This is a genomic window from Amycolatopsis sp. NPDC051128 (assembly GCF_040682715.1).
Classification (GTDB): domain Bacteria; phylum Actinomycetota; class Actinomycetes; order Mycobacteriales; family Pseudonocardiaceae; genus Amycolatopsis.
The window spans coordinates 118441-175196 of the sequence record NZ_JBFBBN010000003.1 but is presented as its reverse complement, the minus strand read 5'-3'; the positions used below and the strand labels follow the sequence as shown (position 1 = coordinate 175196).

The window sequence follows — 56756 nt, the reverse complement described above, 5'->3', positions numbered from 1 at the left end:
GGCGACCCGGTCGCGCCGGTGGCCGCGGTGTTCGTCCACGGCTACGCGCTCGACCAGCGCAGCTGGGGCCGGATCGCGCCGCTGGTGCCGGACGCGGCCGACGGGCCGGTGGCCGTGCTGACCTACGACCAGCGCGGCCACGGCGGGTCCGGGCGGGCGCGGCGCGGGACGGCGACCGTGGCGCAGCTCGGCGACGACCTCGCCGAGTTGCTGGAGCGCGAGGTCCCGGCCGGCCGGGTGGTGCTGGTGGGGCACGACATGGGCGGGCTGGCGATCATGTCGCTGTCGCAGCGGCACCGGTCGCTGTTCGCCGCGCGGGTGTCGGGTCTGGTGCTGCTGGCGACGTCGTCGGGGCGGCTGGCCACCGAGGTTTCGGCGGCTTGGCCGAACGCGCTGGGGAAGCTGGTCCGCGACCTCGAAGCGGTGCTCGGTTCGAAGCTCTTCGGCGTCGTCCGCGAGCGCACCAGCCGGGCGGTCAGCGCGGGCCTGCGCTGGTGGCTGTTCGGTGACGACCCGGAGCCGGCCCTGGTCGAGCTGACCGTGAAGATGATCCGCGGCAACTGGCCGCACACGGTCTCGCTGTTCCGCCCGGCACTGGACGCGTACGCGCGCGAGGCGGCGTTGACACAGGTCAGCGGCCTGCCGGTGACGGCGATCGTGGGGGAGCGGGACCGGATCGTCCGCGCGTCCGACGTCGAAGAGTGGGCCGGTGGGCTCGACGACGGGACCGCGGTGGTGCTGCCCGGCGTGGGGCACGTCGTGCCGCTGGAAGCGGCGGCTCAGGTGCTGCCCCGGGTCGTCGCCCTGGTCAACGCGAGCTACCGACAAGCTGAGAGTTCTTGACAACTTCTCTTTTCGGCAGCATGCTGGGCCCATGTTTCCCGTGGCGGTGATCGAGGACGCGGCGGCGGCCGAGGTGTCGCTGGACCCGGTCCGGGCCCGGCTGCTCGCCGAACTGGCGCAGCCGGCGTCGGCGACGATGCTCGCGGCGCGGGTCGGCCTGCCCCGGCAGAAAGTCAACTACCACCTGCGGGCGCTGGAGAAGCACGGCCTGGTGGAGCTGATCGAGGAGCGGCGCAAGGGCAACGTGACCGAGCGGATGATGCGGGCGACGGCGTCGTCCTACGTCATCTCGCCGGCCGCGCTGGCCGCGGTGCAGCCGGACCCGGCCCGCTCGCCCGACCGGCTCTCGGCCCGGTGGCTGCTCGCCGTCGCCGGACGGCTCGTGCGCGACGTCGGCCTGCTCATCACCGGGTCGGCGAAGGCCAACCAGCGGGTCGCGACCTTCGCGCTCGACGGCGAGGTCCGGTTCGCCTCCGCCGCCGACCGCGCCGCGTTCGCCGAGGAGCTCACCGTCGCCGTCACGGCGCTGGTGGGGAAGTACCACGACGAGACGGCCGAGAAGGGCCGCGACCACCGCGTGGTCGTCGCCGTCCACCCGAGCGTTCCGGAGGAGACCGCCAGTGGGGCATGAGTTCGAACTCACCGACACCGCCGAAGTCGACGCCACGCCGGAACAGGTGTGGGAAGCCATCGCGACCGGCCCCGGCATCGACTCGTGGCTCATGGGCCGCAACGAGGTCGAAGGCGGCACCGGCGGCACGATCCGCGCCGCCTTCGGCGAATACCGGCCGGAATACCGGATCCGGGAGTGGGACCCGCTCGAGAAGCTCGTCTACGGCAGCGAAACCGCGCCGGACGGCCGGCGGATCGCCTACGAGTTCCTCATCGAAGGCCGCGGCGGCGGCAGCTCGGTGGTCCGGTGCGTCACCAGCGGCTTCCTGCCCGGCGACGACTGGGAGGACGAGTTCGAGGCGATGACCGCGGGCGGCGCGATGTTCTTCCGCACCCTGGTCGAGTACGTCACGCACTTCGCCGGGCGCACCGCGGTGCCGGTGACCGCCTTCGGGCCGCCGGTGGAGGACTGGGACAAGGCGTGGACGCGGCTGGGCGTGGCACTGGGCCTGTCCACCCGGCCGGCCGAGGGCGACCGGGTGCGGATCGAGCTGGACGGCCGCGCGCCGCAGGACGGCGTCGTCTACGCGGTGAACGACCAGACCGCCGGCGTCCGCACCGCCGACGCGATGCTCCGGTTCCTGCGCGGCTTCCACGGCCCCATGGTCGCTTCCCACCACCTCTTCACCCCGGGCGCGGACGCCGGAGTGGCGGAAAAGGTCTGGGGCGGCTGGCTGGACCGGGTGTTCGGCTAGGTCGGCAACCCGCCGGGGAGACTCGCGGCGGTCTTCTTGCGGCGCAGCCAGACCCGGCGCGTGCCGTCGGCGTACAGCCGCACGGTGCGCAGTTCCCAGCCCGCGAACTCCGCGTGGATGGAGAGCTGGGTCGCCGCCGCACGCCGGGACACACCCGGGGGGAGGTGCAGACGGCGATACTCCCAATCCCCTTCGACCACCGCCTCGCTGACCGTCGTCATGGCTGGATCACCTGGGTCCCTTCTCCGGCGGCCGAGCCGACGATCACCCGGCCGCTCTGGTCGTCCACCCCGACCGAGTCCGGCTGGCGCACGGTGGGGAACCGGTACTTCTCGACAGGCTCGCCGCCGCGGACGTCGAACCCGACCACCTCGTTGCGCCCGGTGAGCGTCACCCAGGCCAGGCTCCGCTTCGCGTCGTACGCGATCCCGTACACCCCACCAGGCACCGGGTAGCGCTGCCGCATGATCAGCGGCGAGGCCGAGAAGGCGATCAGCGCGCCCGCCCGCGCGTCCGTCACCAGCACCCGCCCGTAGGAGTCCGCCACGGCGTTCGCCGCGCCGTCACCCGCGCGCAGGCCCTCGCCGACCGTCCCGGCGGCGACGTCGACCGAGAACACCGCGGTCCGCAGCCGATCCAGCACCACCACGCCGTCCCCGGTGTCGACCACGTCGTCGGCGCTGTAGAGCTGCCCGCCGATCGTCCGCGCCGGACCCGCGGCAGGCAGCACCTGGATGTCTTTCGCCGCCCCCATCGCGACCAGCCGATCGGCGCCGTAGACGATGCTCGACGCCGGCTGCCCGCCCGTCTTCGTCTCGGTGAGCTTCCGGTCCGGCAACGTCAGCTGCTGCACCACACCCTGACCCGGCTCGGCGATCTCGACCCGCCCGGGCGTCACGGTCAACCGCCCGGCCTTGCCGTATAACGGCATATTCACCGGCGGTGACGCGAGCGCGTTCAGGTCGTACAGCCGCAACGACGGCGGCTGGGAAACCGCGACGACCAGGGTGGCCGTCTTCTCGTCGACAGCGACCGCCGAGACGGCTTCGCCGGGCAGCACCTGGCCGGCGGGCTTGACCGACACCGGTGGCGCCACCGTGGCCGCCGCGGCCTGCGGGTTCGCCACGACCTGGAGGTCGTCGCCGGCCGGCTTGGCCGACGAGCAGCCCGAGAGCACCAGGACACCGGCGAGCGGGATCGCGATCCGCGACACGGCGGTGTGCCGACGCACGTCGGTGCCTCCAGATGTCCCTCGGCGGACGGTCTTCACCAATATCCTCCTTGATCCCCGTGCCGTCACGTCCGTGTCACCCAACAGACACCTACCGCGGCCAGCGCTCGGGGTAGCCGACCTCGATCGCGCTGACGTCGTCGAGCGCGGACCGGATGGCGGGCGGGAGGGTGATCCTCTCCGCGGCCAGCGAGCCGGTGAGCTGGCCGGTGTCCCGCGCGCCGACGACCGGGGCGACGACACCGGGCCGGTCGCGGACCCAGGCCAGCGCGACGGCGAGCGGCGACGTGCCCAGCCCGTCGGCCGCGGTCGCGACGGCCTGCACGATCCGGGCGGCCCGGTCGGTGCGGTGGTGCTCGACGTAGCCGGCGAGCGCGCTGTTCGCGCCTCGCGAGTCGGCGGGCGTGCCGGTGCGGTACTTGCCGGTCAGCACGCCGCGGCCGAGGGGCGCCCAGGGCAGCAGCCCGACGCCGTGGTGCTCGGCGGCGGGCACGACCTCGCGGTCCACCCCGCGTTCCAGCAGCGAGTACTCGACCTGGGTGGAGACGATGGGCGCGATCGCCGCGGCGCCGGCGGCGGCCGTCGCCAGCTGCCAGCCCGCGTAGTTGGAGACACCGACGTAGCGGACTTTCCCGCTGGTCACGGCGTACTCGAGGGCGGAGAGGGTCTCCGCGAGCGGCACGCAGGTGTCCCAGGCGTGCAGCTGCCACAGGTCGATGTGGTCGGTGCCGAGCCGCTTGAGCGAGCCGTCGAGCGCGGTGAGCAGCGCGCCGCGCGAGGCGCCGCCGCCGAACGGGCCCTCGGTGCGGCGGGCGACCGCCTTCGTCGCGACGACCACGTCGTCGCGGGGCACGAGGTCGCCGAGCAGCGAGCCGAGCACTCGCTCGCTCTCGCCCTCGCCGTAGATGTCGGCCGTGTCCACCAGGGTGCCGCCGGCGTCGACGAACGCGACCAGCTGGTCGGCCGCTTCCTCCGCGTCCGTGTCGTCACCCCAGGTCATGGTGCCGAGCGCCATCCTCGAGACGCGCAGTCCCGAACGGCCCAGCTGTCGCTTTTCCACGACCGCCGAGCCTAGTGGGCGGGCTTCCGGAGACCTGACCAAGGTGAGTCGTGTCGCCCCCGAGCGCCCCCGTTAGGGTTCGGCCCCGTGCGACTCGGACTCAATCTCGGCTATTGGGGAGCGGGGAACGACCCCGCGAACCTGGCCCTGGCGAAACAGGCGGACGAACTGGGCTACGCGGTCGTGTGGGCCGCGGAGGCCTACGGATCGGACGCGGTGACCGTGCTCTCGTGGATCGCCGCGCGGACTTCGCGGATCGACGTCGGCGCCGCGGTGCTGCAGATCCCGGCCCGGACCCCGGCGATGACCGCGATGACCGCCGCGACCCTCGACACGCTGTCCGGCGGCCGGTTCCGGCTCGGCCTCGGCGTTTCCGGCCCGCAGGTGTCGGAGGGCTGGCACGGCGTGCGCTTCACCTCGCCGCTGGGCCGCACCCGCGAGTACGTCGAGATCGTGCGCGCCGCGCTGCGCCGCGAGCGCCTGAAGTACGAGGGCGAGCACTTCACGCTGCCGCTGCCGGACGGTCCCGGCAAGGCGCTGCGGCTGACCGTCCGGCCGGCCCGCAAGCACATCCCGCTGTACCTGGCCGCCATCGGCCCGAAGAACCTGGAGCTGACCGGGGCGGTCGCCGACGGCTGGCTGCCGGTGTTCTTCTCGCCGGCGCACGCGGGGGAGCAGCTGGCGCGGATCCGGGCCGGCGCCGAGGCGGCCGGGCGGTCGATGGACGGCTTCGACGTCGTCCCCACGGTGCCACTGGTCGTCGGCGACGACTGGAGGGCCTGCGCGGACGCCGTCCGCGGCTACGCGGCGCTCTACCTCGGCGGGATGGGGAGCGCGGAGAAGAACTTCTACAACCGGCTGGCCTGCCGGATGGGGTTCGCGGCCGAGGCCGCGGAGGTGCAGGAAAAGTACCTGGCCGGCGACCGGGCGGGGGCGATGGCGGCGGTGCCGCTGGAGTTCCTCGACGCCACGTCGCTGCTGGGACCCGAGGAACGGATCGCGGAGAAGATGACCCAATTCGCCGAAGCCGGCGTGACAACCCTGTCGGTGTCGCCGTACACCCCGGACCCGGCGGCCGCGCTGCGCACGGCCGTCGACGCGCTCGAGAAGGCGGGGGTGGCCTGACGTGGGCTGGTTCGAAGCGCTGGTGCTGGGCCTGGTCCAGGGCCTGACCGAGTTCCTCCCGATCTCCTCGAGCGCGCACCTGCGGATCGTCGCGGCGCTCGCCGGCTGGGACGACCCGGGCGCGGCGTTCACCGCGGTCACCCAGATCGGCACCGAGCTGGCGGTGATCATCTACTTCGGGAAGAAGATCGGCCGGATCCTGCAGGCGTGGTTCTTCTCGCTGTACAAGCCGGAGTGGCGCCGTGACCCGGACGCCCGGCTGGGCTGGCTGATCATCGTCGGCTCGCTGCCCATCGTGGTCCTCGGGCTGCTGCTGCAGGACGAGATCGACAGCGCGTTCCGCGACCTGCGGATCACCGCGACCGTGCTCATCGTGTTCGGCCTGATCCTGCTGCTCGCCGACCGGATCGGGAAGCAGGAGCGCACGCTCGACGACCTCAACGTGCCGCACGGCCTCGGCTTCGGCTTCGCCCAGGCGCTCGCGCTGATCCCCGGCGTGTCCCGCTCCGGCGGCACGACCAGCGCGGGACTGCTGATGGGCTACACCCGCGCCGAAGCGGCGGAGTACTCGTTCCTGCTGGCCCTGCCGGCGGTGTTCGGCTCAGGTGTGTACAAGCTCAAGGACATCGGCTCGGGCGGCGTGCCGGCCCAGTGGGGCCCGACGATCCTGGCCACGCTGGTCGCCTTCGGCGTCGGCTACATCGTGATCGCGTGGCTGATGGCCTACATCAAGAAGCGCAGCTTCGTGCCGTTCGTGGTGTACCGGCTGGTGCTCGGCGTGCTGCTGTTCGTGCTGATCTTCACCGGCGCGCTGGACCCGAACGCGGGTCCCGTCTCCAGCTGATCCGCCCGCGTGGGGACCGCATGATCGGTCCCCACGTAGGGTGGGTCCCGTGAGTACGGTCATTCTGCTCAGGCACGGGAAGTCGACGGCCAACGGCTCCGGCGTCCTGGCCGGGCGTTCCCCGAAGGTCAACCTCGACGACACCGGCCGTGCCCAGGCGGAGAACCTGGTCGGACGCCTCGACGGCGTGCCGCTGGCCGCCCTGGTCGTGTCGCCCATGCTGCGGTGCAAGCAGACCGTCGGTCCGCTGGCCGCCGCGCGGGGGCTGGCGAAGGTCGTCGAGCCCGGACTGTCCGAAGTGGACTACGGGGACTGGACCGGCAAGGAGCTCAAGCACCTCGCGAAGGAGCCGCTGTGGCGGGTCGTGCAGGCGCACGCTTCGGCCGCGGTGTTCCCCGGCGGCGAGGGCCTCGCCCAGATGCAGGCGCGTTCGGTGGCCGCGGTCCGCGCCCACGACCGGCGGATCGCCGCCGAGCACGGCGACCACGCCGTCTGGCTGCTGTGCAGCCACGGTGACGTGATCAAGTCCATTCTGGCCGACGCGCTGGGCCAGCACCTCGACGCGTTCCAGCGGATCGTCGTCGACCCGGCGTCGATCTCGGTCGTGCGCTACACCGAGACGCGGCCGTTCGTCATGCGGGTCAACGACCACGGCGGCGACCTGCGCGGCATCGTGCCGCCGGAGCCCAAGCCGAAACGCGGCAAGAAGACCGACCGCGCGGCCGCTCCGAGCAGCGACGCCGTCATCGGCGGTACCACCGGCCGGTGACCTCGGCCACCTACGGAAAGCGCTGACGTCCGCACCCGGGGAGCCCGTAGGGTGGCGGGACCGAGTGTTTCGCCGACCAGGAGCCTGCCCCGATGATTTCGCCGGACAACCCGTTCGCCGCACCCAGCGAGCTGCCCTACGCCCTGCCGCCCTTCGACCGGATCTCCGACGAGCACTACCGGCCCGCGTTCGAGGCGGGACTGGCCGAGCACGCGGCGGAGATCGAGCAGATCGCGGCGCAGGACGCCGAGCCGACGTTCGAGAACACCATCGTGGCCCTCGAGCGCGCGGGCGAGCTGCTGGGCCGCGTGGCGAGCGTGTTCTACAACCTGGCCGGTTCCAACAGCACCGACGAGATCCAGGCCATCCAGGCGGAGTTCGCGCCGAAGCTGGCCGCGCACCACGACGCGATCCACCTGAACCCGAAGCTGTTCGCCCGGATCGACGCGCTCCACGCGCGCCGCGGCGAGCTCGGCCTGGACGAGGAGTCGCTGCGGCTGCTGGAACGGCGCCACACGGACTTCAGCCGCGCCGGCGCCGGGCTCGGCGAGGCCGAGCAGGCTCGCCTGCGCGAGCTCAACGAGCAGCTGTCCACCCTGCAGACCAGGTTCCAGCAGAACCTCCTCAAGGACACCAACGACCTGGCCGTCGTGATCGCCGACCGCGCCGAGCTGGCCGGCTTCGGGGACGGAGCGATCGCCACCGCCGCCGAAGCGGCGTCCGCCCGCGGTGAAGACGGCAAGTACGTCCTGACGCTGACCCTGCCGACCAGCCAGGCGTCGCCGCTGGAGACGCTGCGCGACCGCGAGGTCCGCGAGCGGATCCACACCGCGTCGATGGCGAGGGGCAACCGCGGCAACGAGTTCGACAACAACGCCGTCGTCGCCGAGATCGTGCGGCTGCGGGCGGAACGAGCCGCGCTGCTCGGCTACCCGAACCACGCGGCGTACGTCATCGCGGACGAGACGGCGAAGACCGCCGAAGCCGCCGCGGGCCTGCTGGAGCGGCTGGCGCCCGCGGCGGTCGCCAACGCCCGCGCCGAGGCCGCGGAACTGCAGCAGCTGCTGGAAGCCGACGTGCCGGGCGCGCAGCTACGGCCGTCCGACTGGCCGTACTACGCCGCGCAGGTCCGCCGGGAACGCTTCGACGTCGACACCGAGGCGCTGCGCCCGTACTTCGAGGCCGACCGCGTGTACCTCGACGGCGTCTTCTTCGCCGCGACCAAGCTCTACGGCCTCACCTTCACCGAACGCGACGACCTGCCGAAGTACCACCCCGAGGTCCGGACCTTCGAGGTCTTCGACGCCGACGGCGCCCCGCTGGGGCTGTTCCTGCTCGACCTCTACACCCGCGACGCCAAACGCGGCGGCGCCTGGATGAACACCTTCGTCGACCAGTCCCGGCTGCTGGACCGCGGGACGGTCGTGGTGAACGTGCTCAACGTCGGCCGACCGCCGGCGGGGGAGCCGACCCTGCTCACCTTCGACGAGGTCGTCACCGCGTTCCACGAGTTCGGCCACGCCCTCCACGCACTGCTCTCGGCGGTCCGCTACCCGACGTTCTCCGGCACCAACGTGCCCCGCGACTTCGTCGAGTACCCCTCCCAGGTCAACGAGATGTGGATGCTGTGGCCGGAAGTCCTGGCCCACTACGCGAAGCACCACGAGACGGGGGAGGCGCTGCCCGCGGAACAGGTCGAGAAGCTCCTCGCCGCCCAGCAGTACGGACAAGGCTTCGCCACGACCGAATACCTCGCCGCGTCGCTGCTCGACCAGGCCTGGCACAGCCTCGGCGTCGACGACCGGGTGGCGGAAGTGCAGCGGTTCGAGACAGACGCGCTGGTGAAGGCCGGCGTGGCCGTCGACGCGATCCCGCCGCGCTACCGCACGACCTACTTCGCGCACATCTTCAGCGGCGGCTACAGCGCCGGGTACTACTCCTACATCTGGAGCGAAGTCCTCGACGCCGACACCGTCCAGTGGTTCCGGGAGAGCGGCGGCCTCACCCGGGACAACGGCGACCACTTCCGCCGGACCCTGCTGGGCAGGGGAGGCAGCATCGACCCGATGGACGCGTTCAGGGCCTTCCGCGGCCGCGACCCCGAGATCGAGCCACTGCTCACCCGCCGCGGCCTCACCGGAGTCTGAGTTCTCTAACTGTATAACGACCTATACCGCGGGGCAGGTTTTCTTGAAACCTGCCCCGCGAGTCGTTCCGCGCACTCAAAAAAACGCACAGAGCCCGGGGGTCAACCCTGCTCGCTGGTGACGATGTGGTCGATGAAACCGTAGGAGAGTGCTTCGTCGGCGTCGAACCAGCGGTCCCGGTCGGCGTCGGCGGTGATCCGTTCGACGCTTTGGCCGGTCTGGCGCGCGGTGATCTCGGCGATCCGGCGCTTCATCTTGCCGAAAACCTCGGCCTGGATGGCGATGTCGGTGGCGGCGCCGCTGATCCCGGCCGACGGCTGGTGCATGACGATCCGGGTGTTCGGCAGCAGGTAGCGCTTTCCGGCGGTGCCCGAGGAGAGCAGGAACTGGCCCATGGAGGCGACGAAGCCGAGGCCCCAGGTCGAGACGTCCGGCTTGATCAGCCGCATCGTGTCGTAGATCGCGAGGCCGGCGCTCACCGAGCCGCCCGGTGAGTTGATGTAGAAGGTGATGTCCTTCGCCGGGTCGTCGGCGGCGAGCAGGAGCAGCTGGGCGATGATCCGGTTCGCCACTTCGTCGTTGACCTCGGAGCCGAGGAAGACGATGCGGTCGCGCAGGAGCTGTTCGTAGACGGTGTCGTTGGGCGACGAGCCGGGTGCCTGCAGGTCGGGTACGGCGAGGAGGGTCATGGGCCCGACGGTAGGGCCCGGGATCCGGTGTGGGGTGAGGTTTCGCTGTGAGCGTGCGGAGTTCGCTCCGGGCGATCAGGTCCGGTGCCGGTCCGCTTCGAGCCGGCGCAGGTTGCGGCGGCCGAGCAGGGCGAGGGCCGGCTTGGCCAGCAGCCATTCGCCGGGGCGGTAGTCCTGGGCACGGACGAGGCGGGTGGCCAGGTCGGGGCGCTGCCGCCACAGGTAGGCGCGGGCCTTTTCGGCGTGCAGGGAGTGGGAGACGATCTTGATGCGGTCGACGTCCCCGAGCAGCGGGATGACGTTCCGGACGTTTTCCCAGGTGCTGTGGCTCTCGGTTTCGAGGCTCAGCGGGCCGTGGTAGCGATGTTTCCCGCGGGCGTGGGCCGCCATCAGTTCGGCTTCCGGGCGGCCGCCGGCGGCCGGGCCGCCACTCAGGACGAGCCGGGCTCCGGCGCCGTCGAGTGAGCGCAGTCCGGCGCGGACGCGCCAGCGGTTCACCGCGTTGATCCGGTTGCCGCGGTTGCGGTAGCCCAGTACGACGACGGCTTCGCTCGTCCCGCGGGCGGTGGTGCCGGGGCCGAGCCGGCGTCGGGAGGCGCGCCAGTGTTCCAGTTCGCCCCAGGCCAGCAGGGCCAGGGCGAGAGGGGCCACCGTCCAAGCCGGACGGTGGCCCTTGAAGTGCCGGAGCGGGCTCAGATGAGGCCGAGCTTCTGCACGGTGTCGCGCTCTTCGACGAGTTCGGCGACGGAGGCGTCGATGCGGGCGCGGGAGAAGTCGTTGATCTCGAGGCCCTGGACGATCTCGTACTTGCCGTTCTTCGCGGTGACCGGGAAGGAGGAGATGAGGCCCTCGGGGACGCCGTAGGAGCCGTCGGAGACGACCGCGGCCGAGGTCCAGTCGCCCGCCGGGGTGCCGTTGACCCAGGTGTAGACGTCGTCGATGGCGGCCGAGGCGGCCGAAGCGGCGGAGGAGAGGCCGCGGGCTTCGATGATCGCGGCGCCGCGCTTGGCGACGGTCGGGATGAAGTCGTTCTCCAGCCAGGCCTGGTCGACCTCGACGCCCTTGCCGGCGGCTTCGGCGTGCTGGACGGACGGGTACTGGGTGGCCGAGTGGTTGCCCCAGATCGCGAGCTTCTTGATCTCGGTGACCGGTACGCCGAGCTTCTTGGACAGCTGGGCGAGGGCGCGGTTGTGGTCGAGGCGGGTCATCGCGGTGAAGCGGTCGGCCGGCACGTCGGGGGCGTGCGAGCGGGCGATGAGGGCGTTGGTGTTGGCCGGGTTGCCGACCACGAGGACCTTGACGTCGTCGGCGGCGCCGGCGTTGATGGCTTCGCCCTGGGGCTTGAAGATGCCACCGTTGGCCTCGAGGAGGTCGCCGCGCTCCATGCCCTTGCTGCGCGGGCGGGCGCCGACCAGGAGGGCGACGTTGGTGCCTTCGAAGGCCTGCTTGGGGTCGTCGAAGATGTCGGTGCCGGCCAGGAGCGGGAACGCGCCGTCCTCGAGCTCCATGGCGGTGCCCTCGGCCGCCTTGACCGCCTGCGGGATCTCGAGGAGCCGCAGCTTCACCGGGACGTCCTGGCCGAGGAGCTGACCGGACGCGATGCGGAACAGCAGCGCGTAGCCGATCTGGCCGGCCGCGCCGGTGACGGTCACGTTGACAGGGGCTTGGGTCATTGCGGTACTCCAGCTTGAGACGACTTTGGCTAGTGCAGTGAGCCTATCCCTCCTCGTGGTCGCCGTCCGGGTGCGTCCAGTCACTCTCGCTGGATCGATCCGGTCACGGGGTGCGGTCGGGGTGGGTCGACCAGTTCGATGCCGATCGCGACGACGCCCAGCGCTTCGCGTTCGGGTGGGTAGATCTGGCGGATGTTGGCGAGTTGCTCGGCGCGGGTGGCGAGGGGTTGACCGAAGCGATCTCTTCGTGGTCGAACATCTCGTCGAAGGTCGCGTAGCGGGTCACTCGGGTCACCCGCGCGAGAACCTGGTCACCCTGGCAGCGGAACCGGCTCAGAGAGCCTTCCTTGATCTTGCGACGGCTTGAGTCGTTGACGCGGATCTCGGTCGACTTGCGTCCGGTGGCGATGAGGTCGAGTCAAGCGCGGTGCCCACAAAAGCCCAGTCCGCCGAACCGGCCGTTCCGATGGGCGGGCTAAGCGTCCGCGACGTTGGCGGCGAGCCGGTGGAGAAGGTCGGCGAGCTGGGCGATCTCCGTGTCGGACAGGCCTTTCCTCATGCGCTGGTCGTGGGCGATGGCGGCGGTGGCGAGCTGGTGGAACAGCTTTTCGCCGTCGTCGGTGAGTTCGACCAGGTGGACTCGGCGGTTCTCGGGGTCGCGGCGACGGGTGACGAGGCCGGCGGTCTCCATGCCGTTGAGGTGGTGGGTGAGGGTGGCGCCCTGGATGCCGACGGCGTCGGCGAGTTCGCGCTGGTTGGCGGCGGGCTGTGTCTTGAGGGAGATGAGGATCTGCCAGACGGGCTGGGAGCCGCCGGCGGCGGCGAGCGCCTGGTCGAAGGCGCGGGCGGCCGTTTTGGCGGTGCGGGCGAGGACGACGCCGATGGGGGCGGTGACTGGTGGTGGCACGGGGAGACCGTACCGCAGATGCCGAGAGGTCTAAGCGTTTGACATCTAACGGTTAGACTCCTAACGTTGAGGCATCGAACGAAAGGGGAATCCGATGAGCACCGAAGAGCAGGTTCGCGAGTTCGGCCGGGTCTGGGCCGCGGCCGAGGAACGCGGCGACACCGAAGCACTGGCCGGCCTGGCCGCCGACGGCTTCCGTCTGGTCGGGCCGCTGGGCTTCGTGCTGGACCGGGACCAGTGGCTGGCGCGCTACGACAGCGGCGCGCTGGTCACCGAGAAGCTGGCCTGGTCCGACGTCGAGGTGCGCGACTTCGGCGGCGCCGCGATCGCGGTCGGCGTGCACGAGCAGGTCGCGAAGCATCAGGGAAGCCCGGCGAGCGGCCGGTTCCGCGCCACGCACGTGCTGGTCCGCGACGGGGACCGCTGGCGCTTGGCGAGCATCCACCTGAGCCCCATCGGCGGGCCGCCGCCGTTCGCGCCCCAGGGAGAGCGGCGATGAGCGCCACGACCGGGAACTGCTCACGCGGACGCGGGAGGGCAAGATCATGCGGTTGAGCATCGGGGTCACGGACTTCTCGTGGCCGGACAAGCTGACCGACGAGCTGGTGGCCGTCGCCGTGGCGGCCGAGGACGCCGGGCTGGACACGCTGTGGGTCGCCGACCACCTGCTGCAGGCCGACCCGCACAGCACCGCCGACGCGGCCATGCTCGAGGCGTACACGACGCTGGGGTTCCTGGCCGGCCGGACCAGCCGGATCGGGCTGGGCACGATGGTCTCGGCGGTGACGTTCCGGCCGCCCGCGCTCCTGGTCAAGGCGGTCACGACGCTGGACGTGCTGTCCGGCGGGCGGGCCCGGTTCGGGATCGGCATCGGGCACCACGACGGCGAGGCGCGGGCGATGGGCCTGCCGTTCCCGCCGGTGGGCGAGCGGTTCGAACGGATGGAGGAGACGATCCGGCTGGCGCTGCGGATGTGGGCGGGCGACGACTCGGCGTTCGAAGGTGAGCACTACCGCCTAGAACGTCCAATCGGGAATCCGCCGCCGGTGCGGCGGCCGCGGGTGCTGATCGGCGGGGCCGGGGAGCGGAAGACGCTCCGGCTCGTCGCCCGGTACGCCGACGCGTGCAACGTGTTCGACGTCCCGGACGGCGGCGCGACGGTGCGGCACAAGCTGGCGGTCCTCGCGCGACACTGCGAGGAGGCCGGGCGGCCGTACGGGGAGATCGAGAAGACCATCAGCACCCGGCTCTCGCCCGGGGAGCCGGCGGAGTCGTTCGCGGGCCGGTGCGCGGAGTTCGCCGCGTGGGGGATCGACCACGCGGTGGTGATCACGGCCGGTCCGTGGTCGATCGCGGGGGTCGAGACGCTCGGGCGGGTCGCCGGCCAACTGGACTGACCGGACGTCGCGGGGGTGATCGTGCCGGTGACCGGGCGGACCGGCGGCGCGAAATCGTTTTCCCGGTAATTTGTTCACAGCCACCGGGAATGTGCACATGTCGAATTTGTTGGAACGTGAGCAATGTTGCGTGGTGGGACGACTACGGCGCGTTGCTCCGTTCAGCGGGGTTTGCTTCCATGATCCTTTCGCTACCATGGTCCGGCCCCCGTCCCCAATTTGAATGTATTGGGAAGGATTCCGATGCTGTCTGCGGTCGTTGCTGCCGTAATGGCGCTGTCCTCTGTGGTCGCCCCGCATTCGTGGAACACTCCTCCGCCGCCCGACAAAATCGTCATCGACGTCGTGAACGCCATCGGCACGGGCTGCCCGCTCGGCACGTCCGCGGTGGCCGTTTCGCAGGACAACACGGCGTTCACCGTGACATACAGCGCCTACACGGCATTGGTCGGGGTCGGTGCCGGCCCGCTGGACGCCAGGAAGAACTGCCAGATCGGCCTGCGGGTGCACGTGCCGCAGGGGTTCACCTACGGAATCGCGCAGGCGGACTACCGCGGATTCGCCCACCTGGAACGGGGTGCGACCGGGCTGGAAAGAGCAAACTACTATTTCCAGGGTAATTCCCCGACGGCCTATGTTCAGCACCCGCTGACCGGGCCGTTCGAAGACGACTGGCATTTCACCGATACGACGGAGGTCGGCGCGATCGCGTTCAAGCCGTGTGGCGAGGAACGCAACCTGAACATCAACACGGAATTGCGGGCCACGGCGGGAACGTCGGATCCGAAGAAGACGACGAGCTACGTCACGATGGACTCGACCGACGGCAGCATCACCACGACGTACCACTTCGCGTGGTTGTCCTGCCCGTGATCGGCTCAGGCTGACCGGAGGTGGAGAGGGGCGGCGCGGCGAGAGAGCCGCGCCGCCTCGGCCGGTCACTGTTTCGCGGGGGCCCGCGGGTCGGTGGCCTGGACGCCGAAGACGAGGCCAAGGGAGACGAGGGCCTCGTCGAGGTGGCTGAGGCTGGACAGGACGGCCCGGGTTTCGGCCTGCTCGACGCGGTCGGAGACGGGGGTGCCGTCGTCGCGCACGAGGGTGCCGGGTGTGGGGCCACCCGGTGCTTCCAGGGCTTTGCGGAGGACGTCGATGTTGGCCAGCAGCCGCCCGGTGAACAGGCGCAGGCGATCGGCGTCGGCGCCGGTGAGCTGGCCGGGCTGGGCGCGGGCGGCGACATGGCGGGCCCGGAAGGCGATGGTTTCCAGTGTGGTGAGCACGTGCCAGCCGTAGTCGCGGCGGGCGCTGCGGAGGTTGACCGGGTGGGTCAGCGGTTCGATGGTGGCGCGGACCTGTTCGACCGAGCGGTCCAGGTCGCGGGAGAGCTCGATGATGTTGACGTTCTCTTCGCCGGCGAGCAGCCCACGGGTGCGCACGAGGAAGTCTTCGAGGTCGTCGAGCACTTCGGCGATGTCGTCGAGCATGACCGAGCGGGTGCGGACCGGGACGATCACGACCGCGGCGAGGATGCCCGCGGTGGCGCCGACCGCGGTTTCGGCGACGCGGATCCAGAGCACCTCGAGGCTGAACGTGCCGAGCAGGCTGTAGAGCAGGCCGAGCATGCTGGTGACGAAGAACGCCATCACCACCTGGGAGACGCGGGCGGTGTAGACCATCCCGAACACGCAGACCAGGATCAGCGCCAGCGTGGCGGCGGTGCTGCCGCCGACTCCCGCGGCGAGCAGGACGCCGCCGACGATGCCGATGAGGGTGCCGCCGAGGCGGCGGACGCCCTTGACGAAGGTGGCGCCGGCGCTGGAGGCGCCGATGAACACGACGAAGACCGTGAGGACGGCCCAGTACCAGCGCTGGTGGGAGACGAGCTGGCCGCCGACCACGGCGAGCCCGCCGCCGACGACGGCCTGGATGGCGCTGCGGGTCCGGTTGTCGTAGGCGAACTTCGGGGTCGGCGCGTTTTCGCCGGGGTCCTCGAGGGATTCCGGAGCGGACTCGGGGGCGGCGGCGCGCTGGGCGCGGTCGTCGGCGAGGGCGAGCTCGGCCAGCGCTTTGCGGACGCCGTCGCCGGGCGCGGCGTGTTCGTCGATGCGGCTGCCTTCGACGAGCATGCGGCTGAACTCGCCGGTCCGGCTGATCAGCGGCAGCTCGCGCGGGTCACGTTCCATCAGCGCGCGGAACCGGGCGAGCCGGGCGATGAGGTCGTCGCGGACTTCGGCGGTGAGTTCGTCGGAGCAGGTGCGCTGCACGGTGATGGCCAGCCACTGGACGGCGAGCTCGACCTCGATGGCGCGGCGGCGCAGCCGGTCGGCGGCGCCGGCGTCGACAACGTCGGGCGCGGCGTCCTCGATGAGCAGGACGCACTCGTGGAGCCGCGCGATCGCCGAGCGGAGCTGCTTCCGGGTGCGTTCGCTGCCGTTCACCCCCAGGTAGGCCTCGGTGGCGCGGACGACCGTGGCGAGGCGGGCGCGGAAGGCGCGGCGGACCCGCAGGAACTCCGCTTCGGCGTTGTGCCGCAACAGGACGAACCGGACGACGGCGTTGGCGAGGACACCGACGGCGAGCGCCATCAGCAGCTGCGGAACCTGCGCCAGGTGGGTCTGGAGGAACATCGGGAAGAAGAAGAGGAAGAAGCCGATCGAGCCGAGCGCGGTGCCGCGGGCGCCGAAGCGCTGGGCGTAGACGGCGACGAAGATCAGCAGGACGAAGACGACGCTGTCGAGCGGCGGCAGGGCCGAGCCGAGGCTGGCGACGGTGATCGACGCGGCTCCGGTGAGGAACGCCAGGACGAGGGTGACGGCCTGGCCGCCCGGTGTGGGGTCGTTGACGGTGAAGGCGGTCATCATCGCGGCGATGGCGCCGACGAGCATGACGGTGAGCGGCACGTGCGCGGGCAGCAGCGCGGCGACGGCGAGGACGATGCCGAGGACGGCGGAGCCGGCCAGCCGCAGCCGGACCAGGCCGGGGTCGGCCGCCGCGAGCCTGTCGACGATAGCGGTGCGAAAGTTCATCGGGCGAGCAGCTCCCACTGGGCGAGGGTGACGCGGCGGCCGCGGGCGGCGGTGATCCGCAGCCGGTAGCGGGTGTGCGCGGCCGGGGCGGCGAGGACGAACGGGCGGGTCTGGCGGCGCCAGCGGAACAGCTCGTCGTGACGTTCGTCGAGGGTGGCCCAGCTGTCGCCGTCGGTGTCGGAGCCTTCGAGGATCCACGCGCTCGGGTCGCCGCGGCGGGTGCCGGAGGTGAGCGTGTACATCGTGACTTCGCGGGGTTCGCCGGTGACGGTGAACTCGATCGCCGGGGTGGCGCCGCGGAAGGTGACCTGGGTGCCGGTGGTGTCGTCGAACAGCGCGTCGACCTTGCTGCCGTCGGAGCTCGTCGCCGTGCCCGTGAGGTCTTCGATCGGTTCCGGGTGTTCGGCGGGCGGCGGCGGGGCGCCCCAGCCGGTCGGTTCGGTCGTGAGGTCGAAGACCAGTTCGGCGCCGCCGGCGAGGGTGGCGTGGGCGATGGTCGTGGTGTCGTGCGGTTCGCCGTCGACAGTGAGCCCGCGGACGTAGACGGTCTCGTCGGTGTTTCCGGGAGCGTGGACGACGAGCCTCTTGCCGTCGCCGAGGTGCACCGTGGCCTTCTCGAACAGGGGTGAGCCGATCGCGTAGTGCGGGCTGCCGACCGACAGCGGGTAGAAGCCGAGGGCGCTGAACACCCACCACGCGGACATCTCGCCGTTGTCCTCGTCGCCCGCGTAGCCCTGGCCGATCTCGCTGCCGAGGTAGAGCCGCCGCAGCACTTCGCGCACGACCCGCTGGGTCTTCGCCGGCGCACCGGCGAAGTTGTAGACGTACGGGATGTGGTGGGAGGGCTGGTTGGAGTGGCCGTACTGACCCATGCGGACGTCGCGGGCTTCGGTCATCTCGTGGATCAGGCCGCCGTACGCGCCGGGTCTGCGGCCGGTCTCCGGGGTGGCGAAGAAGGCGTCGAGCTTGGCTTCGAGGCCGGCGGCGCCGCCGTGGAGGGCGGCGAGGCCGGGACCGTCGTGGGGTGCGGAGAAAGCGGTGTTCCAGGCGTTGGTCTCGACGAAGTCGCCGCCCCAGGCGGCCGGGTCGTAGCCATCGGGGGCGAACCGGCGGCGGCCGTCGCCGTGGCGGCCCTGGAAGAAGCCGATCTCCGGGTCGAAGTGGTGGACGTAGTGCTTCGCGCGCTCGCGGAAGTAGGCGGCGTACTCGGCATACGTCCGGGCTCGCGGCGCGGCACTTTCACGTGAAAGTGCCTCCGACAGGTTGGCGAGGCCGAAGTCGTTGACGCAGCCCTCGAGTGCCCAGGAGAGTCCACCGTGGACGGACGCCGGGGTGTAGCCGAGGAAGATCGACCGGCCGAGGCCCTTGCGGCCGATCGCGCGGTGCGGCGGGGTGACGGTCGCGTTCTTGAGACCGGCGTCGTAGGCGCCTTCGATGTCGAAGTCGCGGACGCCTTTGAGGTAGGCGTCGGCGAACGCGACGTCGGAGCTGGTGCCGGTCATGAGGTCGGCGTACCCCGGTGACGACCACCGGGAGATCCAGCCGCCTTCGCGGTACTGCTGGACGAAGCCGTCGATCATCCGGCCACAGCGCGCCGGGGTGAGCAGCGCGTATGCGGGCCAGGTGGTGCGGTAGGTGTCCCAGAAGCCGTTGTTGACGTACAGCTCGCCGTCGACGACCTTCGCGCCGGTCCGCGTGCGGGTGCTCGGCCACCACCGGCGCCGGACCGGGCTGGCGTGCCGGATGCCCTTCGGCGTGTTCTCGTGCGCGACGTTCGGGTACAGGAACAGCCGGTAGAGGTTCGAGTACAGCGTCGTGAGCTGGTCCTCGGTGGCGCCTTCGACCTCGACGCGGCCGAGCAGGTCCTGCCACAGCTCACGGGCCTGGTCCCGGACCTGCTCGAACGTCGTCCCGGCGGGGATCTCCAGCTCGAGGTTGCGCTTGGCCTGGGCGAGGCTGATCAGCGACGTCGCGATCCGCAGCGTGACGCCGGGGCCGTCGAACTCGAAGTAGCCCGAGACGCGCCGCCAGGGACGCCGGCGGAGCTTGGCGCCGTTGGTGGCCGGGGTATCGGTCACCGCGTAGACGAACATGCGGCGCGCCCCGGCGGACAGGCGGCTGCGGACCCAGGTGTGGCCGGTCACGACACCGGTGTCGGCGTTCAGGCGCAGGCCACCGCGGTTGCCGACGTTGTCGAACAGCAGCCAGCCGTGCTTGGCGGGGAAGGTGAACCGCAGGATCGCCGCGTGCGACGTCGGCGCGAGGTCGGCGGTGATCCCGTTGGCGAACCGGACGCCGTAGTGGTGCGGCGAGTCGGTTTCGTCGTCGCGGGAGAAGGCCAGGGCGCGGTGGGGGCGGTGGGGCTGGACCGGGCCGGTGCCGGGCATGACGTGGAAGGTGTGGCGGTCGCCCATCCACGGGCTCGGCTGGTGGGACAGCGCCAGCGCCTGCAGGGCCGGCTGGTTCTCCGCGTTGTTGTGGCGGTGGTAGGAGTAGATCCAGTTGGTGACGCCGGCGTCGGTGACCGGGGTCCAGAAGTTGAACCCGTGCGGCACGGCGGTGGCGGGGAAGGTGTTGCCGCGGGAGAAGTCCGCGCTCGAGTGCGTGCCGCGGGTGGTCCGGACGAAGTCGACGGGCTCGCGCGGCAGATCGGCGCGTTCGGCGACGCGGACGTCGTCGATCCACCCGGTGATCTCCCCGCCCGGAGACGCCGTGCGCAGCACGATCCGGCTGATCCGCCGGCCCGCGAAGGCCCCGAGCGGGCGGCGGACGAGGTTCCACTGGTCCACCCAGAGCGTCTTGTCGTCTTCGGGGGCGAAGCCGGCCGAAGTTCCGTCGGCGAACTCGACGTCGAGACTAACGTGGGTGGCGTGGTAGGCCGGGATCTCACCATCGGACCGCGGGAAGACCACATAGGACAGCTCGGTCCGGTCGGTGACCGGGATGTCGAGTTCGAACAGGACGGCCTCGGGCCGCGCGGAGTAGCGAAGGGCACGCAGCCCGGTGAAGCCGACGCCGGTCTTGGCCGTGGGGGAGCGGTCCGGGCCGCTGCCGACCCGCAGCGCGGGATCCGCCGGCTGCGGGTCGCCGGCTTCGAAGGAGGAGAAGAACGCGGCGTCGGACATGCGCCCACCGTATCCGCCGAACGGCCCAGCCCGCGCGACCGCCGGATCGCGCCCAGCACCCCGTGCCGTCCGTCCAGGTACGCGTGTCGTCCGATCGGACCGGACCCCGGCGGCACGCGTACCTGCGTGGACGACACGGCGGCGGCCTCCCCACTCGGCCTGCTGTCGCGAATGAGTCATTCGCGACCAAGAAACCCCTCGCCAAGAGACTTTGCCGGGCCCCTGGCCGGGTTGGTGGGGAGGCCGCCGCGAACTACCGGACTAGATCTTCGCGCACTGCCCGGCGGCCGGACCGCGGACGGTGTTCGGGAGGTCGTAGTCCGTCGGAGCGGGTGAGTTGACCGCGCATGCCAGCGGGCCGGCGATCGTGCTCGAGGTGAGCACCGGGCCGTGGTTGGCGGTCAGCGCGACCGGGCCCGCGATGTCGGTCAGCTCGATCGACACCTGCCCGCTCACTCCGGTGATGGCCACCGGGCCGCCCACCTTCGTGCGGTTGAGCACCACCTGGGCGGCGCCGGTCGCGGCGAGCGGGCCCTTGATCGAACCGCCGCGCACCACCAGCGAGGCGCCGGGACCGACGGTGACCGGGCCGGACACCGTCGCGTCCTGCAGGCACACCGTGTCGGAAGCGACCGACAGCGGACCGGACGCACCCGTGATCGTCTTCGTGCAGGCCGCGTCCGGCTTGCCCAGCAGCTCGAACTCGGCCGGCGACGCCGGTGCGCCGGTGCTGGTCGCGGTGACCTCGAGCTTGTAGTAGGCGAAGTGCGCCGGGTTGGCCACCTTGAACGCCCGCGTCTGCTGCCGCCAGCTGAACGCCTGGTTCGCCTGCTGGTCGGCCACGGCCCAGGTCTTGCCGTCGTAGGAGCCCTTCAGCGTCCAGCTCTTCGGGTCGCCCGCACCGGTCTGGGACGTCAGCGTGTAGTGCGTGACGGCCTCGTCGGTGTTGTTCAGCTGGTACTGCACGGCGCCGGTGACAGCGGCCTGGGTGCGCGAGGTGTTGTCGAGAAGCGCCGCCGCGTCGGAGCCGTCCGAAGTGGACAGCGTGCCCTTGCCGGGCCCGGTCTCGTCGTGCAGGGGTGCCGGCACCGCGTCACCCGTGGTGATCGACTTCGGCGCGTCGTTCGGGCCGGTGCCCCACGACGACGGGTTCGGGCCCATGTCGAAGTCGATCCGGCCGCCGCGCGCGATCAGGTCGTGCGGCAGCGACGTCGAGGAGTACGCCTTGCCGTTGACCTTCACGCCCTGGACGTAGACGTTCTTCGCGCTGTTCTTCGGCGCGTTGATCACCAGGTCCTTGCCGCCGGCCAGGTGGATCGTCGCCTTCTTGAACAGCGGCGACCCGATCGCGTAGTTCGGGCTGCCCATCTGCAGCGGGTAGAAGCCCAGCGCGCTGAACGTCCACCAGGCCGACTGCTCGCCGTTGTCCTCGTCGCCCGCGTAGCCCTGCCCGATCTCGCTACCGGTGTAGAGCCGCGAGAGCGCCTCGCGGACCTTCGCCTGCGTCTTCGACGGCTGACCGGCGTAGTCGTACATGTAGAGCGTGTGGTGCGAGGCCTGGTTGGAGTGGCCGAGCTGGCCCATCCGGACGTCGCGGGCCTCCCGCATCTCGTGGATCACCCCACCGTAGGAGCCCGGGAAGTTCGCGGTCTCCTGGTCGGCGAAGAACGCGTCCAGCTTCTTCGCCAGGCCCGCCTTGCCGCCGTAGAGGTTGGCCAGGCCCTGCCCGTCCTGCGGCACGGAGAACGCCATGCCCCAGCCGTCGGTCTCGGTGTAGTCGATGCCCCACACCCGCGGGTCGTAGTCCTGCGGCGATCGGCTGAACTTGCCCGCGGCGTCGCGGCCCTGGAAGAACCCGACGCCCGGGTCGAACAGGTTCACGTACTGCTGGGCGCGGCTGGTGAAGTACTCGTAGTTGGCCAGGTACTCCTGCTTGCGCGGGTCGCTCGCGGGAGCTTCGTCGTAGAGCTTCTTCGACAGGTTCGCGATGCCGAAGTCGTTGACGTAGCCCTCGATCGACCACGAGAACCCGTGGTCGGCGGTGTTCGGCGCGTAGCCGAGGAACATGCCCTCGTCGACGCCCTTGCGGCCGACCGCGTTGTTCGGCGGGGTCACGGTGGCGTTCTTCAGCGCCGCGTCGTAGGACGCCTTGACGTCGAAGTTGCGGACGCCCTTCAGATAGGCGTCGGCGAACGCGACGTCCGAACTGGTGCCCGTCATCAGGTCGGCGTACCCCGGCGACGACCACCGGGAGATCCAGCCCCCGTCCCGGTACTGCTGCACGAACCCGTCGACCATCTTCCCGGCCATCTCCGGGGTGAGCAGCGAGTACGCCGGCCACGTGGTGCGGTAGGTGTCCCAGAAGCCGTTGTTGACGTAGGTCTGGCCGTCGACGATCTTCGCGCCGGTCTGTGTCGGGGTGTCGGCACCGGTCTTCGGCGAGACGAAGCTCGCGTACCGGTACACCGGTTTCTCCGGTGTGCCGGTGTTCTCGTGCCCGGAGTTCGGGTACAGGAACAGCCGGTAGAGGTTCGAGTACAGCGTCGTGAGCTGGTCCTTCGACGCGCCCTCGACCTCGATCACCTTCAGCTGGTCGTCCCAGGCCCGCTGCGCGGCGTCGCGGACGGAGTCGAACGTCGCGGCCGGCGCGATTTCCTGCGCCAGGTTCTTCTTCGCCTGATCCACGCTGATCAGCGACGTCGCGATCCGCATGGTCACCGTCTTGTCGGCGCCGGCGGCGAACCGCAGGTACCCGGTGACGTTGTCGCGGCCCTGCCCGGTGAGCTTCCCGCCCGCGGAAACCGGCTTGTCGAACGTGGCGTAGACGAACATCCGCCCCGCGCCCGCCGACAGGCCGCTCTTGACGTCGGTGAAGCCCGACAGCGTGCCGTTCGCCGTGTCGAGCGTCAGCCCGCCCTGGTTCTTGTAGTTGTCGAAGATCAGGCTTGAGTCGCTGCCCGGGAAGGAGAACCGGAACATCGCCGCGTGGTCGGTCGGGGTGATCTCGGTCTTGATCCCGTTCTCGAACCGCACGCCGTAGTAGTGCGCGCGAGCGGTCTCGTTGTCGTGCTTGAACGCCAGCGCCCGGGCGTCGCGGTTCGCGTCCGGCACCCCGGCGGCCGCGGACGGCATCACCTGGAAGGTCTGCCGGTCGCCCATCCACGGGCTCGGCTCGTGGCTGACGCTGAACGCCTGCAGTTCCGGGAGGTTCTGCTCGTTGTTCTGGGTGCTGTAGTTGTACATCCACCGGACGTCGCCCGAATCGGCGTTCGCGTCGGTCACCGGGGTCCAGAAGTTGAACCCGTGCGGCACCGCCGTCGCCGGGAAGTTGTTGCCCCGGGAGAACGTCCCGTTGGCCATCGTGCCCCGCGTGGTGAGCACGTTGTCGGTCGGGCGGGTGCTGGCCGGCGGGGTCGGCGTGGCGGAGATCTTCACGTCGTCCAGCCAGCCCTGCAACGAGCCGGGGCCGTCCGGGTTGTCGTAGCCGACCAGGATCCGGTCGATCGTCTTGCCCTTGGCGACCGTGCCGATCGCCGAGCGCACCAGGTTCCACTGGTTGGTGTAGAGCACCTTCGAAGCGCCCTGGCCCTCCGGCGTCAGCGGGAAGCCGTACTGGTCGGTCGCGCCGAGGTCGCGCAGCCGGGTGCCGTCGGTGAAGACCAGGTCGATCGCGACGTTGGTGCTCTGGTACTTGAGGTCACCGGTGATGAACTGCGGCTGCACCTTGTACGACAGCTCGGTGGAGGCCACGACCGGGACGTCGACGTCGAAGACCTTGTTGTACGACCAGCCGTGCCCGGTCGCGGTCTGGCTGCCCGAGTAGCGGAACGCCTTGAGCCCGGTGAAGCCGACGCGGTTTTTGTTCGTGTAGCCGCTGGTCGGGCCGGAGTCGGTGAAGCTGCGCATGTTCGGCAGCGGCGGCGGCGCCGGCTCGTCGTTGGCCAGCAGCAGTTCCGACAGTTGCAGGATCGGCCCGCCGTTGTTGCGCGTGATGTTCAGCCGGAAGAACTTGTACGGCGCGCTCGGCGCAGCCAGCCGGTAGTCCTTCCGCTGGAACCGGGCGGTGAACGCCTGGTCGGTCTGCTTGTCGAGGTCGGTCCAGGCGAGGGCGTCGTTGGAGCCCTGCAGCGTCCAGTCCTTCGGGTCGCGGTTGTCGAAGTCGTTGGCCGAGGAAATCGCGTAGTGCGTGATCGAGGTGGCCTCCGACAGCGAGATCTGCGCCCACGCCGTCGGGTCCCAGGACAGCCACTTCGTGTCCGTCGTGCCGTCGACGAGGTTCGACACCACCTCGCCGCCGCTGCTGTTCTCGCTGCTGGCGCCGGTTTCGGTCACCTTGCCGCGGATGTCGCCGGGGATGGCGGTGCCGTTCGCGCCGTTGATGCCGGACGCGCGCGGCTTGCCCGCCGCGTCGGTGTCGACCGTGTCGGTCCACGTCGGCTGCGCGTCGCCCGCCTCGAAGGAGGACGAGAAATCGGCGGGAAGGGCGTCTTCGGCGGCGGACGAGGCGGCGGGGACGGCGACCAGGCCGGCGGCGACCACGGCGGCGGTCACCAGAAAAACGACCGGCGGTCTGGCGCTTCGGGGCATCGTTGCTCCAAGCTCTGGAGGGCGGAATCAGCAGCACCGCGGGCGGGGACCGGCGGCGCCAAGGAAGGGAAGCGCGCGGGTGACATCGATGTCAAGGCCGCCCGGCAAACCTGACCAGAACTGGACAACGCGGAAAACGGGGGACCGATGAGACCATTGAAGATCTTCACCGCGGCCGTGACCATGGCGCTCGCCACGACCGGTTTCGTGGCGGGAACCGCCACCGCCGCGGCGGATTCGCCCGTTCGGCCGGTGCTCGCCTGCGGCGAGCTGGTCCGCGGGTTCGCCCTCCCGGGCGCCGCCACGCACGTCACCTCCGCGGCCGTCGTCGCCGCGACCGGCACCGATCCCGAGTACTGCGGCGTACGGGGCTACGTCGAGCCCGCCGTCCAGTTCGAGCTGCGGCTGCCCACCAAGACCTACGCCGGGCGCTACCTGCAGTACGGCTGCGGCGGCTTCTGCGGTCTGATCACCCCGCCGCGGTTCGCCGACTGCGGCCTGCCCCACGGTGGTGACGTCGCGGTCGCCGCCACCGACGACGGCCATGTCGGGCGCACCCCCGCCGTCGTCGACGACGGCAGCTGGGGCGCGAACAACCAGGCCGCGCGCGACGACTTCGAGTTCCGGGGACCCCACGTCGTCTCGCGCGCCGCCAAGGCGATCATCCAGGCGTTCTACGGTGCCGCGCCCAAGAAGTCCTACTTCACCGGCTGCTCCGACGGCGGCCGCGAAGGTCTCCTGCTGGCCCAGCGTTACCCCGCGGACTTCGACGGCATCGTCGCCGGCGCGCCCGCGAACTACTGGGGCCCGCTGCTCGAGTTCCAGGTCTGGCTCGCGCGGGTGAACACCGCCGCCGACGGCAGCCCGATCCTCACCGCGGCCAAGCTGCCCGCCCTGCACAACGCCGTCCTCGCCGCCTGCGACCGGCTCGACGGGCTCACCGACGGCCAGCTCGACGACCCCCGTGCCTGCCACTTCGACCCGGCGACGCTGGCCTGCCCGGGCGCGGACAGCCCGGCGTGCCTCACCCCGGCCCAGGTCGCCGCGACCCGCAAGCTCTACTCGCCGCCTACCGACGGCCATGGCACGCTGCTCTACCCCGGTGGTGAGCAGCCGGGCTCGGAGCTGTCCTGGGCGGGCTGGATCATCGGAGTGCCCGAGACCGGCGGCGTCGCCTTCGCCCGCGGCCTGGCGGACAACTACCTCCGCTACCTCGGCTACCCGATCGGCGCGCCGACGTCGACCGTCGACACCTTCGCCTTCACCAAGCGGGAGTTCGACCGGCTCACCCCGGTCGGCGTCCGCTACAACGCGATGAGCCTCGACCTCTCGGCGTTTCAGCGCCGCGGCGGCAAGCTCGTGCTCTGGCACGGCTGGGCCGACCAGGCCATCCCGCCGACCGGCACGCTCGACTACTACCAGCGGCTCACCCAGGGCCGTCCCCAGGACTGGGCCCGGTTGTTCATGGTCCCGTCGCTCTACCACTGCGGCGGCGGCACGACGATCACCGAGTTCGACCCGCTGCGCGAGCTGGTCGCCTGGGTGGAACGCGGCACCGCGCCGACACGGGTGACCGCGACCGGCCGGGACGCCGACGGGAACGTCACCCGCACCCGGCCGGTGTTCGCCTACCCGCAGCGGGCGGTCTACGACGGCACCGGCAGCGTCGACGACGCGGCCAACTTCCGCCCCGCCCCGCCGACCTCGCCGGTCCGGGACGTCGTCCGCTGGGCCGGGGAGAAGCTGTACGCGATCCCGGGGCCGGTCGCGCCGTAAAACCGGTCACGCGGGTCCGGCGTTGTCGTTAGGGTCGCGATCATGACGACGCCGGAACCCGCCGACCGTGTACTCGCCCGCGCTTCCCTCGCCCAGGGAAACCCGACCGGGTGGTTCGAACAGCTCTACACCGCCGCCGCACGGGGCGAGGCCGAGTTGCCCTGGGCCCGCAACGTGCCGAACGTGGAGCTGGCCGCCTGGGCGAGCCCAGGCGAGGGCCGCCGCGCACTGGTCGTCGGCAGCGCCCTCGGCGACGACGCCGAGTTCCTGGCCACGGCCGGCTGGGCCGTCACCGCGTTCGATGTCGCCTCGACCGCGATCGAGGCCGCCCGCACCCGCTTCCCCACGTCCACAGTGGACTACGTGGTGGCGGACCTGCTGAACCCGCCGGGGGAGTGGCGGCAGGCCTTCGACCTGATCGTGGAGATCATGAACGTCCAGGCGATGCCCCGGGACTTCCGGCCCGCCGCGGTGGCGTCGCTGGCCGGGTTCCTCGCCCCGGGCGGAACCGCGCTGGTGTGCGAGGTCGCGGAGGAGAACATGGACATGGAGAACTGGCAGAGCCCGCCGTGGCCGTTCAGCCGCGCGGACATCGAGTCCGTCGCCCAGGACGGCGTCCGGCTGGTGAGCCTGGAGACCATCCGCGGCGGCGCCCGCTACTGGGCCACCTTCACGCGCTGAGCGGTTCGGTGACGGCCGGGGGTCGTGCCCACGACGGCGGTGAAGGCCGCGATGAAGTGGCTCGGGTTCGCCCAGCCACAGGCGTGGGCCACGTGGGCGGTGTCGTGATCGTCGGCGAGCAGGACCAGCGCGTGGTAGACGCGTAGCTGGGTGCGCCACTGGTAGAAGGTCATGCCGAGCTCGTCGTGGAACAGCCGGCTGAGCGTGCGGGCACTGGCGCCGATCGCCCGCCCGAGTTCGGCCAGCGGCGTGGTGTCCCCGGGCTTCTCGTACAGCACCCGCGCGATGGCCCGCAACCGGTCGTCGCGGGGTTCCGGCAGGTGCAACGGCTGCTCGCGGGCTTCCTGGAGCTGGTCGACGAGAACCCGGCGAAGGCGGGCGTCCGCGGCGCGGTCGTGGTCGCCGGGGCCGGTGAGGGCGAGCAGGATTTCGCGGGCGAGGCCGGAGGCGGTGAACACGGCCGGCCGGCTCGGCACGAGCCGCGCCAGGGCCGCCGGCAGGAACACGATCCGCATGTCGGTGTGGCCGTGGGCGCGGTGGTAGTGCGTGAACCCCGCGGGCGTCCAGGCGACCCGGTTGGCGGGCACGATCGACGTCCCGTCTTCGGTGTGCACGGACAGGACACCGCGGGCCGCGTAGACCAGGTGCCCCCGTGGATGGGCGTGCCCCGGGCTCGTTCCGCCCGACGGCCACAGGTGCACGCCGCCGGACGGCCAGATCCGCGACGACGAAGGATCTTGGCGGCCAATGGGCATAACATGGCATTCTACCGGTGGTCGGCCGCCCGCCGATCCGGCGACAGTGGACGCATGAGCAAGACGATGCGAGCGGCGGTTTGTGTCCGGGCGGGTGGCCCGGAAGTGCTGGAGATCCGCGAACTGCCGGTGCCGGCGGTCCGGGCCGGCTGGAGCCTGGTGCGAGTCGAGGGCGCGGGCCTGAACCGGTCGGAACTGAGGACCAGGCAAGGACATTCGCCCACCGTGCGGTTCCCGCGGGTGCTCGGGATCGAATGCGTGGGCACCGTGGCGGCCTCGACCGACCCCCGGCTGCCGGAAGGGACGACCGTGGCGGCGGTGATGGGGGAGATGGGGCGGGAGTTCGACGGCGGTTATGCCGAGTACGCGTTGCTGCCGAACCCGCTGCTGATGCCGGTCACCACCACGTTGCCCCGGGAGGTGGTGGCCGCGCTGCCCGAGACGTACCTGACCGCGCAGGGCGCGCTCGACGCGCTGGGGATCATGCCGGGACGCCGGTTGCTGATCCGCGGCGGAACCTCGTCGGTGGGCCTGGCCGCCGCGTCGATCGCGCGCGGCCTCGGCGTCGAGACCGCCGCCACGACCCGGAGCCGAAGCAAGATCAGCGCGTTGACCGCGGCCGGCGTCCACCGCGTCCTCGTCGACGACGGCGGGCCGACGGTCCGCTCGGTCTGGCCCGACGGCCCGGACTACGTGCTGGATCTGGTCGGCGCGGACACGGCCGCGGACTCACTGCGTCTGGTCCGGCGCGGCGGCACGGTGTGCGTGGCGGGCTCGCTCAGCGGCTGGATCATCCCGGACTTCGAACCGATCGCGAAGATCCCGTCCGGGACCAAGCTCACGGCCTTCCACAGCGACGACCTCAAGGGCGGGGCGGGCGCGGCCGTGTTGCAGCGGATCGTCCGCGAAGTCGAGGCCGGCCGGTACCTCCCCCACATCGACCGCGTCGTCGGCCTGGACGACATCGTCGCGGCCCACCGGTACATGGAGAACGACGAAGCCGCCGGGAAGCTGGTCCTGGTGCCCTAGCAGCTTTCGAGGAACCGGGACAGCACCCGGGTGCCGAAGTGCAGCCCTTCCACCGGCACCCGCTCGTCCACCCCGTGCGCCATCGCCCGGTACGGAAAGCCCTTCGGCAGCCACAACGGCGCGAAGCCGTAGCAGTCGATGCCCAGCTTCGCGAACGCCTTCGCGTCGGTGCCGCCGCCCAGGCAGTACGGCACCACCACGGCTTCGGGATCCTCGGCGCGCAGCGCGGCGGCCATCGCGTCGAACCACGGGGAGTCCACCGGCGCCTGCACCGGCGGCTGGCGCGCGACGAACTCGCGCGTGACGCCTTCGCCGAGCAACCCGTCCAGCTCGGCCAGCAGCGCGTCCTCGGTTCCCGGCAGCACCCGCACGTCGACCTGGGCGGTCGCCGTCGACGGGATGACGTTCACCTTGTAACCCGCGTCGAGCATCGTCGGCGTCGTGCTGTTGCGGACCGTCGGCACCACCAGCGCGCCCGCCGGACCGAGCGCGGTCACCATCTCGTCCACAGCGTCCAAATCGGACAGATCAACCGGGACGCCCAGCGCCGCGCCGGTCCGCTCCAGGAACGCCCGCACCGTCGGCGTCAGCTCCACCGGCCAGCGGTGCGCGGCGATCCGGTGCAGCGCGCCGACCAGGCGGGTGACGGCGTTCTCGTGGTTGGGACGCGACCCGTGCCCGGCCCGGCCGCGGGCGGTCAGGCGCAGGTGCGCGGTCCCGCGCTCGGCCGTGCCGACCGGGTAGAGGTGCACGTCGCGGCCGTCCGCGGCGGGCACGTGGTAGGTGTAGCCGCCCGACTCGCTGATCGCGGCCGCGCAGCCCTCGAACAGCTCCGGGTGCTCGGCGACCAGCCAGTGCGCGCCCCAGTCCCCGCGGTCCTCTTCGTCGGCGACGAACGCCAGCACCAGCTCGCGCCGCGGCCGCACTCCGCCCGCGAGGGCGGCGAGCACCATCGCGACGAAGTCCTTCATGTCGGTCGCGCCCCGGCCCCACAGGTAACCGTCGCGGATCTCACCGGCGAACGGCGCCACCGACCAGTCCGCGGCGTCCGCCGGGACGACGTCGAGGTGCCCCTGTGCCAGCAGCGCGGGCAGCGACGGGTCGGTGCCGGGAACGCGGGCGATCACGCTCGCGCGGCCGGGCGCGGCTTCGAGGATCTTCGACGGGATGCCCAGGCCGTCGAGGAACGCCGCGACGTACTCGGCGGCCGGGCGCTCGCCCTCGGCGTCACCCCCGCCGCGGTTGGTGGTGTCGAACCGGATCAGATCAGCGCACAGCTCAACCACATCAGCCATAGATACCCTGCACCGCCCCCGCCGCGATCGCCGTGACGACCTTGAACGCCTTCATCGCTTCGGTCATGTTCACCGCGTCGAAGCCGACCCGGCGGGTGCCGATCTGTTCCACCGTCGGGATCACCGCCGTCGCCTGGGCCAGGTGGCTCGCGTCGAACTCCACCTCGATGCGGTGCGACCCGACCTGCCGCTCCTCCCGGCCCGCCCGCGCCAGCGCGTCGGCCGCCGCGCTGGTCAGCAGCTCCGCCGTGCGCGCCGGCGGCAGGCAGATCGCCGCGTACCGGCTCACGCATTCCTTCACCTGCACCAGCTCCGCCTCCGGAGCGTAATCACGCGCGTCGTCGCACGTTTTGTCGTCACCCGAAACGAGCAGGACAGGGACGCCGTACTCCGCGGCCATCGCCGCGTTCAACCGGCCCTCGCTCGCCGGGACGTCGTCCAGCCACACCCCGGTGATCTGGTTCTCCAGGTACGTGTGGGACAGCACCCCGTCGAACCCGGCGCCCGCGTGGTACCCGAGGAACACCACGCCGTCCACGCCGGAGTCGACGCCCTGCATCATCGACAACGGCTTGTGCCGCCCGGTCAGCATCCGCGCCCGCGGGTCGAGGTCCTCCAGCAACAGGTTCCGCTGCGACGAATGCGCCTCGTTGACCAGCACGTCCCCCGCCCCGGCCTCGTACAGCCCGGCCAGCACGGCGTTGACGTCGCCGGTGAACAGCCGCCGGAACCGGTCCCACTGCGGCGATCCGGGCACGACGTCGTCGGTCCAGGTGACGCCGGTGGCGCCCTCCATGTCCGCCGAGATCAGGATGCGCATGCCGGGCACTCTAGCCAGGCCGTCCGGGCCGCGAACACGGAATGCCGCCTTCCGGTTGTCACGCAGCGTCACGATTGGCGATCGATAACGATCGGACACCTGCCGAGGCGGCCACATATTGCGCGGTTGTCCCGGTATGTGGTTACTTCTCGTCCTTGGGGAGGCTCACATTGCGAACGATGGGGTGGTTTTTGGTGCAGTTCCAACGCAGAGTCGGCCGTCTGGGAGCGGTGGCGGCCGTCGCGGCCCTGGCCGCGATCCCGCTCGCCGTGCCCGCACAGGCGCAGCAGGGCAAGGTGCTCCGGGTCGCGCTGACCACCGGCATCGACCACCTGAACCCCTTCACCGCCGTGCTCTCGGCTTCCACCCAGATCGGCCGGTTCACCTACGAGTTCCTGACCGTCCCGAACGCGGAGAAGGCCGAGGCCTCGCCCGCCCTCGCCGAGTCCTGGACCCCGTCGCCGGACAAGCTCACCTGGACGTTCAAGATCCGCGGCGGCGTCAAGTGGAGCGACGGGCAGCCGGTGACCGCCAAGGACGCGGCGTTCACCTTCAACCGCATGCTCACCGACGAGAACGCCCGCACCGCCAACGGCAACTACGTGGGCAACTTCGAGACGGTCACCGCGCCCGACGACACCACCCTCGTCATCAAGACCAAGACCGTGCAGGTCAACATGAACCTGCTCGACGTGCCGATCGTGCCCCAGCACATCTGGGAGCCGGTCAAGGACCTCAAGGACCCCAAGACCGACGAACTGGCCATCGCCGGCGTCTCCGACGGGCCGTTCCAGGTCACCGAGTACAAGCCGAACGAGTACGTCAAGCTCAAGGCCAACAAGGACTACTGGCGCGGCGCCCCGAAGGTCGACGAGCTGCAGCTGCTGCAGTTCAAGGACACCGAGGCCGCGGTCAACGCGCTCAAGCAGGGCGAAGTCGACGTCATCAACCGGCTCAACCCCAACCAGTTCGCCGCGCTGCAGGGCCAGCAGGGCATCACCACGAACGCCGCGCCCGGCCGCCGCTACGACGAGCTCTCGATCAACTTCGGCGTCACCGACAACGCCAACAACATCATCGGTGACGGCAACCCGGTGCTCAAGGACATCAACGTCCGCAAGGCCATCACCCAGGCCGTCGACACCCAGACCGTGGTGGACAAGGTGCTCAAGGGCCTCGGCCAGGTCGGCGGCGGCGTCGTGCCCGCGATCTACACCGCCTACCACTGGGACCCGAGCGACACCGAGAAGGTCAAGTTCGACCTCGCCGCCGCGAACACCACCCTCGACCAGGCCGGTTACGCCAAGGGCCCGGACGGCGTCCGCACCGCCCCCGGCGGCGCCAAGCTGGAACTGCGCCTGACCGGGCACGCCAACCGCAGCTACGACCAGGGCGTCGCCCAGTACGTCACCGGCTGGCTCAAGGACATCGGCATCACCGTCAAGCAGGACCTGGTCTCCGACGACGAGCTGTCCGACCGCACCTCCACCGGCAAGTACGACCTCGCCATCGGCGGCTACGGCACCAACCCCGACCCGGACTACGCGCTGTCGCTGCACACCTGCGCCGCCCGGCCCAGCCCGGACGGCAAGGGCGGCAGCACCGACACGTTCTTCTGCGACGCCCAGTACGACGACCTCTACAAGAAGCAGCTCACCGAGACCGACGACGCCAAGCGCGCCGGGTACGTCAAGCAGGCGCAGGCCCGGCTCTACAGCCAGTTCCCGACGATCGTGCTCGACTACCAGAACGCGCTCGAGGCCTACCGCTCCGACAAGTTCGCCGGCTTCACCACCCAGCCGCAGCCCAAGGGCGCCATCCTCGAGCAGACCGGCTACTGGGGCGTTTACGGCGCCACCCCGGTGGGCGCGACCGACACCGCTAGCAGCGGCAGCGGTAACACCGTGCTCTGGATCGTCATCGGCGCGGTCGTCGTGGTGGTCCTCGTCGGCGGCGGCGTCATGCTCGGCCGTCGCGGCAAGTCGGCGGAAGACCGCGAGTAAGACATGACCACGCCCGACCAGGCCGCGGTGCTCGTTGATGCGGGCGAGCACCGCGGCGGGACCGGCACCGCCCGGTTCGTCCTCAAGAAGCTCGTCGAAGCGCTCATCAGCGTCGTGCTGGTGGTCGTCTTGTTCTTCTTCCTCTTCCGCATGCTGCCCGGCGACCCCGTCGCGGCGATGACGCGCGACCGTGCCACCAGCCCGCAGCAGCTCGCCCTGCTGCGCGAGCAGATGGGCGTCGACAAGCCCGTGTTCGTCCAGTTCGGCAACTACTTCTGGGGCCTGCTGCACGGCGACCTCGGCGAGTCCCGGCTGCTCAACAACGGCCGACCGGTCGCGGACATGATCGGCGAGCGGCTCTGGCCGACCATCCTGCTCGTCGGCAGCGCCACTCTGCTCGCCGTGATCCTCGGCCTGTGGCTGGGCATCCGCGCCGCCTGGCGCCGCGACAGCCTCTTCGACCGCACCCAGACCGGGATCGCGCTGACCCTGTGGTCGGTCCCGCAGTTCTGGCTCGGCCTGATGCTGCTCGTGGTGACCAACGGCCTGTTCCCCAGCCGCGGCATGCATTCCCCGGACGCCGCGCCCGACGTCCTCTCCCAGACCCTCGACGTCCTGCACCACCTGGTGCTGCCGTGCGTGACGCTGCTGGCGGTGTTCTACGCCCAGTACATGCTGATCATGCGGTCGTCGCTGCTGGGGGAGATGAACGCCGACTACCTCACCACCGCCCGCGCCAAGGGCCTGCGCGACGACCTCGTGCGCCGCCGCCACGCCGTCCCGAACGCCCTGCTCCCGACCACCACGCTGGTGTTCATGCAGATCGGCTCGGTCGTCGCCGGCGCGGTCACCGTCGAGGCCGTCTTCAGCTGGCCCGGCCTCGGCCAGCTCACCTACGACGCACTGCACGGCCCCGACCTGCCGGTGCTGCAGGGCGTCTTCACCGTGCTGGCGAGCGCGGTCGTGCTGATGAACCTGCTCGCGGAACTGCTCTACCGCGTGCTCGACCCGAGGGTGCGTACCTCATGACCACCGCCGAGACACCCCGGCAGATCGCGTGGGCACGCCGCCGGGCGTCGATCGTCAGAACCTGGCGCGAATTCGCCGCCCAGCGCGCCGCGCTGGCCGGGCTCGTCCTGCTCGGCGCCACCGTCGTCGTCGCGCTCCTGCTGCCGTTCGTCAGCGACGAGAGCGACCTCGACGTCACCAAGGCCACCGGGCAGCCGCTCAGCCCGCCGAACGCCGACTTCTGGCTCGGCACCGACAACTTCGGCCGGTCCGTGCTGCTCATGACGGTCTGGGGCAGTCGCGTCTCCCTGCTCGTCGGGTTCTCCGCGGCCCTGCTGTCGGTCGTCATCGGCACGCTCATCGGCATCACCGCCGCGCACTTCGGCGGCTGGGTCTCGGCGACACTGCTGCGGTTCACCGACTTCTTCCTGGTCCTGCCGTCGCTGATCCTCGCGATCGCGCTCTCGGCGGTGCTGCCCAAGGGCGTCGGCACGATCATCGTCGCCATCGGGCTGACCGCCTGGCCCAGCACCGCCCGGCTGGTCCGCGCCCAGACCCTCACCATCGAGAGCCGCCCCTACATCGAACGCGCCCACGCCCTCGGCGGCGGCCACCTCCACATCATCGGCAAGCACGTCCTGCCCGGCGTGATGCCCCTGGTCCTGGCCAACACCACCCTCGTGGTCGGCAACGCCGTCATCGCCGACGCGACCCTGTCGTTCCTCGGCGTCGGCGACCCCAACTCCGTCACCTGGGGCCTGGTGCTGGAAAGCGCGCTCAACAACGGCGCGATCAGCCGCGGCGCGTGGTGGAACGTCCTCCCGCCGGGCATCGCCATCGTGCTCGTCGTCCTCTTCTTCACCCTGGTCGGCCGGGGACTGGAGACCGTGTTCAACCCGAGGTTGAAGAAGTGACCCCGCTGCTGCAGCTCAAGGACCTGGCCGTCACCTACCGCGTGGGCGACCAGGACGTCCCCGCCGTGCGCGGCGTCGACCTCACCCTCGACGCCGGCGGCACCCTCGGCGTCGCCGGCGAATCCGGGTCCGGCAAGTCCACCGTCGCGATGAGCGTGCTGCGGCTGCTGCCGGGCACCGCGAAGATCACCGGCGAAATCGTCCTCGGCGGCGAAGACGTCACGGCCATGAAGTGGGGGCGCCTGCGCGCGGTCCGCTGGGCCGAGGCGTCCGTGGTGTTCCAGGGCGCCATGCACGCGCTCAACCCGGTCCGCAAGATCGGCGAGCAGATCGCCGAACCGATCCGGCTCCACCCGCCCGGCGGCAAAGCGCCCACCGACGCCGAGGTCGACGCCCGCGTCGCCGACCTGCTCACCCAGGTCGACCTGCCCGCGAGCCGGGCAGGCGCCTACCCCCACGAGCTGTCCGGCGGGCAGAAGCAGCGCGTCATGATCGCCATGGCGCTGGCCTGCTCGCCCCGGCTGATCATCGCCGACGAGCCGACCACCGCCCTCGACGTCATCGTCCAAGCCCAGGTCCTCGACCTGCTGGCCCGGCTGGTCGCCGAACAGGACATCGGGCTGATCATGATCAGCCACGACCTGTCGGTGCTCGCCGCCACCTGCCAGCGCATCGCCGTCATGTACGACGGGCGGATCGTCGAAGAAGGCCCCAGCGCCGAGGTGATGACCGCGCCGAAGCACGAGCACACCCGGGCGCTCGCGGCGGCGTTTCCGACGGTCGGCGATCCGGTGTCCCGCTTTGCCCCGGCCACCGCCGGCCCGCTGCCGCCCGAACGGGAGGACCGCGCCCCGGCCGGGGAGCCCCTGCTGGCCGCGGAGAACCTGCGCGTGTCGTTCCGCGACCGCACCGGCAAACGCATCGACGCCGTCGCCGGCGTCGACCTCACGGTGTCCCGCGACGAGATCGTGGCCCTGGTCGGCCAGTCCGGCTCCGGCAAGACCACCCTCGCCCGCACCCTGCTCGGCCTGCAGAAACCCGACTCCGGCGTGGTCCGCTACGCCGGCAAACCGGTCCCGTCCGGCGGCGCCGGGCTCAAGGCCTACCGACGGCAGGTGCAGCTGGTCCTCCAGGACCCGACCAGCGCGCTGAACCCGGCCCACACCGTGTACGAGGCCGTCGCCGAGGGGCCGCGGATCCACCGGCTGGCCGACGAACGCGCCGTCGTCCACCGGGCACTGGAAGCCGCGGAACTGCGGCCCGCCGAGAAGTACATCGACCGGCTCCCGCACCAGCTCTCCGGTGGGCAGCGCCAGCGCGTCGTCATCGCCGGCGCACTGGCGCTCGAACCCTCGATGATCGTCGCCGACGAGCCGGTCGCCTCGCTCGACGCGTCCGTCCGCGGCGAGATCCTCGCGCTGCTGCTGCGGCTGCGCCGCGAACTCGGCCTCGCCGCGCTGGTGATCACCCACGACCTGGGCCTGGCCTGGAACATCGCCGACCGCGTCGCCGTGATGTACCGCGGCGAGCTCGTCGAAACCGGGACGGTCGAACAGGTCCTGCTGGACCCGCAGCACAAGTACACGAAGTCCCTGCTGGCCGCCCTGCCCGGCGGCACCGCCCAGCGCCGGACCGTCGGAACCTGAGACTGCGGAAACCTCGCCGCAGCGCGGTGTGTAACCTCCGAACGGAAATGGCGACCACCACCGACCCCGCACAGACGCCCTCGGCCGGACTGGCCGAGCGGCTCCGCGTGCCCTCGCGGTTCCCGTACCGCACGATCGCGATGGGCACGGTCGGGAGCACCCTGCTCATGATCGCCGCGCTCGGCGCCGGCGGCATCCTGATCTCCGACCCCGTGCTCGGCCACGGCCCGCTGTCCTGGGTCCGCTACGGCCACGGCCGCATGCTCGCCAACGCCGTCCTCTACACCGGCTTCGGCCTCGTCGTGTGGGCCTGGGTCCGGCTCGGCCGGTACGTGCTCGCCGGCCGCATCGGCAGCCGTCCCATCCTCGTCGCCGCCGGCTGCTGGATGGCCCCGCTGCTGGTCTCGCCGCCGCTGTTCACCCGCGACGTCTTCTCCTACCTCGGCCAGGGCGCCCAGCTGCTGTACGGCCTCGACCCGTACGCCAACGGCCCCGCCGAGCTCGACGTGCTGCCGGAGGTCGTGCAGAACGTCCACCCGCTCTGGCAGACCACGCCCGCCCCGTACGGGCCGCTGTTCCTGCTGATCTCCAAGGGCGTCGTCGCCGCCACCGGCGACAACCTCATCCTCGGCGTCATCCTCATGCGCGTCGTGCTGCTCGCCGGCCTGGCCGGGACGCTGTGGGCGCTGCCGCGGCTGGTGAAGCACCTCGGCGGCAAGCTCCCGGTGGCGCTGTGGCTCGCCGTGGCCAGCCCGATGATGGTCATCCACCTCTTCGGCGGCCCGCACAACGACCTGATGATGCTCGCGTTCCTCACCATCGGCGTCCTCGCCGCACTGGAACGCAAGCACGTCCTCGCGATCGTCCTGGTCACCATCGGCATGCTGATCAAGCCGACCGCGGCGATCGCGCTGCCGTTCCTCGTCTGGATCTGGGCCAACCACCTCCCCGGCGAGTCGAAGGCCCGCAACTTCCTGCGCGCCGGCGCGGCGTCGGTCGGGCTGTTCCTCCCGGTGTTCGTCGCCGGCACCTGGATCTCGCTCGGCTCCCTCAACCTCGGCTGGTGGTCCGGGCTCAAGGCCCCGCAGCTCATCGCGAACTGGCTGAACATCCCCACCGGCATCGGCGAGGTGTTCTACAACCTGGTCCACCTGATCGTCGACGTCCAGGTGTCGCCGTTCGTGACGGTCGCCCGCGCCGCGGGCATGCTCCTGCTGATCGGCATCGGCGCCCGCCAGTGGTGGCTCGGCCGCGGCGGCGGCACCGAAGCCGTCTACCGGGCCGGGATCTCCCTGCTCGCGGTCGCGATCCTCATGCCGCCCACCCTGCCGTGGTACCTGACCTGGGGTTTCGTGCTGCTGTCGGCGTTCAAGTGGCAGCCGCGGCACCTCGCCGTCGTGGTGGCGGTCTCGGTGTTCGTGACACTGGTGTACTACCCGACGGGGGAGCAGGCCCTCTACGACTGGTGGTTCATCGCCCTGGTCGTGGTGGCCAGCCTGTACTCGGCGGCGTCCCTGCTGCGCCCGGACCCGCTGGGGATCATCGACGCCTGGCGCCGCCCGGAGAAGTTCCTCCGCGACTAGAGCTGGCCCAAGTCCGTGAATGTCGCATTGAGGGACTCTATGTCCCTCAATGCGACATTCACGGCTTTCAAGCCGAGCCCGCCCAGCCGCTCCACGTGTGGATCGTCGTGACCACCACCGCGTGCTCCGGCGGCCGCTCCCGGTACTGCTCGTACTTCGCGACCAGCCACGAGATCGGCTCGGCACCCGGCGGCTCCACCCGCGCGACCCCGTCCGCCCGCGCCCACCACAGCTGCGACCAGTCCTCCGAGTAGCCGTCCGCCAGGAAGCACACCGCCGGGTTCTCCGCGATGTTGCGCAGGCGACGCAGCGACGTCGTCGACTTCGGCTTGTGGTCCACCGCGAACACCACCGTGTCGCCGCGCACCGCGAACGTCACCGGCACCAGGTGCGGAACCCCGGCCGCCGACGCCGTCGCCAACCGAGCCACCCGCTCCGCGGCGAACCGGTCCCGCGCCTCTTCCGGAGTCATGTCAGCGCCGGAGCGTCGAACACCAGCGTGCCCAGGTCCGCGTCCAGCGTCACCGGGACCCCCAGCGGCAGCGTCGGCGACGACGCCACGTGCCCGAACCCGAACTCGCCCAGCACCGGCACCCCCAGCGGCGCCAGCCGGTCCAGCAGCAGCGCCCGGATGTCCGCCGGGTCGCCGCACGCGGCCCACGAACCCAGCACGACGCCGCGGACCCCGGCGAACCAGCCGCTGCGCAGCAACTGCGTCAGCATCCGGTCCAGCCGGTACACGCTCTCGGTGACGTCCTCCAGCAGCACCACCGCGTCGCGCGCCGAACCCTGCTCCGGCGTCCCGATCCCCGCCGCCAGCAACGACAGGTTCCCGCCCGTCAGCACCCCCGAAGCCCGGCCCGGCACCAGCGCCGAACCCCCGCGGACCACCAGGTTCCGCTCGGGGTCGAACAGGGACCGCCGCAGGTGCTCCACCGCGAAGTCGTCGAACAACACGCTCGCCGGCATCGGGGAGAACAAACTGGACAGTCCCAAGTGGACGTTCACGGCCCGGTGCAACGCGGTGACGTCCGACGATCCGGCCAGCACCTTCGGACCCGCGGCCCGCAGCGCCGCCCAGTCGACCAGGTCCAGCATCCGCTGCACGCCGTAGCCGCCGCGCGCCGCCAGCACGCACCGCACCCCCGGGTCCAGCCACGCCTCGGTGAACTCCGCCGCCCGCGCGGCGTCCGGACCCGACAGGTACGGCGGCGATCCGGGATCCGCCCGCACGCACGGCCCGACCCGCACCTCGACGCCCCAGCCGCGCAGCACCGGCAACGCCTTCTCCAGCAGGTCCGCCGGCACCGGACCGGCCGGCGCCACCAACGCCACGGTGTCGCCGGCCCGCAACCGCGGCGGCCTCACCGCGACAGCTCCAGCCGCGCCACACCCGGCGTCGCGAACCCGAACACCTGGCCGTAGAAGGACAATTCGGCCTCCAGCGCCGCCACGATCGTCGCAGCCTGCCGGAACCCGTGCTGCTCCCCGGGAAACCGCTGGTAGGCATGGGGAATCCCGCGCCCGGCCAGCCCAGCCACGAACCGGTCGGCCTGCTCCGGCGGGCAGATCCGGTCCTCCAGGCCCTGCTGGAACAGCACCGGCCCGGCCAGCGTCCGGGCGTTCGCCAGCGGCGACCGCTCAACGTACCTCTGCCGCGTCTCCGGCAAGGGACCGATCAGCCCGTCCAGGTAACGCGACTCGAAGTCGTGCGTGTCGCCCTCGGTGCCGGTCCACCCGGCCAGATCCAGCACCGGGAACATCACCGTGCCCGCCCGGTACGTCTTCGTCGTCGTCAGCGACGCCGCCGCGGTGAACCCGCCCGCGCTGCCCCCGCGGATCGCCAGCCGGTCGCCGTCGGCCAGCCCGGCCGCCACCAGCGCCTCGGCCACCGCGACACAGTCCGCGACGTCCACCACGCCCCACTGCTCCCGCAGCCGCTCGCGGTAGGCCCGCCCGAACCCCGTCGACCCGCCGTAGTTCACCGCCGCCACCCCGATGCCGCGGCTGGTGAAGTACGCGATCTCCAGGTTCAGCACCGGGAAGTGCTGCCCGGTCGGGCCGCCGTGGACGTGCACGAGCAACGGCGGGCGCTCTCCCTCGGGCGCCGCGAAGTCCGGGTTGGCCGGCAGGTACAGCACCACCGGCACGGTCTCGCCGTCCGCCGTGGTGAACACCCGATCCTGCGGCACCGGCAGGTACTCCGCCGGCAGCTCCGGCTGCGGCGTCAGGTCCGTCACCGCTCCGCTGTCCAGCGCGACGTGCACCACCGCGGCTTCGCGGACCGGGCCGCCCGCCACCCCGGCGACCCCGCCGCCGTGCGCCGCGAGCCCGGTCGACGACCACGCCGTCAGCTCGTCCGCCACCGGCGTCACCGAGCCGTCCGCCTCGTCGAGCACCGCCAGACGTCCCGACGCCAGCACCGCGTGCCGGCCGCCGCCGAGCGGGACGAACCACCGCGAGCCCACCTTCCACAGCGGCCCGCCCAGCTCTCGTTCCACCGGCGCGAGGTTCGCCACCGAGCCGTCGAGCCCGACCCGGTGCAGGTTCCACCAGCCGCCCGGGTCGAGCAGCGCCAGCAGCGTCCCCGGCGTCTCCCACTCGACCTGGCACACCGAGACGTCCACGCCGCCGGCCAGCACCCGGTGCGGCCCGAACGACCCGTCCGCGGCCACCTCAGCCACGCACAGCTCGGTGCCGTCCCACGGCATCGCCGGGTGGTCCCACCCGAACCAGGCCGCGTGCCGCCCGTCCGGCGACAGCTTCGGCCCGCTGAGGAAGCGGTGGCTCGCGCCGAGCACCCGCTCGGCCCCGCCGTCCACGGCGATCGCCACCAGCTCCCGCTCCACGTCGGTCGGCCGCGGCCCGACACTGCACTCCCGCACCGCCCACACCTCGCCCGGCCGCCCGGTCCCGAGGTCCCCGTAGCGGACGCTCTGGGGCGGGGACGGCTCCGGCGTGAGCGGCACCACTCCGGTTTCGCTCAACGCGTACACGCGCTGATCGGCCCAGTGCGTGAACACCACGACACCGTCGGCGACCGCCCACGGCCGCCCGCCGTATTCGTGCAGCCGGTTGCGGACGTTCCACGGCGACGGCAGCACGTCCTCCGTCCCGCCGGGCACCGCCCGGACCAGCGCGACCCGGCCCTGCTCACCGGGCCGCGCCTCGGCCCACCACACCTCGTCCCCGACGACGTCGAGCCACTGCGGGCCGCCACCGGCGGCGGCCACCTCGGCGGCGGTGATGGGCGAGGACCAGGTTCCGTAAGGGGAGATCCGAGACACCCCCCGAGGCTAGCGGCCCGCGAACCCAGGGGCGGCGGATGCCGATCATGCGCCCGTGGCCTAGGGTCGACAGTGCTATGTCTCGCGTAATCCACGTCTTCCGCCAGCCGGATCGGTTCGTCGCCGGCACCGTCGGCGAGCCCGGCGATCGCACGTTCTACCTCCAGGCGTCCGAGGACGTGCGCACCATCAGCGTCACCATCGAAAAACAGCAGGTCGTCGTCCTCGCGGAACGCCTCAGCTCCCTGCTGGAGGAGGTCGCCAGCCGCTTCGGCGCCGAGGTCCCCGACGACGCCCCCGACGACCTCGTCGACCTGGACCCCCTCACGGTCCCGGTCGAGGAGGAGTTCCGCGTCGGCACCATGGGCCTCGGCTGGGACGCCGACAGCAGCGCGGTCGTCATCGAACTGCTCGCCATCACCGAGGGCGAGGTCGACGAGACGGTCGTGCTCGACGACACCGAGGAGGGCCCGGACGCCGTCCGCGTCTTCCTCACCCCGGCCGCCGCCCGCGCCTTCGCCGAGCGCGCCGACCGCGTCGTCAACGCCGGCCGCAAACCGTGCCCGCTGTGCGGGGAGCCGCTCGACCCGACCGGGCACATCTGCCCCCGGCAGAACGGCTACCGGCGCGACACCGACGCGGACGAAGACTGACCATGGCGAGAACCCCCGCGGGACAGACGGACCCGGCCGACCCGGCGTCCCGCGAACTCGTCACCCACGGCCGCATCGACGTCGAAGGACGCCTGGTGGACGCGTCCAACGTGACGCTCTTCTGCGCCATCGAGCTCGACGGCGTCACCGGCCGCGTCGTGTACAAGCCGGTGTCGGGGGAGCGGCCGCTGTGGGACTTCCCCGACGGCACCCTCGCCGGCCGCGAGGTCGCCACCGCGATCGTCGCCGACGCCGCCGGCCTCGGCGCGATCCCGCCGACCGTGCTGCGCGACGGGCCGTTCGGCCCCGGCATGGTCCAGCTGTGGGTCGAGACCAGCGAAGACGACCTCGTCGAGGTCCGCGCCCCCGAGGACCTCCCGGACGGCTGGCGCGTCGTGCTGCACGCCCAGGACCGGCTCGGCGAGCCCGCGGTGCTGGCCCACGCCGACCACCCCGGGCTGCGCGACCTGGCCGTCCTCGACATCATCGTCAACAACACCGACCGCAAGGGCGGGCACCTGCTGCCCGGCGTCGACGGCCGCGTCTACGGCGTCGACCACGGCATCTGCCTGCACACCGACCCGAAGCTGCGGACCGTCCTCTGGGGCTGGGTCGGCGAGCCGGTGCCGCCGGACACCGTCGAGAAGCTGCGCAAGCTGCGCTCGGAGATCGACGGCGGCCTCGGCGAGACGCTGTCCGAGCACATCACCAAGTTCGAGATCCGCGCACTGGCCGAACGCACCGACCTGTTGCTGGCCGAGGGGATCTTCCCCGAACCCGGCGACGACTGGCGCGCGATCCCGTGGCCCCTGTTCTGATGGACGACGCCGCCCGCGCGCGGCTGGTCGACCGCTTCGGCGCGGAGCTGGCCGAACCGTGGTGTGACGTCCTCCCGGACCTGGTCGCCCGGCTGACCGCGAGGTGGGGACTCGAGGTCCGCGAAGCCCGGCCCGGCAACACCGGCCGCACGCTGCTGTGCACCGGCCCCGGCGGTGACCTGCGAGTCCTCAAGCTGACCCCGGACCCCGAGGTCGCCCGGCTCGAGCTCACCGGGCTGAGCGCCTGGGCCGGGTGCTCCCGCGTCGTCCAGGTGCTCGACGCCGACCTCGACGCGAACGCGATCCTGCTCGAAGGGCTCGTGCCGGGCACTCAGCTGGACGGTGCCGTCCCGTGGCCGCAGATCGGCGAGCTGCTCGACCAGCTGCACGTCGTCGAACCGGCCGGTGAGCTCCGGCGGCTGGCCGAGGGCGTCGAGTTCATCTTCGACCTCTCCGAACGCCGTCGTCGCGAGTCGCCGGCCGCGGCGCACCTGAGCGCCGAAGTCCTCGCGAAGGGCCGCGAACGGGCGATGAAGCTGGCCACCAGCGGACCGGTCACGCTGATCCACGGCGACCTGCACCCGGCCAACGTCCTCGATGCCGGCCCCGGCCGCGGCGCGGTCGCCATCGACCCGCGCCCGGCCGTCGGCGACCCGGCGATAGACGCCGTCGACTGGGTCTTCATCCCGATGGCGGACGGCGGCACGATCGAGGACGGTATCGCCGCCCTGGCGCCACACGTGGCGGACTTCGACGCCGAGCGCGTCCGCGCCTGGTGCGTCGCGCTGGCCCCGCTGCTGGCGCTCTCGCCGCTGCGCCGCGGCGGACCGACGCCGTTCACCGATGCCGTCCTGGAGTTGGCGCGCTGACCGGCGTGGCATGACCCGTCGGAGTGCCGGAGAGCACTATGTTGCCGGGTCGTGCGCCCCCATTCCTATGACGACGTGCTCGCCGGCCCGCGCCGCAAGAAGAAGGTGCCGGAGGTCCCCGCCGAACCCGGCCTCGTGGTCGAGGACCCGGCCAGCGGCTACTGCGGCGCGGTGGTGAAGATCGAGTACGGGAACGTCGTGCTCGAGGACGCCAAGGGCCGCCACCGCGTCTTCCCGCTCGAACCCGCGGCGTTCCTGCTCGAGGGCAAACCCGTCACGCTCGTGCCCGTCAAGACCGGGAAGGCGCCGGTCAAGCAGGTCTCGGCGTCCGGGTCGGTCAAGGTCCAGGACCTGAAGGCCCGCGTCGCGCGCGACTCCAGGATCTGGGTCGAGGGCAAGCACGACGCCGAGCTCGTCGAACGGGTCTGGGGTCACGACCTGCGCGTCGAAGGTGTCGTCGTCGAGGCCCTCGACGGCGTCGACGTGCTCGCCGACCGGATCGCCGGGTTCGGCCCCGGCGCCGGTCGCCGCCTCGGCGTCCTCGTCGACCACCTCGTCCCCGGCAGCAAGGAGTCGCGGCTCGTCGCGGCCGTCCGCGACGAGAACGTGCTGGTCACCGGGCACCCGTACATCGACGTCTGGGAGGCGGTCCGCCCCGCCGCGGTGGGCATCCGCGCGTGGCCGAAGATCCCGCGCGGCACCGAGTGGAAGCAGGGGATCTGCGACGCGCTCGGCTGGGGGCAACCTTTCGAAGGCTGGCAACGTGTGCTGAGCGGAGTGAGCAGTTTCCGCGACCTCGAGACCCCGCTCATCGGGGCCGTGGAACGGCTCATCGACTTCGTCACCGAGCCGACGGAAGAAGGCTGAATGTCCGAATTGTCCAAGGTCACGCGAAGGTTACGTCACGTTACCAATCCGGCCAAAAGTAGGCCGCCCTCCACACGGCACGTCACCGCCGCTACTCAGCCATTCGGCCGTGACTGTGGCCGGATTGGTAACAATCGACACAGCACGGTTCCGGTGCTGACCGGCGCGATCTGAGAGCATGAAGCCATGGCATGGGCAGTGGTCTGGTTGATCGTCGGCATCGCCCTGATGATCGCCGAAGTCGTCTCCGGCGACTTCGTGCTGATCATGCTGGGGGTCGGCGCGCTGTTCGGCGCCGGAGCCGACGTGCTCACCGGGAACCTCTTCATCGACGTCGCCGTGTTCGCCGTCGCCTCCGTCGGCATGCTCGTGCTGGTCCGGCCCGCGCTGAAGCGGCGCTTCCTCGCCGGCGCCGGTCACCGCACCGGCATCGACGCACTGATCGGCGCCCGCGCCGTCGTCGTGTCCACAGTGGACTACGAAGCCGGCCAGGTGAAGCTGGCCGGCGACGTCTGGTCGGCGCGGAGCCTCTCGGAGCACCACCCGCCCATCCAGCCCGGCACCCCGGTCACGGTCGTCGAGATCTCCGGCGCCACCGCCGTCGTGTCGGCCGAGCCGTGAGCCTCGGGCTCGTCATCGTCCCCGAAGGCCGGGCCGCGGTGATCGAACGCGCCGGGCGGTTCCGCACCGTCCTGCGCCCCGGCCGCCACTTCGTGCTCCCGTTCGCCGACCGGGTCCGCGCCCGTATCGACCTCGGCGACCAGGTGCTGTCCGCTCCGCCGCGCGCCGTCGAAGCCGGCGACGGGGCGGAGATCCTCATCGGCTTCGAAGTCACCTTCGCGGTCGTCGACCCGCGGCTGGCGACCTACGAGATCAGCGATCCGGCACTGGCGATCGAGCAGCTGGCCCGCACCGCGCTGCGGCAGGAAGCGGGCTTGACGACCGCCGAGCGCGCCGTGGCCGCACCAGGGGACCTGCACCGTACAGTGTGGACGGTCCTGCACGACACGACCGGCCGCTGGGGCATCGCCGCGAAGGAGCTGAAGCTCGAGGTGAGCCCGCCCGCGGCGCCCGGAACACCGTCAACCGCGCAAGAATGGTACTAGGTAAGGGGAAGATCTCTTGACCACCACAGTAGCGATCGTCGTGGTCGTGTTACTGGCCTTGTTCGTGATCATCACGGTAGCCAAGGCGATCATGGTCGTGCCGCAGGCGCAGTCGGCCGTGATCGAGCGGCTGGGCCGGTTCCGCACGGTGGCGTCGCCGGGGCTGACCTTCCTGGTGCCGTTCCTCGACAAGGTGCGCGCCCGGATCGACCTGCGCGAGCAGGTCGTCTCGTTTCCGCCGCAGCCGGTCATCACCGAGGACAACCTGACGGTGTCGATCGACACCGTCGTGTACTTCCAGGTCACCGACTCGCGCGCCGCGGTCTACGAGATCTCGAACTACATCGTCGGTGTCGAGCAGCTGACCACCACCACGCTCCGCAACGTGGTCGGCGGCATGAGCCTCGAGCAGACCCTGACCTCGCGCGACTCGATCAACACGCAGCTGCGTGGCGTGCTGGACGAGGCGACCGGCCGGTGGGGCATCCGCGTGGGCCGCGTCGAGCTGAAGGCGATCGACCCGCCGCCCTCCATCCAGGACTCGATGGAGAAGCAGATGCGCGCCGACCGTGAGAAGCGCGCCATGATCCTCACCGCGGAAGGCCAGCGGGAGTCCGCGATCAAGACCGCGGAAGGCCAGAAGCAGAGCCAGATCCTCTCGGCGGAAGGTGCCCGCCAGGCCACCATCCTCGCCGCCGAGGCCGAGCGGCAGTCCCGCATCCTGCGCGCCCAGGGTGAGCGAGCCGCGCGGTACCTGCAGGCGCAGGGCCAGGCGAAGGCGATCGAGAAGGTGTTCGCCGCGATCAAGGCCGGCCGCCCGACCCCGGAGGTGCTGGCCTACCAGTACCTGCAGACCCTGCCGCAGATGGCGCAGGGCGACGCGAACAAGGTCTGGATGATCCCCAGCGACTACGGCAAGGCCCTCGAAGGCTTCGCCCGCGCGCTCGGCGCCCCCGGCGACGACGGCGTGTTCCGGTACGAGCCGCCGAAGGAGGACGTCCCGGACAAGCCCGACCTCGAGGACGAAGAGGTCGCCAGCTGGTTCGAGACCAAGAGCGACCCCAAGGTCGCGGAGGCCGTCGCGGCCGCGGAAGCCGTGGCGCGCAAGGAGGTCCCGGCGATCGGCACCCCGGCGTCGCCGTCCGGGCGGCCGTCGATCCCGCGTCCGGTCCAGCAGCAGCCGGACGAAGACGACGACCGCGGCACGGAGGTCACGCCGGCGCCGCAGCAGCCCTCGACGCCGCAGAGCGGCCAGCCGCTGCCCCAGCCGCAGGCCCCGGCCGGCCCGCCCCCGGGCGGTCAGTACCAGGGCCCGCCGCCGCAGGGACCGCCGCCGGGCCAGTTCGGTGGCCAGCAGCCGAACCCGGGCAGCGGGCCGTTCCCGCAGCAGCCCCCGTTCGGCGGCCCCCAGGGCGGCCCGCGCCGCTGACCCGGTTGTCCGTGAAGGCCACGGTGCGGGACTCAGTCCCGGACCGTGGCCTTCACGGCGTTTCACCCCGTGCGGGTCGGCCGGAGGTACACGCTCGCGTCGTCGATGTCCGCCTTCGAGCGGTCCTTCAGCACGATCACGCACAGCACCGACACCACCGCCGCCCCGACGATGTAGCCCGAGATCGCGTACGGCGTCCCGGTCGTGTGCAGCAGCCACGTCGCCAGCAGGGGCGCCGGCCCGCCCGCGAACACCGACGCCAGCTGGTAGCCGAGCCCGGCGCCGCCGTAACGCAGGTGCGTCGGGAAGCTCTCGCCGATGAGCGCGGCCTGCGGGCCGTACTGCAACGAGTGCGGGATGAACGAGACCACGACGGCGGCGAACACCAGTGCGTGCCCGCCGTGGGAGAGCACCGTGAAGTAGGGGAACGCGATCAGCCCGGTGAGGACCGCCCCGCACAGGTAGACCCGCTTGCGGCCGAAGCGATCCGACAGCGTCGAGAAGAACGGGATCATCGCCAGCTCGCACGCCGCCCCGGCGAGGACCGCGTTGAGCACGAACGTCTTGCTGAAGTCGCCGCGCGCCACGACGTAGATCAGCACGTAGCTGGTGAACAGGTAGAACGGCATCTGCTCGCTGAAGCGCACCCCGGCCGAGAGCAGGATTTCCCGCCAGTGGTGCCGGATCGCGTCGAGCACCGGCGTGCGCGCGGTCTGCCGGTTTTCGACGAGCCTGGCGAACATCGGGGTCTCGAGGATCTTCAGCCGGATCACCAGGCCGACCGCGACGAGCACCAGGCTGGCCAGGAACGGCAGCCGCCAGCCCCAGGAGTCGAACGCCTCGGGCGACAGCGTCGCCGACAGCAGCGTCATCCCGCCCGTGCCGAGCACCAGCCCGACCGGGACGCCGATCTGGGCGAAACTGCCCAGCAGGCCGCGTTTGCGCTGGTCGCCCCACTCCATCGCGAGCAGGACCGAGCCGCTCCACTCGCCGCCGATCGCGATGCCCTGCACCAGCCGCAGCAGCACCAGGATCAGCGGGGCGGCGAACCCGATCGCCGCCGTGCCAGGCAGCATCCCGACGATGCCGGACGAGACGCCCATCAGCAGCAGCGTGACGATCAACGTCGTCTTGCGGCCGATCCGGTCGCCCCAGTGCCCGAAGATCGCGGCCCCGACCGGGCGCGCGGCGAACCCGACCGCGTACGTCGCGAACGACTGCATCGCCCCCGCGTACGCGCTCGACGCGGGGAAGAACAGGTGCGGGAAGACCAAGGCCGCGGCGGTGTTGTAGAGGAAGAAGTCGTACCACTCGATGGTCGTGCCGATGGCGCTCGCCAGCGCCGCACGCCGTACCTGCACTCGTCCTGACCCGCTGTCCGGCTCCACCTTCTGAGTGATGCCGTTGTCTCCCAGAACCATCTCGCAACACCTCCGGTGACTGATGTCACACAACAGTGTGACGCCGACCGACGGATTCAGCGATCGATGGCCGCCATCTCGTCCGGTCGGAAGTCCTGCCGCGGCGCGAAACTCGCGCAGGGCCGGCACGCGGCGCGAAATTGCAGATTGAGCAACTTTGCAGATTCGGCAAGTTCCGCTACGGTTGAGTCATGGACACCGACCGCGCCGGGCTCCGGGAGCGCAAGAAGCACGAAACGCGGATCGCGCTGAGCTGGGCGGCGATCCGGCTGACCGTCGAACGCGGTCTGGACAACGTCCGGATCGAGGACATCGCCGCCGAGGCCGGGGTGTCCACCCGGACGTTCAGCAACTACTTCGGCAGCAAGGGCGAAGCCATCGTCGCCCGGCACCACGACCGGGCCCGCGCCATCGCCGCCGCGCTGCGCGAACGCCCGGCCGGCGAGCCGATCTGGGAGGCCATCACCCACGCCGCGCTGGCCGGGTTCGCCCTCGGTGAGCCGGTGACCGAAGGGCGTCCCCCGGACCAGGCGTGGGTCGAAGGGCTCCGGCTGATGGTCGCCGAACCCGCGCTGCAGGGCGAGTTCCAGAAGGCCGGCGCCGCGGCCGAGGCCGAATTCGCGCTCGCCGTCGCCGAACGCACCAGCACCGACGCCGACGACGTCTACCCGTTGCTCGTCGCGGGCGTCGTCGGCGCCGCGCTGAACATCGTCACGCGGCGGTGGCTGAGCGTGGACCCGCCGCCGCCGATGGACGAGCTCCTGCGGGACGTGTTCGGCCGGCTCGCCGCCGGCCTGCCCGAACCGCGCTGACCACCACCTGACCGCTACCCGAAAAGCCCGGCCCGGCACCCCGCCGGGCTGGTTCGTCGTGCCTTTTTCCTGCCAGCACAAGGAGTTCCGCCATGGAAGACGTCGTCATCGCCGGTGCCGGTCCCAACGGCCTCATGCTCGCCTGCGAACTCGCCCTCGCCGGCATCCGTCCGCTGGTCCTCGAGCGGTTGCCCGAGCCCACCGAGGAGAACCGCGCCAACGGGCTCGTCGGCCAGGTCGTCCGCCTCCTCGACCGCCGCGGGCTGCACGAGCGGCTGGCCGGCCCGATCGCCCCGCCCGTACCCGCCTTCGTCTTCGGGGCGATGCGCCTCGACCTGACTCTCGCCGAGCGCAACTCGCTGAACGTCCTCGGCGTGCCGCAACGGCGCCTCACGGCGATGCTGACCGAACGCGCCACCGAACTCGGCGTCGAGATCCGCCGCGGCCACGAGCTCACCGGCCTGACCCAGGACGCCGACGCGGTCACGATCGACGTCGCCGGCCCCGACGGCGGCTACCGGCTCACCACCCGGTACCACGTCGGCGCCGACGGCGGCCGCAGCGGCACCCGCAAGCTCGCGGGCATCGGCTTCCCCGGGGTCACCGAGGACCACACCACGTCCTTCAGCGGGCACGCCACCGTGCCCGCCGAACTCACCGACCCGGCGACCGGCGGGCTGCGCGTGGCCGGCCACACCATCCCGCCGTTCATCCACTACCGCACCCAAACCGGCCTGTTCGTGTACGCGCCGTTCCCCACCGGCCCCCTGATCAGCACCATGGAGTGGGCCGACGACGAGGGCGACGACGAGCGGCCGATGACCCTCGACGATCTCCGCGCGAGCGCCCGCCGCGTGCTCGGCGCCGACGTGCCGCTCGGGCCGCCCGAGGGCGACGGGCCGCACCTGCTGCGCCGGTTACGCGGGCGCAACACCCGGCTGGCCGAGAAGTTCCGCGACGGGCGGGTCCTGCTGGTCGGCGACGCGGCGCACGTCCACTCCGCGATCGGCGGGCCCGGCCTCAACCTTGGCCTGCAGGACGCGGCGGGTCTCGGCTGGAAACTCGCCGCCGAGCTGCATGGCTGGGCGCCCCCGGGGCTGCTCGACACCTACGAAAGCGAACGACGGCCGGTCGCCGAGCGCGTCGTCATGCACACCCAGGCCCAGTCCGCGCTGATCGCGCCGGGTGGCGACGTGACGGCGCTGCGCGAGCTGTTCGGCGAACTGCTTCGGCAGCCGAGCACGGTGCAGCACATCGCGGACCTGATGTCGGGCGCGGACATCCGGTACGACGCGGCCACCGACCACCCGCTCGACGGCCGGTGGGCCCCGGATCTCGTGCTGGACACCGGGGTCCGGCTCGCCGAGCTGACCCGGACGGCCCGGCCGCTGCTGCTGGACTTCACCGCGGACGCCTCGCTCGGCGGCGAGGTGACGGGCTGGACCGACCGCGTCGACGTCGTCGCCGGGAAGCCGGCCGAACCGCCCGCCACCGCGCTGCTCGTGCGTCCCGACGGTTACGTGGCCTGGGCGTCCAGCTCGGCGGACCCGGACGACGGGGAGCGCAAGGCCCTGCGGCTGGCCCTGGAGCGGTGGTTCGGCAGCCCGCTTGACGCGTAGGACATCTCCTACTTATTGTCGTCGGCATGACGATCACCCACGTGCAGTTCCTCACCCTGCCCGTCGCCGACCACGCCCGCTCCCGGGACTTCTACGTCGGCAAGCTCGGCTTCGAAGCGCTCGTCGACCGCCGCACGCCCGAAGGCGGCCGGTTCGTGATGGTCGCGCCGAAGGGGGCGCGGACGGGCGTGGTGCTGACCGACCAGCAGGTCACCGGGATCGAGCCGGGCCCACGGCACTTGCAGCTGCAGACCACCGACCTCGACACCGACGTCGCCGCGCTGCGGGTGGCCGGCGTCGAGGTCGCCGATCCGGAGGAACGGCCGTGGGGTCGCGCGACCTCGTTCAAGGACCTGGACGGCCACACCCTCGGCCTGCTCGAACCGTCGGACTTCGGGAACGTGCCGCGCTGATGCCGGTCAACGACGACGTCCTGCCGGCCGAGCCGGTGCCCGCGGCCGGGTCCGCAGTGGACGGTCACCTGGCGGCCGGAGCCGGAGGTTGCCGGCACCCCGTTCCGCCGTGGTCGCCGGCCGGATCGGTCTCGATCAGCACAGTACGATCGGGTGGTGAACCCCGCCGCCGCTGATCCCCATGCGTCGAAACCGCTGCGCGCCGACGCCCGGCGCAACCGGGCGCGCGTGCTGGAGGCGGCCGAGAGCGTCTTCGCCACCAAGGGCACCGGGGCGCCGACCGAGGAGGTCGCCCGCGCCGCCGGGGTCGGCATCGGCACCGTGTTCCGGCACTTCCCGACCAAGGAAGCGCTGCTCGAAGCGGTGCTCTTCGCCCGGCTGCACCGGTTCGTCGACGAGGCGGAGGCCGTCGTCGCGGCGGAGTCGGCGGACCCGGGCGGCGCGTTCTTCGCGTTCCTCACCAGCTGGGTCGAGATGTCCAGCGCGAAGAACGCCTACTTCGAAGCACTCACCGCGGCGGGCGTCAGCGTGCCGACGACGAAGTCCGGCATCGGCGCCCGGCTCATCGAGTCGCTCGGCGTGCTGCTCTCCCGGGCGCAGGACGCCGGCGCGGTCCGGAAGGACCTCGTCGTCGGCGAGCTGATCACGATCATCATCGGCACCGCACGGGCCGCCGAGTACGCCGGCCCGGACGCGCACCTGCGCGACCGGGCCGTGGCGATCCTCTTCGACGGTCTCCGCCCCGGCGCGTCAGCGGGGGAGCGGCGCTGAGCCCACCGGCTCCAGCGTCGGGCGCTTCGCGGTCAGGGTGTCCCCGGACGACTCGCCCCGCAGGCGCCGCCGCACCCACGGCAGCGCGTGCTCCTGCGCCCACCGCAGGTTCTGGCTCCGGCGCTGCGCCGGGCTCAGCACGTCGCGCGGCCCCAGCTCGGACGCCGCCAGCGGGTGCGTGACGCCGAGGACCTCCAGCGCCGCGATGGCGACCTCGGTGTGGCCGAGCGCGTTGAGGTGCAGGCGGTCCGGCGCCCAGAGCCGCCGGTCGCGCAGTTGCCGCATCGCCCACAGGTCCACCAGCAGCGCGCCGTGCCGGGCGGCGATGCCGCGCACGTGCTCGTTGTAGATCGCCACCCGGCCGCGGATCCGGCGGAACAGGGCGTCCTCGACGCCGTCGACCCCGGTGAACAGCACCAGGCGCGCGCCGGTCGAGCGGATCCGCTCGACCGCGGCCTCGTAGCCGGCCATGAGCCCGTCGATGTCGACCTTGGGCCGCATCAGGTCGTTGCCGCCGGCGTAGAGGGTGACGAGGTCGGGCGCCATCGCCAGGGCCGGCTCGAGCTGCTCGGCCAGCACCTGGCCCAGCAGCTTGCCGCGGATGGCGAGGTTGGCGTAGCGGAAGTCCGGCTCGCGGGCGGCGAGCTGTTCGGCGGTGCGGTCGGCCCAGCCGCGCACGCCGTTCGGGGCGGCCGGATCTTCGTCCCCGACGCCTTCGGTGAACGAGTCTCCCAGTGCCACTAAGCGCTTGCTCATGTCCCCAGTCTAAGCAGCGCAGATCGGCACGGTGACCGTGTGGGTCGCTGATCGTGTGGTGCCGCACATGGAGGTGATGGTGTACGTGTAGGCGGCGGTGGCGCTCGTGTCGCTCCGGATGAGGGTCGTCCGGCCGGCGACGGATGTCGCGGATCCGCCGGTCCGGACGATCTCGTATCCGGGAAGAGTTTCTTCCGGCGCAGTCCGACAATAACACACCCGCTACTTATTCTGTGCCTTTGCCAAGGTTGCCCCAAGAATGCATCAGAAATAGTTTGGAAGGTGTGTTCCGGGGAATTTCTTGAACTGGATGCCTGCCCGCCTGCGTGAACGCCGGGACAGCGGTCGCATCCCCCAGATGGGCCTGATTGATCACCTGATCGAGTAACGCCTGATCAAAGAGCGGTTGCCCTGGCGGATAGTCGTGCCGAGGGAAAGGAGCAAGGCCGAAACCGAGCGGGTGACGGCCCTACCCGCGTTGCGGCTGCTGGACACCCCTGCCGAGGAGCGGTTCGACCGGATCACCCGGCTTGCTCGGCACCTGTTCGACGTGCCGATCGCCATGGTGTCGCTGGTCGACGCCGACCGGCAGTGGTCGAAATCCCGGGCCGGGGACATTCCGCGGGAGCTTCCGATCGGTGCGGCGCACATCCGTTTCTCCGCGGGCCGGCCTTTCCGACCGGCAGCTGCAGGAGCTGGGCGAGCTGGCCGCGTGAGTCGAACTGGAGTGCACGGGATCAAGGGGGGCCTTGATTTAGGAGACCTCAATGCGTTGGAAGAAACAGTCCGTTACGCTTGCGGCGGCGATGCTGCTTGTCGGCGGTGTCATCACCTTCACGCTGGCACCGTCCGCCGCGCACACGTCGACGGAACGCCATGACATCGGCACGGCGTCGTGCTTCACCGATGGTGCCGGTCAATGTACCGTCAAGCACAAGCTTGGCGTGATCCCGGATGCCGTTCTCGTGTCGCCGAACACGCCGAGCAACTTCAACGGCTTCATGCTGAACACGCAGCAGGGTTCGTTCACCGCAACGACGTTCGCCATCCGCGCGATGTTCAACCAGAGCACGCCGAAGACCAACAGTACGGTCTGGTTCACGTATCACGCGTATTCCGCCGGAACGACACCGCCTCCGCCACCGACGACGACGGTGGTTCCGCCGCCCACCACGACCACCACGCCGCCGGCTGGCACCTGTACGAACGGGACCAGGATCGATGAGCAGGACGGGCGGACGTTCGACGCACCCGGTACTGGTGGTGGACAGCACTATGTGCACAACGACGCGTGGAACTGGCAAGGCCCCGGCTCCGGACAGAACGAGAAGCTGTACCTATGCGACTTCAACAACTGGTACGTGGATTCGTGGGGATTCGACACCCCTGAGGGCGAAGTGTTCATGTACCCATCGACGAAGTGGGACGCGACCACTGCCGGCTGCTGCGCCGGAAAGCCACTATCGACGTGGCCAACCCAGGTCACTGGACAGTTCGCCGGCACCGTGTCCGGCTATGGCACCGGGTCGAGCTACAACGTGGCATGGGACCTCTGGCTGAACGGTGTCGCGTCCGGCAACTATACGGAGCTGATGATCTGGACGCAGAAGGGCGGCAACGCTGCCCCTGCCGGATCACGACGCGCTGACTGGACCGCGCCCGGCGGGCAGGTCTACGAGGTGTGGTGGGATGGCAACACATCCGCGCAGGCCGGCGGAAGCTATCTCGCGTTCATCTCCAAGGTTCCGCGGCTCAGCGGCACGGTGGACATCCGAGCGTTCATCGCGGAATCCGCAGCGCGTGGCTACATCAACGCGAACCCGACGCTCAATCAGTTGAACTACGGGATCGAAGTAAGGGACACCGGTGCCGCGACCAGTACCGCACCGGCGCGGTTCACTCTCACCGACTTCGGTCTGACCATGAAGTAGGAAGTGTTCCCCCGCCGTCGTGATCATGCGATGGCGGGGGACCTCTTCGTCTAGGCTCATCATGGAAGTTGAAGAAGGTGTGCGGTGCGTGGATCGGCCCGCCCGTCCATACGACAATTCAGGTCGCCACGCTCGGTCTGGACCGCCGGCACGGACCACGGCGGCCCGGCGCGTCGTCCGTTCCAGCCGGACTCGTCTCCGGGGGATGGCAGGACCTGCACTGTAACGGTGGCCTGGCTGGCGACTGCGAGTCTCATTTGTACAGAGAGCACAAGAAGTTGCTCAAGGAAGCCGCACCGGGTGCCGCGGCCCTCTTCGGCCAATTTCCGGTGGAAACACCTTTTACGTCCACAGGGAGACGGCGGCCCTCACGGTTGGGTTACGGCTCGTCCGTGTGAGTGAACCCAGGTCTTCACTTTCGGGTTCATAATATGGTGTTCGCTGGCAGGTCGATCTCTTTCGGTCTACAGTTTCATCGGATCGAAGACCGGGCGGCTATGATCGCCGGTCCTGCGTGAAATATCTTCCGGCCCAGACCTCGCCGGCTTCGGTTTGGCAAGGGTGGAAGGAACACGGATGGAAAGCGATTCCCGCGGAACACATTCGGCGCGGAGATGGCGCCGGAGTAGTGCGATCGCGTGTGTGTGCGCGGTCGCGAGCGCTGTCGGTCTGAGCCTGGTGATCGGGGTGCCGCAGGCCGTTGCCGCCGAAGCCCCCGTCGGGCTCGGCTCCGCGGGGGCCTTTTCCGTGCTGGGCGGACAGACGGTCACCAACACCGGTCCCACCACGCTGGCCAGGCGTCTCGGCGTCTCTCCCGGTACCGCGATCACCGGCTTCCCGCCCGGTACCGCGATCGGTACCACGCACGCCGGTGACGTCGTGGCCGCCCAGGCCCAGTCCGATCTCGTCGTCGCCTACGACGACGCGGCCGGGCGCGCGCCGACAGCGAACGTCGCGGGTGACCTCGTCGGCCAGAACCTGGTCGGTGGCGTGTACAAGTCCACCGGCCCGCTGGCGCTCAGCGGAACTCTGACCCTGAACGGTCAGGGCAACGCCAACACCGTCTGGATCTTCCAGGTCGCTTCCACCTTGATCACGGCTTCGGCCAGCAACATAAACCTGATCAACGGCGCCCAGGCGTGCCACGTGTACTGGCAGGTCGGCAGTTCGGCGACGCTGGGAACGAACTCGAACTTCGTCGGCACGATCATGGCGTTGACCTCGATCACCGTGACGACCGGCACCGTCGTCGCCGGGCGCGCGCTGGCCCGCAACGGTCAGGTCTCTCTCGACAACAACACGTTCACCGCCCCCAACTGCAGAACGACCCCCACCACGACGACAACCACCACGTCGGGCACCGGCACAACGACAACTACGTCGGGCACGGGCACAACGACCGCCACTACGTCGGGCACGAGGTCCTCCACCGGCAGCGAGACTAGGACCAGCACGACCGAGGCAGGCCTGGGCTGGCCCTCGGGCGGTTTCAGCCACACTGGCGGCAGCACGGATTACCACAACCGGCCCGTCGGTACATCCCATCTCGCCGGCACCGGTGCCAGCCCGCTGCTCGGTCCTCTGGTATGGCTGGGCGCGTTGCTCATCATCTTCGGTGGCTTGCTGCTTACGGTCGTCCGCCACCGCAGGACAAGGCGGTAGAGCCGCACCGTCGGCGTGCGCATCCCGGCCGGCCGGGATGCGCAC

General features: G+C 71.1%; 50 protein-coding genes and 1 pseudogene (1 of these 51 running past the window's edge). 31 read left to right on the top strand and 20 right to left on the bottom strand.

What is annotated here, in order from left to right:
* The 3 genes in view from AB0M82_RS04855 to AB0M82_RS04845 are tightly spaced (at most 31 nt apart) and all read left to right on the top strand, a layout consistent with a single transcriptional unit that may run on beyond the window.
* On the top strand, positions 1–843 hold the 3' portion of the coding sequence (locus AB0M82_RS04855; RefSeq protein ID WP_364717753.1) for an alpha/beta hydrolase. 51 nt of this gene lie to the left of the window's left edge; 843 of the gene's 894 nt are visible here — the last part of the coding sequence; its start codon lies beyond the left edge, outside the window; it ends in the stop codon at positions 841–843.
* A 31-nt stretch (positions 844–874) separates the two neighbouring features.
* Positions 875–1474 (top strand): helix-turn-helix domain-containing protein, encoded by a 600-nt coding sequence (locus AB0M82_RS04850; protein WP_364717751.1) that lies wholly within the window; start codon positions 875–877, stop codon positions 1472–1474.
* A complete protein-coding gene (locus AB0M82_RS04845; RefSeq protein WP_364717750.1) occupies positions 1464–2210 on the top strand; it encodes an SRPBCC domain-containing protein in 747 nt (248 codons plus the stop codon). Before AB0M82_RS04850 ends, AB0M82_RS04845 begins: the two co-directional genes overlap by 11 nt.
* Here AB0M82_RS04845 and AB0M82_RS04840 read toward each other — a convergent pair.
* From AB0M82_RS04840 to AB0M82_RS04830, 3 genes are all read right to left on the bottom strand, one after another.
* Positions 2207–2431 carry a DUF5703 family protein gene (locus AB0M82_RS04840; protein WP_364717749.1) on the bottom strand — a complete coding sequence of 75 codons (225 nt, stop codon included), beginning with the start codon at positions 2429–2431 and terminating at the stop codon, positions 2207–2209. The genes AB0M82_RS04845 and AB0M82_RS04840 overlap by 4 nt on opposite strands.
* Positions 2428–3441 (bottom strand): hypothetical protein, encoded by a 1014-nt coding sequence (locus tag AB0M82_RS04835; protein WP_364717748.1) that lies wholly within the window; start codon positions 3439–3441, stop codon positions 2428–2430. Before AB0M82_RS04835 ends, AB0M82_RS04840 begins: the two co-directional genes overlap by 4 nt.
* A 91-nt stretch (positions 3442–3532) precedes the next feature.
* Positions 3533–4501, bottom strand: coding sequence for an aldo/keto reductase (locus tag AB0M82_RS04830; RefSeq protein ID WP_364717746.1), 969 nt, complete (start codon positions 4499–4501; stop codon positions 3533–3535).
* A gap of 87 nt (positions 4502–4588) precedes the next feature.
* Between AB0M82_RS04830 and AB0M82_RS04825 the strand changes: the two genes are divergently transcribed.
* From AB0M82_RS04825 to AB0M82_RS04810, 4 genes are all read left to right on the top strand, one after another.
* Entirely contained in the window at positions 4589–5626 is a 1038-nt protein-coding gene (locus AB0M82_RS04825; protein WP_364717744.1) for an LLM class F420-dependent oxidoreductase, read from the top strand.
* A 1-nt stretch (position 5627) separates the two neighbouring features.
* Positions 5628–6470: an undecaprenyl-diphosphate phosphatase gene (locus AB0M82_RS04820; RefSeq protein WP_364717743.1), complete on the top strand. Its 843-nt coding sequence runs from the start codon at positions 5628–5630 to the stop codon at positions 6468–6470.
* 49 nt (positions 6471–6519) lie between these two features.
* On the top strand, positions 6520–7239 hold the full coding sequence (locus tag AB0M82_RS04815) for a histidine phosphatase family protein (RefSeq protein WP_364717742.1): 720 nt from the start codon (positions 6520–6522) through the stop codon (positions 7237–7239).
* A gap of 92 nt (positions 7240–7331) precedes the next feature.
* On the top strand, positions 7332–9386 hold the full coding sequence (locus AB0M82_RS04810) for a M3 family metallopeptidase (protein ID WP_364717740.1): 2055 nt from the start codon (positions 7332–7334) through the stop codon (positions 9384–9386).
* A 101-nt stretch (positions 9387–9487) separates the two neighbouring features.
* Here AB0M82_RS04810 and AB0M82_RS04805 read toward each other — a convergent pair whose 3' ends face one another.
* The 6 genes and pseudogenes from AB0M82_RS04805 to AB0M82_RS04780 all read right to left on the bottom strand — a co-directional run bounded on the left by AB0M82_RS04805 (position 9488) and on the right by AB0M82_RS04780 (position 12655).
* Positions 9488–10075 carry an ATP-dependent Clp protease proteolytic subunit gene (locus AB0M82_RS04805; RefSeq protein ID WP_364717739.1) on the bottom strand — a complete coding sequence of 196 codons (588 nt, stop codon included), beginning with the start codon at positions 10073–10075 and terminating at the stop codon, positions 9488–9490.
* A gap of 75 nt (positions 10076–10150) precedes the next feature.
* Positions 10151–10726 carry a YdcF family protein gene (locus tag AB0M82_RS04800; protein WP_364717738.1) on the bottom strand — a complete coding sequence of 192 codons (576 nt, stop codon included), beginning with the start codon at positions 10724–10726 and terminating at the stop codon, positions 10151–10153.
* Between the two features lie 41 nt (positions 10727–10767).
* On the bottom strand, positions 10768–11748 hold the full coding sequence (locus AB0M82_RS04795; RefSeq protein ID WP_364717737.1) for a malate dehydrogenase: 981 nt from the start codon (positions 11746–11748) through the stop codon (positions 10768–10770).
* 103 nt (positions 11749–11851) lie between these two features.
* A complete protein-coding gene (locus tag AB0M82_RS04790) occupies positions 11852–12034 on the bottom strand; it encodes a hypothetical protein (protein ID WP_364717736.1) in 183 nt (60 codons plus the stop codon).
* A 12-nt stretch (positions 12035–12046) separates the two neighbouring features.
* A pseudogene (locus AB0M82_RS04785) lies at positions 12047–12130 on the bottom strand (hypothetical protein); the annotation flags it as partial.
* A gap of 93 nt (positions 12131–12223) precedes the next feature.
* On the bottom strand, positions 12224–12655 hold the full coding sequence (locus tag AB0M82_RS04780; protein WP_364717734.1) for a MarR family winged helix-turn-helix transcriptional regulator: 432 nt from the start codon (positions 12653–12655) through the stop codon (positions 12224–12226).
* Between the two features lie 94 nt (positions 12656–12749).
* Here AB0M82_RS04780 and AB0M82_RS04775 point away from each other — a divergent pair, with 94 nt between their 5' ends.
* The 3 genes from AB0M82_RS04775 to AB0M82_RS04765 all read left to right on the top strand — a co-directional run bounded on the left by AB0M82_RS04775 (position 12750) and on the right by AB0M82_RS04765 (position 14925).
* A complete protein-coding gene (locus AB0M82_RS04775; RefSeq protein WP_364717733.1) occupies positions 12750–13154 on the top strand; it encodes a nuclear transport factor 2 family protein in 405 nt (134 codons plus the stop codon).
* Positions 13155–13200: 46 nt separating this feature from the next.
* Positions 13201–14052, top strand: a complete 852-nt coding sequence (locus AB0M82_RS04770) for a TIGR03560 family F420-dependent LLM class oxidoreductase (protein WP_364717731.1) — start codon at positions 13201–13203, stop codon at positions 14050–14052.
* A 243-nt stretch (positions 14053–14295) separates the two neighbouring features.
* Positions 14296–14925 carry a DUF4360 domain-containing protein gene (locus AB0M82_RS04765; protein WP_364717730.1) on the top strand — a complete coding sequence of 210 codons (630 nt, stop codon included), beginning with the start codon at positions 14296–14298 and terminating at the stop codon, positions 14923–14925.
* 65 nt (positions 14926–14990) lie between these two features.
* Here AB0M82_RS04765 and AB0M82_RS04760 read toward each other — a convergent pair whose 3' ends face one another.
* The 3 genes from AB0M82_RS04760 to AB0M82_RS04750 all read right to left on the bottom strand — a co-directional run bounded on the left by AB0M82_RS04760 (position 14991) and on the right by AB0M82_RS04750 (position 24787).
* The gene (locus AB0M82_RS04760) at positions 14991–17075 is read right to left on the bottom strand and encodes an FUSC family protein (protein ID WP_364717728.1); all 2085 of its coding nucleotides are present in this window, start codon (positions 17073–17075) and stop codon (positions 14991–14993) included.
* Positions 17072–20200 (bottom strand): GH92 family glycosyl hydrolase, encoded by a 3129-nt coding sequence (locus AB0M82_RS04755; RefSeq protein ID WP_364717727.1) that lies wholly within the window; start codon positions 20198–20200, stop codon positions 17072–17074. The genes AB0M82_RS04760 and AB0M82_RS04755 overlap by 4 nt, the downstream gene beginning before the upstream one ends.
* A gap of 261 nt (positions 20201–20461) precedes the next feature.
* Positions 20462–24787, bottom strand: a complete 4326-nt coding sequence (locus AB0M82_RS04750; RefSeq protein ID WP_364717725.1) for a GH92 family glycosyl hydrolase — start codon at positions 24785–24787, stop codon at positions 20462–20464.
* A 147-nt stretch (positions 24788–24934) separates the two neighbouring features.
* Between AB0M82_RS04750 and AB0M82_RS04745 the strand changes: the two genes are divergently transcribed.
* Positions 24935–26563 (top strand): tannase/feruloyl esterase family alpha/beta hydrolase, encoded by a 1629-nt coding sequence (locus tag AB0M82_RS04745; protein WP_364717724.1) that lies wholly within the window; start codon positions 24935–24937, stop codon positions 26561–26563.
* 42 nt (positions 26564–26605) lie between these two features.
* Positions 26606–27244 carry a class I SAM-dependent methyltransferase gene (locus AB0M82_RS04740; protein ID WP_364717723.1) on the top strand — a complete coding sequence of 213 codons (639 nt, stop codon included), beginning with the start codon at positions 26606–26608 and terminating at the stop codon, positions 27242–27244.
* Here the strand turns inward: AB0M82_RS04740 and AB0M82_RS04735 are convergent.
* Complete coding sequence (locus AB0M82_RS04735) at positions 27220–27999, bottom strand: helix-turn-helix transcriptional regulator (protein WP_364717722.1); 780 nt, start codon at positions 27997–27999, stop codon at positions 27220–27222. The two genes, AB0M82_RS04740 and AB0M82_RS04735, sit on opposite strands and share 25 nt — an antisense overlap.
* A 54-nt stretch (positions 28000–28053) precedes the next feature.
* Between AB0M82_RS04735 and AB0M82_RS04730 the strand changes: the two genes are divergently transcribed.
* Positions 28054–29028, top strand: coding sequence for a zinc-binding dehydrogenase (locus AB0M82_RS04730; protein ID WP_364717720.1), 975 nt, complete (start codon positions 28054–28056; stop codon positions 29026–29028).
* On the opposite strand, the gene AB0M82_RS04725 is transcribed toward AB0M82_RS04730, so the two are convergent.
* Complete coding sequence (locus tag AB0M82_RS04725) at positions 29025–30323, bottom strand: M20/M25/M40 family metallo-hydrolase (protein WP_364717719.1); 1299 nt, start codon at positions 30321–30323, stop codon at positions 29025–29027. The two genes, AB0M82_RS04730 and AB0M82_RS04725, sit on opposite strands and share 4 nt — an antisense overlap.
* A complete protein-coding gene (locus tag AB0M82_RS04720) occupies positions 30316–31143 on the bottom strand; it encodes a M55 family metallopeptidase (RefSeq protein WP_364717718.1) in 828 nt (275 codons plus the stop codon). Before AB0M82_RS04720 ends, AB0M82_RS04725 begins: the two co-directional genes overlap by 8 nt.
* Positions 31144–31322: 179 nt before the next feature.
* Here AB0M82_RS04720 and AB0M82_RS04715 point away from each other — a divergent pair, with 179 nt between their 5' ends.
* From AB0M82_RS04715 to mptB, 5 genes are read left to right on the top strand one after another with little or no spacing between them, the layout of a single operon-like run.
* Positions 31323–33146, top strand: a complete 1824-nt coding sequence (locus AB0M82_RS04715) for an ABC transporter substrate-binding protein (protein ID WP_364717716.1) — start codon at positions 31323–31325, stop codon at positions 33144–33146.
* A 3-nt stretch (positions 33147–33149) separates the two neighbouring features.
* Positions 33150–34175, top strand: coding sequence for an ABC transporter permease (locus tag AB0M82_RS04710; RefSeq protein WP_364717714.1), 1026 nt, complete (start codon positions 33150–33152; stop codon positions 34173–34175).
* Positions 34172–35068: an ABC transporter permease gene (locus tag AB0M82_RS04705; RefSeq protein ID WP_364717712.1), complete on the top strand. Its 897-nt coding sequence runs from the start codon at positions 34172–34174 to the stop codon at positions 35066–35068. Before AB0M82_RS04710 ends, AB0M82_RS04705 begins: the two co-directional genes overlap by 4 nt.
* Positions 35065–36714, top strand: coding sequence for an ABC transporter ATP-binding protein (locus AB0M82_RS04700; RefSeq protein WP_364717711.1), 1650 nt, complete (start codon positions 35065–35067; stop codon positions 36712–36714). Before AB0M82_RS04705 ends, AB0M82_RS04700 begins: the two co-directional genes overlap by 4 nt.
* Positions 36715–36761: 47 nt before the next feature.
* Entirely contained in the window at positions 36762–38297 is a 1536-nt protein-coding gene (gene mptB / locus AB0M82_RS04695; protein ID WP_364717710.1) for a polyprenol phosphomannose-dependent alpha 1,6 mannosyltransferase MptB, read from the top strand.
* A 67-nt stretch (positions 38298–38364) separates the two neighbouring features.
* Here the strand turns inward: mptB and AB0M82_RS04690 are convergent, their stop codons facing one another.
* The 3 genes from AB0M82_RS04690 to AB0M82_RS04680 are packed head-to-tail and all read right to left on the bottom strand — an operon-like array spanning position 38365 to position 41584.
* A complete protein-coding gene (locus tag AB0M82_RS04690; protein ID WP_364717708.1) occupies positions 38365–38769 on the bottom strand; it encodes a TIGR03668 family PPOX class F420-dependent oxidoreductase in 405 nt (134 codons plus the stop codon).
* The gene (locus AB0M82_RS04685; protein WP_364717706.1) at positions 38766–39665 is read right to left on the bottom strand and encodes an LD-carboxypeptidase; all 900 of its coding nucleotides are present in this window, start codon (positions 39663–39665) and stop codon (positions 38766–38768) included. The genes AB0M82_RS04690 and AB0M82_RS04685 overlap by 4 nt, the downstream gene beginning before the upstream one ends.
* Positions 39662–41584, bottom strand: coding sequence for a prolyl oligopeptidase family serine peptidase (locus tag AB0M82_RS04680; RefSeq protein ID WP_364717705.1), 1923 nt, complete (start codon positions 41582–41584; stop codon positions 39662–39664). Before AB0M82_RS04680 ends, AB0M82_RS04685 begins: the two co-directional genes overlap by 4 nt.
* Positions 41585–41661: 77 nt before the next feature.
* Between AB0M82_RS04680 and AB0M82_RS04675 the strand changes: the two genes are divergently transcribed.
* From AB0M82_RS04675 to AB0M82_RS04645, 7 genes are all read left to right on the top strand, one after another.
* Complete coding sequence (locus AB0M82_RS04675) at positions 41662–42237, top strand: DUF3090 domain-containing protein (RefSeq protein WP_364717703.1); 576 nt, start codon at positions 41662–41664, stop codon at positions 42235–42237.
* 2 nt (positions 42238–42239) lie between these two features.
* The gene (locus AB0M82_RS04670; protein WP_364717702.1) at positions 42240–43055 is read left to right on the top strand and encodes an SCO1664 family protein; all 816 of its coding nucleotides are present in this window, start codon (positions 42240–42242) and stop codon (positions 43053–43055) included.
* The gene (locus AB0M82_RS04665; RefSeq protein ID WP_364717701.1) at positions 43040–43924 is read left to right on the top strand and encodes an aminoglycoside phosphotransferase family protein; all 885 of its coding nucleotides are present in this window, start codon (positions 43040–43042) and stop codon (positions 43922–43924) included. The genes AB0M82_RS04670 and AB0M82_RS04665 overlap by 16 nt, the downstream gene beginning before the upstream one ends.
* A 51-nt stretch (positions 43925–43975) precedes the next feature.
* On the top strand, positions 43976–44791 hold the full coding sequence (locus AB0M82_RS04660; RefSeq protein WP_364717700.1) for a DUF3097 domain-containing protein: 816 nt from the start codon (positions 43976–43978) through the stop codon (positions 44789–44791).
* 186 nt (positions 44792–44977) lie between these two features.
* Positions 44978–45412, top strand: coding sequence for an NfeD family protein (locus AB0M82_RS04655; protein WP_364717699.1), 435 nt, complete (start codon positions 44978–44980; stop codon positions 45410–45412).
* Positions 45409–45897, top strand: a complete 489-nt coding sequence (locus AB0M82_RS04650; protein WP_364717698.1) for an SPFH domain-containing protein — start codon at positions 45409–45411, stop codon at positions 45895–45897. The genes AB0M82_RS04655 and AB0M82_RS04650 overlap by 4 nt, the downstream gene beginning before the upstream one ends.
* A gap of 91 nt (positions 45898–45988) precedes the next feature.
* Positions 45989–47326, top strand: a complete 1338-nt coding sequence (locus tag AB0M82_RS04645; RefSeq protein WP_364718022.1) for an SPFH domain-containing protein — start codon at positions 45989–45991, stop codon at positions 47324–47326.
* Positions 47327–47388: 62 nt separating this feature from the next.
* On the opposite strand, the gene AB0M82_RS04640 is transcribed toward AB0M82_RS04645, so the two are convergent.
* Positions 47389–48747 (bottom strand): MFS transporter, encoded by a 1359-nt coding sequence (locus AB0M82_RS04640; RefSeq protein ID WP_364717697.1) that lies wholly within the window; start codon positions 48745–48747, stop codon positions 47389–47391.
* A 191-nt stretch (positions 48748–48938) separates the two neighbouring features.
* Between AB0M82_RS04640 and AB0M82_RS04635 the strand changes: the two genes are divergently transcribed.
* From AB0M82_RS04635 to AB0M82_RS04620, 4 genes are all read left to right on the top strand, one after another.
* Complete coding sequence (locus AB0M82_RS04635) at positions 48939–49559, top strand: TetR family transcriptional regulator (RefSeq protein ID WP_364717696.1); 621 nt, start codon at positions 48939–48941, stop codon at positions 49557–49559.
* Positions 49560–49651: 92 nt separating this feature from the next.
* Positions 49652–51178 carry an FAD-dependent monooxygenase gene (locus AB0M82_RS04630; RefSeq protein WP_364717695.1) on the top strand — a complete coding sequence of 509 codons (1527 nt, stop codon included), beginning with the start codon at positions 49652–49654 and terminating at the stop codon, positions 51176–51178.
* A 26-nt stretch (positions 51179–51204) separates the two neighbouring features.
* A complete protein-coding gene (locus AB0M82_RS04625; RefSeq protein ID WP_364717694.1) occupies positions 51205–51591 on the top strand; it encodes a VOC family protein in 387 nt (128 codons plus the stop codon).
* 156 nt (positions 51592–51747) lie between these two features.
* Positions 51748–52362: a TetR/AcrR family transcriptional regulator gene (locus AB0M82_RS04620; RefSeq protein ID WP_364717692.1), complete on the top strand. Its 615-nt coding sequence runs from the start codon at positions 51748–51750 to the stop codon at positions 52360–52362.
* On the opposite strand, the gene AB0M82_RS04615 is transcribed toward AB0M82_RS04620, so the two are convergent.
* Entirely contained in the window at positions 52342–53118 is a 777-nt protein-coding gene (locus AB0M82_RS04615) for an SGNH/GDSL hydrolase family protein (RefSeq protein ID WP_364717691.1), read from the bottom strand. The two genes, AB0M82_RS04620 and AB0M82_RS04615, sit on opposite strands and share 21 nt — an antisense overlap.
* 767 nt (positions 53119–53885) lie before the next feature.
* Between AB0M82_RS04615 and AB0M82_RS04610 the strand changes: the two genes are divergently transcribed.
* Positions 53886–55049 carry a hypothetical protein gene (locus AB0M82_RS04610; RefSeq protein WP_364717690.1) on the top strand — a complete coding sequence of 388 codons (1164 nt, stop codon included), beginning with the start codon at positions 53886–53888 and terminating at the stop codon, positions 55047–55049.
* Positions 55050–55691: 642 nt separating this feature from the next.
* Entirely contained in the window at positions 55692–56711 is a 1020-nt protein-coding gene (locus tag AB0M82_RS04605) for an ice-binding family protein (protein ID WP_364717688.1), read from the top strand.
* The last annotated feature ends 45 nt before the right edge of the window (positions 56712–56756 follow it).

What these genes read in the sequence shown, in the direction of transcription:
- AB0M82_RS04850 (WP_364717751.1), top strand. Translation starts at nt 875, where the DNA reads ATGTTTCCCGTGGCGGTGATCGAGGACGCGGCGGCGGCCGAGGTGTCG.
- AB0M82_RS04725 (WP_364717719.1), bottom strand. Translation starts at nt 30,323, where the DNA reads ATGGCTGATGTGGTTGAGCTGTGCGCTGATCTGATCCGGTTCGACACC.
- AB0M82_RS04760 (WP_364717728.1), bottom strand. Translation starts at nt 17,075, where the DNA reads ATGAACTTTCGCACCGCTATCGTCGACAGGCTCGCGGCGGCCGACCCC.
- AB0M82_RS04690 (WP_364717708.1), bottom strand. Translation starts at nt 38,769, where the DNA reads ATGACTCCGGAAGAGGCGCGGGACCGGTTCGCCGCGGAGCGGGTGGCT.
- AB0M82_RS04750 (WP_364717725.1), bottom strand. Translation starts at nt 24,787, where the DNA reads ATGCCCCGAAGCGCCAGACCGCCGGTCGTTTTTCTGGTGACCGCCGCC.
- AB0M82_RS04615 (WP_364717691.1), bottom strand. Translation starts at nt 53,118, where the DNA reads ATGAGCAAGCGCTTAGTGGCACTGGGAGACTCGTTCACCGAAGGCGTC.
- AB0M82_RS04645 (WP_364718022.1), top strand. Translation starts at nt 45,989, where the DNA reads ATGGTCGTGCCGCAGGCGCAGTCGGCCGTGATCGAGCGGCTGGGCCGG.
- AB0M82_RS04805 (WP_364717739.1), bottom strand. Translation starts at nt 10,075, where the DNA reads ATGACCCTCCTCGCCGTACCCGACCTGCAGGCACCCGGCTCGTCGCCC.
- AB0M82_RS04770 (WP_364717731.1), top strand. Translation starts at nt 13,201, where the DNA reads ATGCGGTTGAGCATCGGGGTCACGGACTTCTCGTGGCCGGACAAGCTG.
- AB0M82_RS04755 (WP_364717727.1), bottom strand. Translation starts at nt 20,200, where the DNA reads ATGTCCGACGCCGCGTTCTTCTCCTCCTTCGAAGCCGGCGACCCGCAG.
- AB0M82_RS04740 (WP_364717723.1), top strand. Translation starts at nt 26,606, where the DNA reads ATGACGACGCCGGAACCCGCCGACCGTGTACTCGCCCGCGCTTCCCTC.
- AB0M82_RS04640 (WP_364717697.1), bottom strand. Translation starts at nt 48,747, where the DNA reads ATGGTTCTGGGAGACAACGGCATCACTCAGAAGGTGGAGCCGGACAGC.
- AB0M82_RS04635 (WP_364717696.1), top strand. Translation starts at nt 48,939, where the DNA reads ATGGACACCGACCGCGCCGGGCTCCGGGAGCGCAAGAAGCACGAAACG.
- AB0M82_RS04655 (WP_364717699.1), top strand. Translation starts at nt 44,978, where the DNA reads ATGGCATGGGCAGTGGTCTGGTTGATCGTCGGCATCGCCCTGATGATC.
- AB0M82_RS04745 (WP_364717724.1), top strand. Translation starts at nt 24,935, where the DNA reads ATGAGACCATTGAAGATCTTCACCGCGGCCGTGACCATGGCGCTCGCC.
- AB0M82_RS04630 (WP_364717695.1), top strand. Translation starts at nt 49,652, where the DNA reads ATGGAAGACGTCGTCATCGCCGGTGCCGGTCCCAACGGCCTCATGCTC.
- AB0M82_RS04775 (WP_364717733.1), top strand. Translation starts at nt 12,750, where the DNA reads ATGAGCACCGAAGAGCAGGTTCGCGAGTTCGGCCGGGTCTGGGCCGCG.
- AB0M82_RS04840 (WP_364717749.1), bottom strand. Translation starts at nt 2,431, where the DNA reads ATGACGACGGTCAGCGAGGCGGTGGTCGAAGGGGATTGGGAGTATCGC.
- AB0M82_RS04730 (WP_364717720.1), top strand. Translation starts at nt 28,054, where the DNA reads ATGAGCAAGACGATGCGAGCGGCGGTTTGTGTCCGGGCGGGTGGCCCG.
- AB0M82_RS04625 (WP_364717694.1), top strand. Translation starts at nt 51,205, where the DNA reads ATGACGATCACCCACGTGCAGTTCCTCACCCTGCCCGTCGCCGACCAC.
- AB0M82_RS04795 (WP_364717737.1), bottom strand. Translation starts at nt 11,748, where the DNA reads ATGACCCAAGCCCCTGTCAACGTGACCGTCACCGGCGCGGCCGGCCAG.
- AB0M82_RS04705 (WP_364717712.1), top strand. Translation starts at nt 34,172, where the DNA reads ATGACCACCGCCGAGACACCCCGGCAGATCGCGTGGGCACGCCGCCGG.
- AB0M82_RS04735 (WP_364717722.1), bottom strand. Translation starts at nt 27,999, where the DNA reads ATGCCCATTGGCCGCCAAGATCCTTCGTCGTCGCGGATCTGGCCGTCC.
- AB0M82_RS04715 (WP_364717716.1), top strand. Translation starts at nt 31,323, where the DNA reads ATGGGGTGGTTTTTGGTGCAGTTCCAACGCAGAGTCGGCCGTCTGGGA.
- AB0M82_RS04710 (WP_364717714.1), top strand. Translation starts at nt 33,150, where the DNA reads ATGACCACGCCCGACCAGGCCGCGGTGCTCGTTGATGCGGGCGAGCAC.
- AB0M82_RS04670 (WP_364717702.1), top strand. Translation starts at nt 42,240, where the DNA reads ATGGCGAGAACCCCCGCGGGACAGACGGACCCGGCCGACCCGGCGTCC.
- AB0M82_RS04810 (WP_364717740.1), top strand. Translation starts at nt 7,332, where the DNA reads ATGATTTCGCCGGACAACCCGTTCGCCGCACCCAGCGAGCTGCCCTAC.
- AB0M82_RS04675 (WP_364717703.1), top strand. Translation starts at nt 41,662, where the DNA reads ATGTCTCGCGTAATCCACGTCTTCCGCCAGCCGGATCGGTTCGTCGCC.
- AB0M82_RS04610 (WP_364717690.1), top strand. Translation starts at nt 53,886, where the DNA reads ATGCGTTGGAAGAAACAGTCCGTTACGCTTGCGGCGGCGATGCTGCTT.
- mptB (WP_364717710.1), top strand. Translation starts at nt 36,762, where the DNA reads ATGGCGACCACCACCGACCCCGCACAGACGCCCTCGGCCGGACTGGCC.
- AB0M82_RS04720 (WP_364717718.1), bottom strand. Translation starts at nt 31,143, where the DNA reads ATGCGCATCCTGATCTCGGCGGACATGGAGGGCGCCACCGGCGTCACC.
- AB0M82_RS04765 (WP_364717730.1), top strand. Translation starts at nt 14,296, where the DNA reads ATGCTGTCTGCGGTCGTTGCTGCCGTAATGGCGCTGTCCTCTGTGGTC.